Below are 57433 nucleotides of genomic sequence, written 5' to 3'. Positions count from 1 at the left end.
GTGCCCGCAGTGGTCATGGTCCCGATCGGCTTCGTCTCGGACCACATGGAGGTCCTCTACGACCTCGACACCGAAGCCACCGCCAAGGCCGCCGAGCTCGGACTGCCGGTGCGCAGGTCCGCCACCGTGGGGGCCGATCCGCGGTTCGCCGCGGCGGTGCGTGAGCTGGTCCTGGAGCGGGCGGCGACCGAGCGGGGGGTGACGGTCGACCGCTGTGCGCTGGGGGCACTGGGACCCGGCCACGACCTCTGCCCGGTCGGCTGCTGCCCGGCCCGCGCACCACGGCCCGCGGCAGCGGGCGCCGACAGCCCGTACGCGTGAAGGAGATCCCTGTGACCGGCACATCGACGTCCGAACTGCTGACCCTCGCACTGGAGGCCGCCCGCCGGGCCGGCGAACTGCTGCGCGACGGCAGGCCGGACGACCTGGGCGTCGCGGCGACCAAGTCGAGCCCGATCGACGTCGTCACGGAGATGGACATCGCCGCCGAGAAGCTGATCACCGGCTTTCTGTCCGAACACCGCCCCGACGACGGCTTCCTCGGTGAGGAAGGCGCGTCCGCGCCGGGCACCAGCGGAGTGCGGTGGGTCATCGACCCGCTCGACGGCACCGTGAACTACCTCTACGGCCTGCCCACCTGGGCCGTGTCCATCGCCGCGGAACAGGACGGCGAGACTCTCGTCGGAGTCGTGGAGGCCCCGATGCGGCGCGAGACCTTCCGGGCCGTCCGCGGCGGCGGGGCGTACCTCAACGACCGGCCCGTACGGTGCCGCCCCGCGCCCCCGCTGGACCAGGCGCTGGTCTCCACCGGCTTCAACTACGTCGCCACCGTACGGACCCACCAGGCGGATGTCGCCCAACGGCTCATCCCGCAGCTGCGGGACATCCGGCGCAGCGGCTCGGCGGCCATCGACCTGAGCGATGTGGCGGCCGGCCGCCTGGACGGCTACTACGAGCGCGGCCTCAGCGAGTGGGACCTCGCGGCGGGCGACCTGATCGCCCGGGAGGCGGGGGCCCTGACGGGTGGCCGCCCGGGCGAGCGCCCGTCGGGTGACCTCACTGTCGCGGCCACGCCGGGTGTCTTCGAACCCCTGCAGGCTCTCCTGGAGGACCTGGGGGCGTGGCACGACTGAGCTCGACGCCTGTTGTCGTTGCCTGGGCGGGCACGGAAAAGGGGGCCCTGTCCGGGCCCCCTTCTCCGCCTGAGAACTACGCGGCGCGTACCTCGACGCCGTGCTCGGCAGCCAGACGGTGGAGGTCGTCCAGCTCCGCCTGCTCGACATCCGCGAGGAAGTCGTCTCCCGTTTGGCGAGCCAGCGTGAGGTCGGTTTCGGCGGCCTTGATGCGCTGCAGCAGTCCTGCGGTGAAAGCGTCCATGGTGCGCCCCCTCGGCGTAGGTCGTTGGCACGGGGGTGTGCCTGGGGTTCCCCTGCCGCACGCAGGGGTGTGGGGTGATCAACCCTGGAACAGGCCGTGGTGCGCCGCATGCAGGGCGTGATCGCGGGTGTGCAGTCGTCTTCCCCAAGGCTCCCTTGTGAGAAACCTCAACTGGCCCGGGAATCGGTTCTATTCCCCGTCACCGGTCGGGTGCGCGGTCGGCCGCGACCCGCCTTACCTCCGGTTTACGCGCGTAAAGGGCAGGATGGATGCGCACAGCCAGTGCTCAGAGGTGTCCTGTCACGGTGACGGGCTTCGAGGAAGGAAACAGCGACGTGCGCGTACTCGTCGTCGAGGACGAGCAGCTGCTCGCCGATGCGGTGGCCACCGGACTGCGCCGGGAGGCCATGGCGGTCGACGTCGTGTACGACGGCGCCGCGGCCCTTGAGCGCATCGGGGTCAACGACTACGACGTGGTGGTGCTCGACCGCGACCTCCCGCTGGTCCACGGCGACGACGTGTGCCGCAAGATCGTCGAGCTGGGTATGGCCACCCGCGTGCTGATGCTGACCGCGGCCGGCGACGTCAGCGACCGGGTCGAGGGCCTCGAGCTGGGCGCCGACGACTATCTGCCGAAGCCGTTCGCGTTCACCGAGCTCACCGCCCGGATCCGCGCCCTGGGCCGGCGCACGACCGTGCCCCTGCCGCCGGTCCTGGAGCGTGCCGGGATCAAGCTGGACCCCAACCGCCGCGAGGTGTTCCGGGACGGCAAGGAGATCCAGCTCGCCCCGAAGGAGTTCGCCGTGCTGGAGGTACTGATGCGCAGCGAGGGCGCGGTCGTCTCGGCCGAGCAGCTGCTGGAGAAGGCCTGGGACGAGAACACCGACCCGTTCACCAATGTCGTGCGCGTGACCGTGATGACCCTGCGGCGCAAGCTCGGCGAGCCGGCCGTGATCGTCACCGTGCCCGGCTCCGGCTACCGGATCTGACCCCGGTGGCCGCTGCGCCGGCGCCGCCCTCGGCGCCTCCGAAACCGACCTGGGATCCCAGGGGCCCGGTACGCCCGTTGCTGCGTCCGACCATCCGGATACGGCTCACGCTGCTGTACGGCGGGATGTTCATGATCGCCGGCATCCTGCTGCTGTCGATCATCTATCTGCTCACCGCCCAGGCACTGAACGTCAGCGTCGCCGATCTGCCCTTCGAGATCGTGAAGGGTGAGGTGCTGCCCACGACCGAGTGGTGCCGGCTGCCCCGGTCCGTCACCGGCGACCAGTTCAACCAGGCCGTCTCCGCCTGCCTCCAGCGCCAGCGCGATCTGGCCCTGGACGACCTGCTGCGCCGCTCCCTGTTCGCGCTGCTCGGCCTGAGCATCATCGCCTTCGCCTTCGGCTACGCGATGGCCGGCCGGGTCCTGTCGCCGCTGGGCCGGATCACCCGCACCGCCCGCAAGGTGGCCGGCTCCGACCTCTCGCGCCGGATCGAGCTGGACGGCCCCGACGACGAGCTCAAGGAGCTCGCCGACACCTTCGACGAGATGCTGGACCGTCTGGAGCGGGCGTTCTCCGCGCAGCAGCGGTTCGTCGCGAACGCCTCGCACGAGCTGCGTACGCCCCTTGCGATCAACCGCACGCTGCTGGAGGTCCATCTCTCCGACCCCGGGGCGCCGGCCGAGCTGCAGCAGCTCGGCAAGACGCTGCTGGCCACCAACGAGCGCAGCGAGCAGCTCGTCGAGGGCCTGCTGCTGCTGGCACGCAGCGACAACCAGATCGTCGAGCGCAAACCGGTGGATCTGGCGGAAGTCGCCTCGCGTGCCCTCGATCAGGTACGGTCCGAGGCCGACGCCAAGGGCTTGGAAATCGTCGGCGAGTGCAAGCCCGCCGTCGTACAGGGCAATGGCGTCCTGCTGGAGCGGATCGCGCTGAACCTCGTCCAGAACGCCGTGCGCTACAACGTCCCGGAGGACGGATGGGTGCAGGTGTCCACGGAGGTGCAGCAGGGACAGGCGGTCCTCGAGGTCTCGAACACAGGACCAGTGGTTCCTGCTTACGAGATCGACAACCTCTTCGAGCCGTTCAGAAGGCTGCGGCAGGAGCGTACGGGCAGCGACAAGGGCGTGGGACTGGGTCTGTCGATCGCCCGCTCCGTGGCGCGGGCCCATGGAGGCCGTATCATCGCGGAGCCTCGCGACGGCGGCGGCCTCGTGATGCGTGTCACCCTCCCGGTCTGAGAGAGTGAACGACGTTCGCTTTACGCGGAATTTTCGGGACTTGTGCCCGACGGGTCCGTGTGCGATCGATCACAGAAGCGAATTTCAGGCCATCTACTCTCCGTGATCAAGGCACCGACCGGAACGCCGGGAAAAGTCCGGGTTTCCAAGGGTCGAGATCACGGGAAGTACACGGGGTGGCGCCCGTGAACTGCACGATCGGGACCGTGTACGGTCCCCATCGCCGTCCAACCAGATCACTCTTGAGGGGTCCGGTTGGGTGTCGATTGAGTAACAGACCTTGATGTGAGGCAAAATCTCCGCCTCGGGTCGGGCACAAGTCCGGCCTCTCACGCGTTACGTGCGCTGGAGACACCGCAACCACCCAGAGGGGGAGAGCGACATGGCAACGGACTACGACACCCCACGCAAGACCGATGACGACGTCGATTCGGACAGCCTGGAAGAACTGAAGGCCCGGCGGAACGACAAGTCCACCTCGACCGTCGATGTCGACGAGTTCGAGGCCGCCGAAGGCATGGAACTGCCGGGCGCCGACCTCTCCAACGAGGAGCTGGCGGTCCGGGTCCTGCCGAAGCAGGCCGACGAGTTCACCTGCATGAGCTGCTTCCTCGTGCACCACCGCAGCCAGCTGGCGCGCGAGAAGAACGGCCAGCCGATCTGCCGCGACTGCGACTGAGAGCTGGTCGCCCCGTGGCAGGCGAGACACCGTCCAGGAAGCGGCGTTTTCGGCGTCACAAGCCGTCGCAGGCCAACCAGAGCGGCACAGGCCCGGCACCGGACGGCACGCCGTCCGCCGAGCACTCGGCCGCCCTGACGCCTCACGACGGCACGGGGGAGACGGAGCGAGGTCGGCCGGCCTCGCTCGAAGCAGCGGGCCAGGCAGGGCCCCCGACCAGGGCCTCACGCCTGGCCGCAGTCACGAAGGGCGTCCGCAAGGGCGGCGGGAGCGCCCTGGCAGGTCTCGCCAGGACCGGTCAGGGAGCCAGGTCACGGCTGGCGAGGACCGGCGTGAGCGCACAGAGCGCCATCGCCTTCCTCGCGGACCGTCTGATCGAGAACGCACCGCGTATCCCGGTGCGTGACCTGGCGACACTGCGTCGCCAGTTCCCGGGCCTGGGCCCCGAGCAGCTTGCCGACAAGCTGGTCGCGGGCGCGGCCCTGGCCACCTCCACCGTCGGTGCCGGGATCGGCGCCGCGGCGATGCTGCCCGTGCCCCCGGCGATGCTGGCGGAGCTCACCACGGAGGTCGTCGGCGTCGGGGTGATCGAGCTGAAGCTCATCGCCGAACTTCACGAGGTCTACGGAGTGCGCCCGCCCGGCTCGCTCGTCGACCGCAGCACCGCCTACCTCTCCTCCTGGTCGCAGGAGCGCGGGATCGAGGTCGCCAAACCGGCGACGGTCAACGCCGCGATGGGCGGGCAGCTCAGGCGCCAGCTGCGGCAACAGGTCACGAAACGCATGGTCCGCAACATGCCGAACCTGATCCCGTTCATGGTCGGCGCGACCGTAGGCGCCATGATGAACCGCCGTGACACCCGAAAACTCGCGGAACGGATCCGCAAGGACCTGCGCGCGCGGCAGGTTCCCTGGGAGGCGCTGCCCACGCTCCCGCCGCTGGAGCAGCCCAAGGAGCCGCTCCGGACGCGCGGTCTTCCCCCGGCGCCCGGCCACGACTGACGTCTCAGGCGGTGCGCACGTCCTCCAGCGCTGCCGCCAGCGCCTTCGGGTCCCGGGTCGACAGGTACACGTACGGCGTGGGGTCCGCCGGGTCGGTGACCTCGATCCGCAGCGCCGTCGGAATGTAACTGCGCAGCAGCATGAACGCGCGCGGATCGGCCTTGTACGAACGCCAGGCCCGCGCCTCCTGCGCGTCCAGCACCTGTGCGTCGCCGAGCGCCGACACCGGGATCCGGGCCTCGCCGGCGACCAGGGAGCCGGACACCACCCGGATACGCGCCGATCCGTAGGAGCTGACCAGCGCCCCCGCCAGCGCGCTCGCGGCGATCAGACCGCCCAGGCTCGCCAGGGTCCCCAGCGGCAGCAGCACCAGAGCGCCCGAAACGCCCACCAGAGCGGTGATGGCCCACCACGAGCGGGGCGCTGTCAGACGTTCTGCGTACTGCGGGGCGGAAGGCTGCATGAAGCCAAGCTTGGCACGGGGCGACCCGCAGGTGGCGCCGCGGGTAAGGTCTGCGCATGTGAGTATTTCGAACTCCCGGGGGGCGGCCCCCGGAACCCCCGCCGGCGCGGCCGCGCTGACGCCGCCGGCCGATGCCACGGCCCCCGTACGGCATCCCGACGCCCCTGCTCCCGGTGAGCTCCTCGGCGCGCACTACGAGCACTGCTTCGGCTGCGGCGGGGCCCAGCCCCACGGCCTGCACCTGGCGGCCCGGGCCGAGGAGGGCGTACGCGTCACCGCCGAGTTCACCGTCAGGCCCGCCCACCAGGGCGCGCCCGGCCTGGCGCACGGCGGTGTGCTCGCCACCGCCATGGACGAGACGCTCGGCTCGCTGAACTGGCTGCTGCGGGTGATCGCGGTGACCGGCAAGCTCGAGACCGACTTCGTACGGCCCGTGCCGGTGGACACCGTGCTGCACCTCGATGCCGAGGTCGTCGCGGTGGCCGGCCGCAAGATCTACTGCACCGCCGTCGGCCGGATCGGCAGCCCCGACGGCCCCGTCGCCGTCCGCGCGAACGCGCTGTTCATCGAGGTCAAGGTCGATCACTTCATCGACAACGGCCGCCCCGAGGAGATCCAGGCGGCCATGGCCGACCCGGACCAGGTCCGGCGCGCCCGCGCCTTCGAGGTGAACCCCTGATGCGCGAGCCCGTCGACGTACTGATCCGCCGCGTGCACCCGGAGGTGCCGCTGCCTGCGTACGGGCACCCCGGAGATGCCGGTGCCGACCTGGTGACCTGCGAGGCCGCCGAGCTGGCCCCGGGGGAGCGGGCCGTACTGCCCACCGGAGTGTCCATCGCGCTCCCGGACGGGTACGCCGCCTTCGTGCACCCGCGCTCCGGTCTGGCAGCGCGCTGCGGAGTGGCGCTGGTGAATGCCCCGGGGACGGTGGATGCCGGGTACCGTGGGGAGATCAAGGTGATCGTGGTCAATCTCGACCCGCGTGAGAGCGTGCGGTTCGAACGGTTCGACCGGATTGCCCAACTGGTTGTCCAGCAGGTCGAGAAGGTGCGCTTCCACGAGGTGGCGGAGCTTCCCGGCTCGGCGCGGGCCGAGGGGGGCTTCGGGTCCACCGGCGGTCATGCTGCCGTGGACGGCTCTTCGGGTGGGAATCGATACGCTTCGGTCGTATCCGACCGGGAAGGACAGTGACGTGTTCGGACGTCGCAAGAAGAGTGGTTCCGCCAGCGACATGGCGGACGCAGCGGGCGAGGCCGAGCAGGTCGTCGACGAGCTCGACACGGACGCTGAGGAGGGTGAGCCCCGCCGGGTGAACCTCCCGCCGGCGCCGCGGCCCGACGGCCCGTGGGACGTCTCCGAGGTTTCCAGGCCCGGTGACGGCCGGGTCGATCTCGGCGGTCTGTTCGTGCCCGGAATCGAGGGCATGGAACTGCGCGTCGAGGTCGCGGGCGACGCGATCGTCGCGGCAACCGTGGTGCTGCGCGACAGCGCCATCCAGCTGCAGGCCTTCGCAGCGCCCAAGAAGGAAGGCATCTGGGGCGAGGTCCGCGAGGAGATCGCCTCCGGCATCACCCAGCAGGGCGGCATCATCGACGAGGTCGAGGGCCCGCTCGGCTGGGAGCTGCGGGCCCAGGTACCGGTACAGCTGCCCGACGGCACCGGCGGTGTGCAGCTGGTGCGCTTCGTCGGCGTCGACGGGCCGCGCTGGTTCCTGCGCGGAGTGATCTCCGGGCAGGGCGCGGTGCAGCCGCAGGCCGCCGGGCTGCTCGAGCAGATCTTCCAGGACACCGTCGTCGTGCGCGGCGAAGGACCGATGGCGCCGCGCGACCCGATCGTCCTCAAGCTGCCGGACGACGCGCAGATGGTGCCCGAGGGCGTCCAGCAGGAGGAGCAGGAAGGGTCCCGCTTCTCCGGAGGCATGGGCCAGCTCCAGCGCGGACCGGAGATCACCGAGGTGCGCTGACCGTTCCTCAAGGCATGTGGGCCGTACTCCTCGCCAGGGGTACGGCCCACCCGTCTTTGTACGCACGGCCGTTGCCCGGTCGCGTGGCCTCTGCACATACTGTGCCGGACCGATCACCTGGGTACGGGGGACCTGCTGATGACCGAGGGAAACACGCACACCGGGGGCAGCACACACACCGGCACCGCCGTCGCCGACGACCCGGCCGGTGCGCCGATGGTCCGGGTCGAGAACGTGCACCGTTCGTACGGCACCGGGGCAGCGGCCGTGCACGCCCTGCGCGGGGTCTCGTTCGACATCCCGCGCGGTGAGCTGGTCGCCCTCAAGGGCCGGTCGGGCTCCGGCAAGACCACGCTGCTCAATCTGGTCGGCGGGCTGGACTCCCCGGACCGGGGCCGCATCACCATCGACGGCACCGAGCTGTCCGGCCTCGGCGAGAACGGACTCCTGGAGCTGCGCCGGGACCGGATCGGCTTCATCTTCCAGTCCTTCGGGCTGATCCCGATCCTCACGGCAGCCGAGAACGTGGGCGTGCCGATGCGGCTGCGCAAGACCGACCCCCGCGAGCGTGAGGAGCGTGTCGAGCTGCTGCTCGCCCTGGTCGGCCTCGCCGACCACGCGGCACAGCGCCCGGGCGAGCTCTCCGGCGGCCAGCAGCAGCGCGTCGCGATCGCGCGGGCGCTCGCCAACCGGCCGGCCCTGCTGATCGCGGACGAGCCGACCGGCCAGCTGGACGCCGAGACAGGCCTTGCGGTGATGGAACTGCTGCGCGCGGTGGTCCGCAGCGAGGGCGTCACCGCCCTGGTCGCCACCCACGACGCCCAGCTCCTGGACCTGGCGGACCGGGTGCTCGAGGTGAACGACGGTGAGATCACCGAGCTCTGACGGGTCCCCCGGGCGGACCGGGTCCCTGCGCGTCGGCGCCCGGCGGCCACTGCTCACGCTTCTCGGGCCGCGGACGGGCGGGCCGCGCGGATCGAGCTCGTGCAGGGCACGGGCCGGCCGGACCGCCTCCCTCGAGAGCTCGGACCGCTGCAGACCAGGCCCCACGCTGCTTGCGTACCCCTCGTTGAGAATCACGTACAGCGCATGCAGGACCGCGGCGAGCCGGGCGCGCCTGTGCCTCCTCGCGCCGCCGCGATGCCATCAGAATCGCGTCAATACGCACCCTGGAGGGCCGCACCATCCGATTTGCCCCGTCGCTCGGACGTATGGTCGACGCTGCGCGGAGCGGACGCGCACAGCAGGCGCACGGCAGGCGCGGCGCAGCGGCCGAAAGACAATGAGGACATGGGACGCGGCAAGCTTCGGATCTACCTCGGTGCAGCCCCGGGCGTCGGCAAGACGTACGCCATGCTCTCCGAGGCGCACCGGCGCGTGGAGCGCGGCACGGACTGCGTCGTGGCCTTCGTGGAGCATCACGGCAGGTCCCGCACCGAGGTGCTGCTGCACGGCCTGGAGCATGTCCCGAGGCGGGAGCTCAGCTACCGGGGCGGCACCTTCACCGAGATGGACGTGGACGCCGTCCTCGAACGGGCGCCCGCCGTCGCCCTGGTCGACGAACTCGCCCACACGAATGTCCCCGGATCCCGCAACGCCAAGCGGTGGCAGGACGTCGAGGAGCTGCTCGCGGCCGGTATCGACGTCGTGTCCACCGTCAACATCCAGCATCTGGAGTCACTCGGCGACGTCGTCGAGTCGATCACCGGTGTACGGCAGCGGGAGACGGTCCGCGACGAGGTGGTCCGCCGGGCCGACCAGCTGGAACTCGTCGACATGTCGCCTCAGGCGCTGCGCCGGCGTATGGCCCACGGCAACATCTACACGGCCGAGAAGGTCGACGCGGCCCTGTCGAACTACTTCCGGCCGGGGAACCTCACCGCGCTCCGGGAGCTGGCCCTGCTCTGGCTTGCCGACCGGGTCGACGAGTACCTCCAGCAGTACCGAGGCGAGCACAACATCGACTCCACCTGGCAGGCCCGCGAACGCATAGTCGTCGGCCTCACCGGTGGCCCCGAGGGCCGCACGCTCATCCGACGCGCAGCCCGCGTCGCCGCCAAGGGCTCCGGCAGCGAGATCCTCGCCGTCTACATCGCCCGCAGCGACGGACTGACCTCGGCGTCGCCCAAGGAACTCGCGGTCCAGCGCACCCTCGTCGAGGACCTCGGCGGCACCTTCCACCACGTCATAGGCGACGACGTGCCCTCCGCGCTGATGGAGTTCGCGCGCGGTGTCAACGCGACCCAGATCCTCCTCGGCGCCAGCCGCCGCAAGACGTGGCAGTACATCCTCGGCCCCGGCGTCAGCGCCACGGTCGCCGCCCGGTCCGGCCCGGATCTCGACGTCCACATCGTCACCCACGCCCACGCGGGCAAGGGGCGCGGACTGCCCGTCGCCCGCGGCGCCCGCCTCGGGCGCTCCCGCATCATCGCCGGCTGGCTCGTCGCCGTCGGCGGCCCTGTACTGCTGACCCTGCTGCTCGCTGGCATGGAGAACAGCCCCGGGCTCGCCAACGACGTCCTGCTCTTCCTCTTCCTCACGGTGGTCTCCGCCCTGATCGGCGGACTGCTGCCCGCCCTCGCCTCCGCCGCCGCAGGCTCGCTGCTGCTGAACTACTACTTCACGCCGCCCGTCCACACCCTGGACGTCGCCGAGCCACGGAACCTCGTGGCCATCGTGATCTTCTTCGCGGTGGCGGTCGCCGTGGCCTCCGTCGTGGACCTGGCGGCGCGCCGGACCCATCAGGCGGCCCGGCTGCGTGCCGAGTCGGAGATCCTTTCCTTCCTCGCCGGCAGCGTGCTGCGCGGGGAGACGGCACTCGACGCGCTGCTGGAACGGGTCCGCGAGACCTTCGCGATGGAGTCCGTGGCGCTGCTCGAGCGCACCAGCGAGGTCGAACCGTGGACACGCACCGCGAGCGTCGGTCCCGCCCCGGCGCTGCGGCCCGACGACGCGGATGTGGACATGCCGGTCGGCGACCGGATGGCGCTGGCCCTGTCCGGCCGCGTCCTGCCCGCCGAGGACCGCCGGGTGCTGGCCGCCTTCGCCGCCCAGGCCGCCGTCGTACTGGACCGGCAGCGGCTGGTCGATGAGGCGGAGCGGGCCCGGCGGCTCGCCGAGGGCAACCGCATACGTACCGCCCTGCTGGCCGCGGTCAGCCACGATCTGCGCACCCCGCTCGCCGCGATCAAGGCCGCCGTCACCTCCCTGCGCTCCGGAGACATCGAATGGTCCGACGAGGACCAGGCCGAGCTCCTCGAAGGGATCGAGGAGGGCGCCGACCGGCTCGACCATCTGGTCGGCAACCTCCTCGACATGTCCCGGCTGCAGACCGGCACCGTCACCCCGCTGATCCGCGAGACCGACGTCGACGAGGTGGTGCCCATGGCCCTCGTCTCCGTCCCGCCCGACAGCGTCGAACTGGACATCCCCGAAACGTTGCCCATGGTGGCGGTCGACCGCGGACTGCTCGAACGCGCCGTCGCGAACATCGTGGAGAACGCCGTCAAGTACAGCCCCGACGGCACCCCCGTCACCGTTGCCGCCAGCGCGCTCGGTGAGCGCGTCGAACTGCGCGTCGCCGACCGGGGCACCGGTGTGCCGGACGACGCCAAGGAACGGATCTTCGAGCCCTTCCAGCGCTACGGTGATGCCCCGCGCGGAGCCGGGGTCGGCCTCGGCCTCGCGGTCGCGCGTGGCTTCGTGGAAGCCATGGGCGGCACGCTCACCGCCGAGGACACCCCCGGCGGTGGGATGACCATGGTTCTTACTCTCAGAGCGGCACAGGGCCACATGGCCCCCGGTGCCGGCCTTCCCACCCAGGTCACCTCATGACCACAGCGACAGAAGAGCCCACAGGGCAGAAAGGCAGGCCGGTCATGACCCGGGTGCTCGTGGTCGACGACGAGCCGCAGATCGTACGCGCCCTCGTGATCAATCTGAAGGCGCGCAAGTACGAGGTGGATGCGGCATCCGACGGTGCCGGCGCGCTGGAGCTCGCCGCGGCCCGTCACCCCGACGTCGTCGTCCTCGACCTCGGCCTCCCGGACATGGACGGCATCGAGGTGATCAAGGGGCTGCGCGGCTGGACCCGGGTGCCGATCCTGGTGCTCTCCGCACGCCACTCCTCCGACGAGAAGGTCGAGGCGCTGGACGCCGGAGCCGACGACTACGTCACCAAGCCCTTCGGGATGGACGAGCTGCTTGCGCGGCTGCGGGCCGCCGTACGCAGGGCGGAGCCGGGCGGCAGCGAGGAGGATGTCGTCATGGTCGAGACGGACGACTTCACCGTCGACCTCGCAGCGAAGAAGGTGCAACGGGACGGGCGGGATGTCCGCCTCACCCCGACGGAGTGGCATCTGCTCGAGGTCCTGGTGCGCAACACCGGGCGGCTGGTCAGCCAGAAGCAGCTGCTCCAGGAGGTGTGGGGTCCCTCGTACGGCACCGAGACCAACTATCTGAGGGTCTACATGGCCCAGCTGCGCCGCAAGCTCGAGGCCGACCCGTCGCACCCGCGGCACTTCGTCACCGAGCCCGGCATGGGATACCGCTTCGAACGTTGATACGGCCCTGGTGGAGGCCGGTACGCTTTCTGTATGAGCGCTGTACCCCCTTCCGAGAAGGCGTCGAAGGAAACCAAGGCGGCGAAGCCGGCCGGCCGTTTCCGCCGCATGCTCGACCGGCTCTCCAGCTCCCAGCAGGACCTCGAGTCCGAGGAGCTGCAGGAGGACGCCCAGGCATCGGGGTGCACCCGCATCTCCGAATGCGGTGACCGCCAGATCGTCAGGGTCACTGGTACCTTGCGCACGGTCACCCTGCGTCCGCGGGCCGGCGTGCCCGCACTGGAGGCGGAGCTCTTCGACGGCTCGGCCCCGCTGGATGTCGTCTGGCTGGGCCGCCGCTCCATCGTGGGCATCGAGCCGGGCCGCAGAATGATCGCTTCCGGCCGGATATCCATGAGCCACGGTCGCCGGGTGCTGTTCAATCCCAAATACGAACTCCGACCACTCGGACAGGAGTAGCCGGTGACGTCAGTCGACAAGCCGACCCCCACGACGACCGACCAGCAGCACGACGCCGACGCCAAAGCCGTCACGGAGGCCGCGCTGTTCGAGGCGTTCGGCGGCGTGCGCGGCATGGTGGAGACGGTCCTGCCGGGACTGCTCTTCGTCACGATCTTCACGATCAACAAGGACCTGCACCTCTCGGCGATCTCCGCCCTGGTCCTGGCCCTGTTGCTCGTCGCCGTCCGGCTGATCCGCAAGGACACCGTCAAGCACGCCTTCAGCGGCGTCTTCGGAGTGGCCTTCGGTGTCGTGTTCGCGATGATGACCGGCAACGCCAAGGACTTCTATCTGCCGGGCATGCTGTACACGCTCGGCCTGGCGCTGGCGTACATCATCACGACGCTCGCGGGCGTACCGCTGATCGGCCTGATGCTCGGCCCGGTCTTCAAGGAGAACCTCTCCTGGCGGACCCGCAACCCCGGCCGCAAGAAGGCGTACGCCAAGGCGAGCTGGGCCTGGGGCCTGATCCTGCTGGCCAAGTGCGCGATCCTCTTCCCGCTCTACTGGTGGGCCGACACGGCCCAGCTGGGCTGGGTGCTGGTGACGCTGAAGATCCCGCCGTTCCTGCTCGCGGTGTATCTGACGTGGGTGTTCCTCGCGAAGGCCCCGCCGCCGATCGACGTCTTCGCCGAGATGGAGGCGAAGGAACGCGCGGAAGAGGCGGCCCGCAACGAGGCCGCGGCGCAGCGGCACGAAGCGTAGTTCGCAGACCGCACACGGAAGGGCCCGGAACCGGTACGGTTCCGGGCCCTTCCGTGTCCCACCTCCCGCTGCTGCGCAGCGCGCGCGGGCGTCAGCTCGTCGCCGAGTCCTCGCGGCGGACCGAGAGCAGATCCTCCAGCTGCTCCTCGCGCGCCTGCGCGGCCACGAACAGCAGCTCGTCACCCGCCTCCAGCGACTCCTCGGGGCCCGGTGTCAGGACCCGCGAGCCACGGATGATCGTCACCAGCGAGGTGTCCTCGGGCCAGGCCACATCGCCCACGCGCGTCCCCGCCAGCGCCGACTCCGGCGGCAGCGTCAGCTCGACGAGGTTCGCGTCGCCGTGGCTGAAGCGCAGCAGCCGGACCAGGTCGCCGACGCTCACCGCCTCCTCGACCAGGGCCGACATCAGGCGTGGCGTGGACACCGCCACGTCGACGCCCCACGACTCGTTGAACAGCCACTCGTTCTTCGGGTTGTTGACGCGCGCGACCACCCGCGGCACCCCGTACTCGGTCTTCGCGAGCAGCGAGACGACCAGGTTGACCTTGTCGTCGCCGGTTGCCGCGATCACCACGTTGCAGCGCTGCAGCGCCGCCTCGTCCAGCGACGTGATCTCGCAGGCGTCGGCCAGCAGCCACTCGGCCTGCGGCACCCGCTCCACCGAGATGGCGGTCGGAGCCTTGTCGATCAGGAGCACCTCGTGCCCGTTCTCCAGCAGCTCACCCGCGATGGAACGGCCCACCGCGCCGGCGCCCGCAATAGCGACCCGCATCAGTGACCGCCCTCCTCAGGACCCTCGGCGAAGGCCTCCTCGACCTTCGCGATCTCGTCGGTGCGCATCATCACGTGGACGAGATCGCCCTCCTGAAGCACGGTCTGCGACGACGGCAGTACGGCTTCGCCCAGCCGGGTGAGAAACGCGACGCGCACACCCGTCTCGTCCTGCAGCCTGCTCACCTTGTGACCGATCCAGGCCGTGGAGGTGTGCACCTCGGCCAGCTGCACCGCGCCGCTCGGATCGCGCCACAGCGGCTCCGCGCCGGAGGGCAGCAGCCGGCGCAGCATCTGGTCGGCGGTCCAGCGGACCGTGGCGACCGTCGGGATCCCCAGGCGCTGGTAGACCTCGGCGCGCCGGGGGTCGTAGATACGGGCCGCGACGTTCTCGATGCCGAACATCTCGCGCGCCACCCGGGCGGCGATGATGTTCGAGTTGTCGCCGCTGCTGACCGCGGCGAACGCGCCTGCGTCCTCGATCCCCGCCTCACGCAGGGTGTCCTGGTCGAAGCCGACTCCGGTGACCCGGCGGCCGCCGAATCCGGACCCCAAGCGACGGAAGGCCGTGGGGTCCTGGTCGACGACGGCGACCGTGTGCCCCTGCTGCTCCAGGGTCTGCGCGAGAGCGGATCCCACTCGCCCGCATCCCATGATGACGATGTGCACGACCGTCCTTCCGGCTGTCGGTGTTCACAGTGCTCTGTGGCTCGGTGTCAAGGCTCTACAGGGTCTCAGACCACGGCTGAGGCTACACACGCGCGGTCACCTCATGGACCTCCTGCCGGGCGGGCCTGGTTCCATGAAAGGGGCGATTCACCAGTGGCCGGGACCGGACGTCGCCGGAGATTTGGTGCAGGAGCGGGTGGTGGATGGGCGCCGCTCATATCGAACGCTTACGATCCTCTCCGTGTCCAAACTGACCGACCTGCCCAAACGGATCCTGATCGGCCGGGCCCTGCGGAGCGACAAGCTGGGGGAAACACTCCTCCCGAAGCGCATCGCACTCCCCGTCTTCGCCTCCGACCCGCTCTCCTCAGTGGCCTACGCGCCGGGCGAAGTGCTCCTGGTCCTGTCCATCGCGGGCGTGTCGGCCTACCACTTCAGCCCCTGGATCGCCGTCGCGGTCGTGGTCCTGATGTTCACCGTGGTCGCCTCCTACCGGCAGAACGTGCATGCCTACCCGAGCGGCGGCGGCGACTACGAGGTCGCGAACACCAACCTCGGGCCGAGGGCGGGCCTCACCGTCGCCAGCGCACTCCTCGTCGACTACGTCCTCACCGTCGCCGTGTCGATCTCCTCCGGCGTGGAGAACCTGGGCTCGGCCGTCCCCTTCGTCGTCGAGCACAAGGTGCTCAGCGCCATCGTCATCATCGTGCTGCTCACGCTGATGAACCTGCGCGGCGTGAAGGAGTCGGGCAAGCTCTTCGCCATCCCGACCTATGTCTTCGTCGTCGGCGTCTTCACGATGATCGCGTGGGGCGCGTTCAAGGGACTCGTCCTCGACGACACCATGCAGGCCCCGACCGCCGACTTCGAGATCAAGCCCGAGCAACAGGGCCTCGCCGGTTTCGCGCTGGTCTTCCTGCTGCTGCGCGCCTTCTCCTCCGGCTGTGCGGCGCTGACCGGAGTCGAGGCCATCAGCAACGGCGTCCCCGCCTTCCGCAAGCCCAAGAGCAAGAACGCGGCGACGACGCTGCTGCTCATGGGCGCGCTGGCGGTCACCATGTTCTGCGGCATCATCGGCCTGGCCATGGCCACCGACGTGAAGATGGCCGAGAACCCCGCGCACGATCTGCTGAGCAACGGCGAACCGGTCGGCTCGGGCTATGTCCAGGACCCGGTGATCTCCCAGGTCGCGGCCGCGGTCTTCGGTGACGGCACCTTCTTCTTCGTCGTGCTCGCCGCGGCCACCGCGCTCGTTCTGTTCCTCGCCGCCAACACCGCGTACAACGGATTCCCGCTGCTCGGTTCGATCCTTGCCCAGGACCGCTACCTGCCGCGCCAGCTGCACACCCGCGGTGACCGGCTCGCGTTCTCCAACGGCATCGTGCTGCTGGCCGGAGCGGCCATCCTGCTGGTCTGGATCTACGGCGCCGACTCGACCAAGCTGATCCAGCTCTACATCGTCGGCGTCTTCGTCTCCTTCACGCTCAGCCAGACCGGCATGGTCCGGCACTGGAACCGCCATCTGCGGTCCGAGCGCGACCCGGCCAAGCGGCGTCACATGATCCGCTCCCGCGCGATCAACACCTTCGGCGCCTTCTTCACCGGACTGGTGCTGGTGGTCGTCCTGGTCACCAAGTTCACGCACGGCGCCTGGGTCGCCCTGCTCGGCATGGTGATCTTCTACGGGACGATGTCCGCCATCCGCAGGCACTACGACCGCGTCGCGGAGGAGATCGCCGCCCCCGATCAGCCGACCGACGACACGGTGCGCCCCTCCCGGGTCCACTCCATCGTCCTGGTCTCCAAGGTCCACCGGCCGACCCTGCGCGCCCTCGCCTACGCGCAGCTGATGCGCTCCGACAAGCTCGAGGCCCTCAGCATCAACGTCGACCCGGCCGACACCAAGGCACTCAAGGCGGAGTGGGAACGACGCGGCATCAATGTGCCGCTCAAGATCCTCGACTCGCCCTACCGCGAGATCACCCGGCCGATCATCGAGTACGTGAAGGGGCTGCGGCGCGAGAGCCCGCGGGACGCGGTCAGCGTGATCATCCCCGAGTACGTGGTCGGCCACTGGTGGGAGCATGTGCTGCACAACCAGAGCGCCCTTCGCCTCAAGGGCCGTCTGCTGTTCACCCCGGGCATCATGGTGACCTCGGTGCCGTACCAGCTGGAGTCCTCCGAGGTCGCGAAGAAGCGGGCGAGGAAGCGCCAGGACTGGAACGCACCGGGCTCGGTGCGGCGCGGTCCCGTCGACCGGCGGGCCAAGGAGCCCAGCAACAAGAGCTGAGCCACGCGCATGGCGAACGGCCGGAGAACAGCCACGTAGACTGGTGGGCTGGCCCTCCGGCCGTTTCCGCGTTCGTCCCCCTTGACCCTCTGGAGTCACCCCGCCATGCAGAACGCCCCCGAGTCCTCGCTGGTCGGGCAGGAATACGAGGTCGAAATCGGCCCCGTCGCGCACGGCGGCCACTGCATCGCCCGCACCGACGAGGGCCAGGTGCTGTTCGTACGGCACACGCTGCCCGGCGAGAAGGTCGTCGCCCGCATCACCGAGGGCGAACAGGACTCGCGCTTCCTGCGTGCCGACGCCGTGCGGATCATCGAGGCGTCGAAGGACCGGGTCGAGGCGCCCTGCCCGTACTCCGGCCCCGGCAAGTGCGGCGGCTGCGACTGGCAGCACGCGAAGCCCGGAGCGCAGCGGCGGTTCAAGGGCGAGGTGATCGCCGAGCAGCTCCAGCGGCTCGCGGGGCTGACCCCCGAGGAGGCCGGCTGGGACGGCACCGTCATGCCCGCCCCCGGTGACAAGCTCCCGCCGGGCGAGGTGCCCGCGTGGCGTACCCGGGTCCAGTACGCGGTCGACGCGGAGGGCCGTATCGGTCTGCGCAAGCACCGCTCGCACGACGTGCAGCCGATCGACCACTGCATGATCGCCGCACCGGGCGTCACGGAGCTGGGCATCGAGAAGCAGGACTGGCCGCAGATGGAGACGGTCGAGGCCATCGCCGCGATCGGTTCCAGCGACCGCCAGGTCGTTCTCACCCCCCGGCCCGGCGGCCGGCTGCCCCTGGTCGAGCTGGACCGGCCCGTCTCGGTCCTGCGGGTCGAGGAGCGCGACGGTTCGGTGCACCGCGTGCACGGCCGCGCCTTCGTCCGCGAGCGCGCCGACGACCGCACCTACCGAGTGGGCATGGGCGGCTTCTGGCAGGTGCACCCGCAGGCCGCGGACGTCCTGGTCACCGCCGTGATGCAGGGTCTGCTGCCGCGCAAGGGCGACATGGCGCTCGATCTGTACTGCGGCGTCGGCCTCTTCGCCGGCGCGATCGCGGACCGGGTCGGTGAGCAGGGCGCGGTGCTCGGCATCGAGTCCGGCAAGCGGTCGGTCGAGGACGCGCGCCACAACCTCCAGCACTTCGAGCGCGTCCGCATCGAGCAGGGCAAGGTGGAACAGGTCCTGCCCCGGACGGGGATCAACGAGGTCGACCTGATCGTCCTCGACCCGCCGCGCGCGGGCGCGGGCAAGCAGACGGTCAAGCAGCTCGCGGCCCTGGGCGCGCGCCGTATCGCGTACGTGGCCTGCGACCCGGCGGCGCTCGCCCGGGACCTGGCGTACTTCCGCGAGGGCGGCTACAAGCCGCGCACGCTGCGGGCGTTCGACCTGTTCCCGATGACGCATCATGTGGAGTGCGTGGCGATTCTGGAGCCTGCGGCGAAGGGGCTCTGACCTGCGGGTTCTTGTAGATGACGTCCGGTTCGGCTGCCGCGGGACAGCAGTGTGAAGGGGCGGATTTTTGCATGGGACGCTGCGGCTGCGACTGGCCAAACTCACCAGACACGACCTCGACCACGTCACCGCGCTGATCAAGACCCGCCTCAAACGGATGCAGAATCCGCACGACCTTTTTGGCGGCCTCGTCGCCAAGACCGGTCTCGCCCCGAAGCCTCCGCAACCCCAGCCGCTGAAGATCTCCAGAGGCCAAGCAGGGGACGCACAAGAGTCGGCTCCGAATGATCGTTCGCAGCTATGATCTTTCCGGGGCTTGGTCAGTCGTTGTCCGGAGCACCGCCCTCTTCGAGGAGACGAGCAGCGAGGTCGTCGGCCCATTCCACAGCCCATGCGCGGAGAGCGGTGATCGTGGCGTCATCGAGGTCATAGGCAGCGAAGGCTTCGTCGTCGGTCCACTCGGCGCCTGTGAGGTTCGCCTGTAGATCCTCGCGCTCGAAGCGGCCTCGCGCGTGACGGCGGCCGAACTCTTCGAGCTCGGCATTTGTCCATCGCCGGGAGGCTGCGAACACGTCGATCAGGTCGCGGGGCGCTCCGCGGTCGGCGAGGGCGCGGACCTTGGTCCCGATCACGTCCTCCTCCGCGAGGACGGGCCCGTACGGGCTTTGGGTGACTGGCCGCCAGAAGATTTCCTTGAGGATGTCGACTTCGCATTCCTCCCCGGTGGCCGGGTCGGACACGGTGAAGCGGGCGGACAGCGGGGCGGTCTCCAGCGCGTGCACCTTCCAACCGCGGGCTTCCAGGCCGGCGCGGAGCGTGGCGGCGATGTCGGCCATGGGGGCCGGGTTCTCGGTGGCGACGTCGAGGTCCTGGCTGGGGCGGTTCACGAGGCGGTGGGCCCGCACGGCGTATCCACCGGTGAGAACCAGTGGATACGGGGAACCTAGCGCGATCACATCCGCCAGGAGCCGCGTGTGCAGCTCCGGCACGTCCGTCACGCGGCTGTCCGGGTGCGGGAGGCGAGCTGGGGGAAGGCGTCTTCCCATACGGCGCGCACGGTGCGACCGACGAGGGTGCGCAGCACAGGCCACAGCTGGAGGAGCAGGTCCCGGTTGAGGTACTGGGGCAGGTCATCACGCAGGCCCTCGTGCAGGACGGTGCGGTACAGGCCCATGCGCTGGCGAGGCTTGGTCAGGTCGTACGACGTCATCCCCGACCAGGCCATGTGCAGCGGCAGCTCCACGATCCCCTGGGCCGGGCCGGACAACTCATCCAGCGACTCCGGCAGACGACGCCGGAACTTCTCCCGGTAGAGCGCGAGGTCCTCGGCGTCTGCGCTCCGGAGACCCCTCGGCGCGGGTGCGGGGTGCTGTGAGTTGGAGGGCATGAGTCCATTATGGCGGCCGGAGGAGTGGCGCGGGTCATGATGAGCGAGCCGGTGTCTGACGTGAGAGAGGCGGAGCCTGCTGGGGAGCTGCCTGTAGCAGCTCGGTCTGCCCGAGTGGGCAGGACGGGCAATCGGTCGTGACGCTCGTTTGACGCTCTGGGCGTCCGCACGCCTCGCGATGAGTCGAGAAGGCGGCTCTGACCTGGTCTTTTCCCTCACTCGCTCAGGCCGACACCTTTCCGATGACCTCACATGTCGAATGTGTGGCCATTCTTGAACCTGCCGCAAAGGGCATCTGACCTGAGATTTTCAGATTCTCCACGCCCTGCCCGACCTGCTTCCGGGTCAACGTCACGTGGAGTGCGTCGGCATCGTCGCTCTGACGCCTGACGTCGCGAACCGTGGTTGCGGGTCGGCTCCGTCGCGTAGCGATTCCGGCCGTACTACTCCAGCGTGCCGCTGAAGAGGACCGCCGAGTTGCAGCGGTCGGGGGCCGGGCCGGAGGGCGGGCGGCCCACTGTGCGGCAGGTGAGGGTCACCGTGATCTTCTGCTTCGGGCCCGCCAGGATCGCCGATGCCCAGTGGAAGTCCTGCTCACGGAAGTTCTCCAGCGCGGGGGCGAGGAGGGTCTTGTCGCCCACCGACAGCGTGATGGTGCCCGTGTCGCCCTGAGGGTTCTCCAGGACCAGATCCGTCAGGCGCAGCACTTTGCCGTCCGGGACCGTGTACGTCGCCGAGCCTGTGTCGCGGGCTGCGGCTGAGGGAGTCAGGCGGTACGAGAACAGGGCGGCCTGCGGGAGCGGGGCCGGGCCTGTGCCCGGAGTCGCCGAGGCCGACGGGGACGGCGCCGCGCTGCCGCCCGGGCCCGGCTTGCCTCCGCCTGCACCCGCCGACGCGGCCTCCTTGGCCTCGTCCGCCGCCTCCTTCGCCTCGGCCGCCTTGGACTCCGCCGCTTCGACCGGGGCCTTCACCGCCTCCTTGGCGGCGCTGCGGACGACCGGCCGCAGCAACCCGAACCACAGACCCGCCAGCACGCCGAGGAGCACCAGCAGCGCGATCAGCAGCTTCAGCAGGCCCGCCGAGACGATCGGACGCTGCAGCAGACTGCCGTCCAGCGGCTCCGGGGCCACCTCCGGCGCCCCCTCCGGGCCGGGGGACGGGGCCGCGATCACCTGGAAGACGTGTGGCACGGGCACCCCGCGCCACACCCACCTCTTCGGCTTGACGGACAGCTTCACGAATGCCGCCCGACCCGGCTCCACCACTGTGGGCCCGGAAAGCAGCCCGAACCTCAGCAGATCACCTTGATCCGTGCCCGAAAGGGCAACGGACAGGGGATAGTTGCCACGGTTGTCCAATGCCACCTGGAATCGGGCACCGGTGCGGCCCTGGCCCAGCCGCGGGGTCAGTTCCGCAGTGAAGTCGGCGTACGGCCGGATGTGCAGGACGCCCTCGGGCACCGTGGCGTACTGCGGTTGTTCCTGTGGCAGCACCCTTACGCCATAGGTGAGTTCACCCGGCGGGACAGCGGTGTCCCGGGGCGGTCGGACCACCAGCTCCACCTGCCCGCCCGTGCCGGGGTTCAGGGACAGCGTCGCAGGTTCGACCACACTCCAGCCGGCAGCCGGACCCAGGACCTCGAAACTGTAGGCCTCGACGACGTTTCCGCCGTTGCGGATTTCGAGCGGGATCCGGGCTTCCTCGCCGGGCAGCACCGAGGCGGGGGAGGCATCCAGAAGAGCGGAAGTGGTCATGAGGGGACGGTAGGGACCCGGGCCGGAGGGCTCCGCTCCCCTACGGACACACCCGGGGGCACGTTGCGTTGCCCGTTGAGCCGGCGTGGAGCGGCTGCTGATTGCCCGGGTGTTCACTGGACGACCGGTGAGGAAGTGCCTGGTACGACAGGCGCCGCTCTCGCATGGCGTGGGGGCGGACGCGCCGAACAGGGGGATGCCGAACATGCGATACCAAGGAGAGAGCGGCGCGGAGCGTATCCGGGTGCTACTGATGGCCCAGGACCCGATTTCGCGCGCCGGGCTGGCGGGGCAGTTGAGGAACTGTCCCCAACTCGAGTTGCTGGGTGAGGAGGAGTACGACGGGCCGGCCGTGGCCGTGGTGTCCGTGGACCGGATCGGGGAAACGGAGATGCAGACGTTGCGCCGTTTCCAGCGAGGCGATGGATGCGGCACCGTGCTCGTGGCCACCGAGATCGACGACGCAGGGCTGGTTGCCGCCGCCGAATGCGGAGTGCTGGGTGTCGTCCGGCGCGCCGAGGCGTCCATGGACCGGTTGGTACAGGTCATCACGGCCGCGGCGAGCGGCGAGGGCAGCGTGCCTGCGGACCTGCTGGGACGCCTGCTGGACCAGGTGGGGCGGCTGCAGCGGCAGGTGCTGGATCCGCGCGGCCTCGCGTTCACCGGGCTGGCACCTCGGGAGGTCGACGTGCTGCGGCTGATCGCGGAGGGCAGCGACACCGCGGAGATCGCGCGGACACTCGCCTTCTCGGAGCGTACGGTCAAGAACATCCTCCATGACGTGACGACGCGGCTGCAGCTGCGCAACCGTTCGCACGCCGTGGCGTACGCGATGCGGCAGGGCTTCATCTGATCCGGCCCTGACGGGCCCGCACGAAGGTGAGCCCGGGCCCGCCGGGGGCCGGGCCGGGCGCCGGCGGGCCCGGGGCCACCGCGGCGAGGCGCGAGGCGGGCAGCCTCCGCCGGACAGTGAGCCCCGGTGCTCCTCGCCGACGGGGTCCGGTGGTCCGTGCGTGGTGAGCCCGGCAGAGCCTCGGAACGGGATCCGGTGCGCAGCCCCCGCCGCAGTTGCCGCGAGCCGCCGGACACCGGCTCGTTCGCGCGCTGAGCCCGGACGCGCTGCCTCTTAGGGCAGTCGGGTCTACCCCGACCGGTGCCCCTTCCCGGGCTGCCTGCGGGGTGCGCTTCGGGACAGGGTTGTTCTGAGGAGGGCTGTCAGGATGCTGTCGGCACCGTCCCGGGGGTGCGCCCGGGAGGCGCGGGGGAAACGTCCGGCGGATACGCGTGCTTGAAGGTGTCTTCCGCTCCGTTCGGGGGCGGCGTGGGCCAGGGCCTGTCTTCCGGATCAGGCCGGATCAGCGACCGACGACAACGCGGCAGATGCGCGTGCCAGGGCACGCGAGCCCGGCAAGAACCGGAAGGCGGGCCCTGGGTCTGCTGCTCGCCATGGTGCTCGTGAGTGCGACACCTGCCGTGGGCCCCGCGGTCACGGCTGCCGAACGCCTGCCTGCGCGGGCCGTCGACGAACTCCCGCCCGACCCGGGCCGGATCGCGTACGTCGGAGACGGCCCCCATCACAGCGTGGCCACGATCGGCCCGCGCGGCGCCCTGACGTCACTGCTGCCGCCCGGCACGGCGGGCAACGACTGCCAGGCATCGGCACGCGGCGACGACATGGTCTGGGTCAGCGACCGCAGCGGCACCGGGGAGGGGTTGTTCCGGCGCACCGGCGACGGGCCGGTGACCCCGGTCGTGCAACTGGACGGCGGGCGGCTGGCCGATCCCGTGCTGTCCCCGGACCTGCGTTGGATCGCCTTCGTGTCGTGGGAGAACGACGACGGCGAGGGCAGCCGCACGTCGGCCGACCGCTGCGACGACTCCCGCGGCCGGTTCGGCGGTGCGCAGCCCTCCGTGTGGGTCGTCCGTACGGACGGCACGGGACTGCGCGAGGCCGTCAGGAACGCGGACTGGGCCGACTGGTCCCCGGACGGCACCGAGTTCGTCTTCACGCGGGAGGAGCGGGCCTACCGTACGACCGTGGCCGCGGGCGGCGCGGAGGTCCCGGTCTCGTACGGGCAGACTCCCGCGGCCAAGCCGGTCTGGGAGCCCGCGGTCGCGGGCGGCAGGGACCGGATCGCGTACATCACCCGCACCGGCCAGGGTCAGCAGGCGCTCGCCACGGTCCCCGCGGCCGGCCGCGGCGGGACACCGGCCGACATCCTGGCCGTCGGGGAGCTCTACCAGTACGCACGCCACGGCGCCGCGTGGAACCCCGACGGCACGCAGCTGGTGTTCCTGTCCGGTGAGCCGTACCTCGTCGACGCCAGGGCAGAGGCCTGCGGCACCTGCCGGGGCACACCGCTGTTCGACCCCGACGACGTGGTGCTGTACGAGACCGAGAACGTCGGCTGGCACACCCCGGCCGGGGGCGAGCCCGTGGTCATGGTGTCCGGGAAGGACCCCGAGGACTTCAACATCGAGAGCCAACGGGCCGCCGTGCCACTGGACCGGCTCGAACTGCGGGCCGCACAGGGCGAGGAGAGCGCCCTGTCCGACCCCGCGTACGCGCCGGACGGGCGCAGGATGGCCTTCGTACGGACCAGCGGGCGGCCGGAGGCACCGGTCACCGAGCGGATCCTGGTCGGGGACGAGCTCGGGCTGGCCCGGGCGGTGCCGCTCCGGTACGAAGGGATGGGCGAGGGGGAACACCAGTCGCGGCCGGCCTGGTCCCCGGACGGCACCAAGCTGGCCTTCGCCCGGTCGGCGCCTCCCGATCCGGACGTCCCGGATCCTGCCGCGGAGATCGTGGTCGTGGACGTCTCCGGGGGACCCCAGGACGCACGGCTTCTCCACGTGGTGCCGGAGCGGACGAGGCCCGGCTATGTGTGCTACTCGGACGACCGTGACCCGACCTGGTCACCGGACGGCGGCAAGCTCGCCTTCTCGCGGTGGAGTTACTGCCGGCCGAGGATCGACGCGGTTCCGGGGGAACCGCTGAAGGGGCCGGCCCCGGATGGTGCCAGGATTGCCATCGACGACGACAGCGGCGGCGGTACGTCGGACGGCGGCGCTGTTGACGACGGCCCGTCTCCGGACGACGGCGCCGGCACCTCCGACGGTCGGGTCCGGCTCCAGGTCGACACCCGCGACCGCCACATCTGGACCGCGGAGGCAAAGCCTGGCGGCGGCGTGCAGTTCGACGTGTCGGCCGCGCAGTGCGGCAGCCCCGACTGCCGTGTGGTCGACGTACGCCCCGCCTACCGGCCCGGCACCGGCAGCATCGCCTTCGTCCGCCAGACCAGCGTGCCCAGCGAGCCAACCCTGCGTGCCGCACCCGTCTCGGGCTACGAAGGGCCGCGGATGGTGCTGGAGGTGGGCGACGACGGCACCCGCTGCCGGGCGCTCGTGCCCTTCGGCGACGCATGCCCGCTCGCCGTGCCCGCGCCCGACGGCGACGGGCCTGGCTACGACATGCCGGACAACCCCGCCTGGTCGCCCGACGGCCACCGGCTGGCCGTCGATGTGGTGGTGTCCGGCTGGGACTCGGTGACCGACCGCCGGATCCGCGTGGTCGACCCGGCCAACGGCCGGGGAGATACCCTGCCCGGCAAGCTCTACAACGGGCAGCAGCAGCCCACCTGGAAGCCGAGCTCCGACCTGCGGGTCCACCTCACCACGAACGACTCGCCGCTGATGCTGGACGACACCGGCACGGTCGTCCTCGTCGTGGAGAACCACGGCGTCGCCGACTCGCCCCGGACCAGGGTCCGCGTCAAGGTCCCGACCGGACTGGACTTCGTCGCGCCGTCCGGCCCCGAGGGGGCTTGCGCGGCCGATCCGGCCGACGCCCGGCAACTGGTGTGCGACGCCGACGTGCTGAAGTCCGGTACCAAAGTGCGGATCGAGCTGCGTGTGAAGGGCGTGGCGCCGGGTGCACAGACGATCGCGGCGACCGCGGAAGGCGGGCTGACCGACCATCAGCCGCAGGACAACACCGACGAGCTGGTGGTCCAGGTCGTGGTCCCGGACCTCGGGGTCACCGCCACGGCCACTCCGCCGGTCATCAAGATCCGCGAGCGGTCGACCGTCGAGTTCACGGTCCGCAACACCGGCACCGCGACCGCCGTGAACGCCCGGCTCACGCTGACCGTTCCGCCCGGCCTCACGCTCGTGTCCGGCACGGAATGCCCGGCCACGGGCTGCGACCTGGGCAGTATCGCTCCCGGGGCGGAGAAGAAGGTCACCCTCGTCTACACGGCCGGGAACGCCTTCTCCGGGACGATCGAGGGCAGGGCGACCGCGACCACGCGGGACATCAACCCCGACAACGACCGCGCGTCGGTCGACCTGACCGTCGTCGACCCCCGGATGCCCGACCCGGCGGTCACCGTGACCGCGACGCCCTCCCGGATACTGACCGGTGACCGCGCGACCGTCGTCTACACCGTACGGAACCTCGGCGACGCCCCCGCGAAGTCGGTGCTGCTGACGCCCGTACTGCCGAGCGGACTGACCGTCGTCACCGCCACACCCGCCTGCCCCGCCACCGGCTGCGCCCTCGGGGACCTGGCGCCAGGAGCCACGGTGACCGTGACCCGGGTGGTGACCGCGAGCAACGCCCTGCGTGGGTCCGTCGCCGGCACAATCACCACTCCCGGCCCCGACACCGACCCGGGGAACAACTCCGCCTCGGCGCCGCTGACCGTGGACGAGCGGCCGACGCCCCCTCGGCGCTCCGCGGATCCGTCCGTGTCGGTGACCGCCGGGCCGCGCACGGCGTACTCGGGCGGCCGGATCACCGCCGAGGTGACCGTCCGCAACGGCGGTCCGGTCACCGCGACCGGGCTGACACTGAAGGTCGTCGTCCCGCCCGGGCTCCGGGTCGTGTCGGTGTCCCGGCCGCCGTGCCTGACCGTGGACGGCTGCGGGCTCGGGAGTCTGGCGCCCGCTGCCGCCACCACCGTACGACTGCAGCTGGCGGCGGGCCGGGCGCTGACCGGGACGATCACGGCGACGGTCACGACAACGGGCTCGGACAGCAATCCCGCCAACAACACGGCGAGCGCGCCGCTGACCGTGCGCCGGCCCGTGCTGCAGCTCAATCCCGAGCTGGGACCGCCCGGTGCGGTCACCCAGGCCGGCGGCAGTTCCTTCCCGCCCGGGGCCACGGTCCGACTGCGCTGGAGCGAGGGCGTGACGCCGGCGTCCGCGCCGGTGGTGGTCCGGGCGGACGGGACCTTCTCGGCCCCGGTGCTCGTCCTCGTACAGGACGCGCTGGGGCCGCGGGACCTGCGGGCGACGCACGATGCAGTGCCCGCGCCGCTGTTCCGCGAAGTGAAGGCCGAGTACCTGGTGGTGCCTGGAGTGCTGCAGCCGTCCGACTTCCAGTGGCGCAGGTGACCGGACATGATCCATGAAGTGGACGAGGCACTGCGGGACCTGGTGCGGGGCGAGGCGTTGGGGGAGGGCGCGGACGTCGAGGTCGTCTTCGACGCGCCGACCAGGGAGTGGGCGGCCCGGCGCAACACCCCCACCGTGAACCTGTACCTGTACGACATCCGCGAGGACCTGCGGCGACGCTCTCGCGGACGGCAGAACATCTACGACGAGCAGGGCCGGGTCACGGCCCGGACCCTGCCGCCGCGCTACTTCAAACTCTCGTACCTGATCAGCGCGTGGACGCAGCGGCCGGAGGACGAACACCGGCTGCTGTCCTCCCTGTTGGCGTGCTTTCTGCGGCACGACGCACTGCCGGGCGGACGGCTCGGGCCCGAGCTGACGGCGACGGGGCTGCCGGTGCCGGTGTCGATCGCGCTGCCACCGCCGGAGGACCGGGCCTTCGCAGACGTGTGGTCGGCGCTGGGAGGGGAGCTGAAGCCTTCACTCGACGTGGTGGTGAGCGCGCCGGTCACCACGGCACCGGTCTACCCGGCGGGGCCACCGGTGGAGGAGGGACTGGCGGTCGACCTGTCGGACGTCCATGCGCCGACCACGCCCCCGGCGTCCGTGCCGGTCCCGGCGCCGCGTGGCCCGCGACGCACGCGCCGCCCGGGCGACCGGACGGGAGCCTGATGGAACATCTGCTGGGACGGCTCGGGATCGTCGAGGCGCGCGTACGCCGGGCCGTGCAGGCACGAAGAGCCGTGGACCCGGAGGCGGACGACCCCTTCCGGGGCCTGTACCTGTCGGAGGACGCGGTCCTTCGGATCCTGGACGAACCGGCGGCCGTGCCATGGCCGGACGACCCGGTGGACGTGCCCGACCGGGAGGCCCCGGAGCGGGCTGCCGAGTCCTCCAGGCTGTCCACGCTCCAACGGAACTTCGGCCTGACGCCGCTGGACGTGGAGCTGCTGCTGATCGCGCTGGCACCGGACCTCGACCGCCGGTTCGAGCAGTTGTACGGCTACCTCAACGACGACGTGACGCGCCGGCGCCCGACGATCGGGCTGGCCCTGGGCCTGTGCGGGGTGGCCGCGGTCTCGGCCGGGGCGCGGGCCCGGCTGGCGGCCGACGGGCCGCTGGTGGAGGGCGGCCTGCTGCTCGTGGAAGAGCCGGAACGCCCCTTCCTGGGAAGGTTGTTGCGGGTCCCGGACCGGGTCACCAGCCACCTGCTGGGTGATGACGCCATGGACCCGGCACTGGTGGACGTGATGCGCCCGGCGCGGGCCGAGGCCCTGCCCGAGGGGGTCCTGGGCGATCTGCCGGGGCGGCTCGCCGGGGCCGTACGGGACGGGATCTCCCCGGTGTATCTACGGGAGGCTGCGGGCGGCACCGCGCAGGAGCTGGCCGTCGACGCCTTGGCCGGGGCGGGGCGCACGGCGTTCGTCCTCGACCTGGCGAGGCTGGCCCGGCAGACCGGCCCCGAGGCGCTGGTCAGGGCGGCCGGCCGGGAGGCCGTGCTGGCAGGGGCGGGCCTGATCGCGGCCCCGGTGGAGGCGTTGACGGAGCGGCTGGAGCTGCTGCGGGCCCTGGCCGGGCTGCCCGTACCGGTGATGCTGGCCGGTCAGGCGGGCTGGGACCCGCAGTGGGCGGACCGTACGCCCCTGCTGGTGGAGATCGAACGGCTGGGTGCCGCGGCGCGGACGGCACTGTGGCGGAAGGTGCTGGGGGAGGGGAGTGCGGGGGACGCCGTGGCGGCCTTCGTCCTCACCCCCGAGCAGATGCGGCGCGCGGCGTCGACGGCACGACAGCAGGCGGTCCTGGCGGGAGGCCCGGCGGGCGAGGCGGAACTGCTCCACGGGGCACGGGCGGAGAACACCTCCGGCCTGGAGCGGCTGGCCCGCCGGATCCAGCCGGCGGTGGGCTGGGACGACCTCGTACTCCCGCCGGGCGTACTGCGTCAGCTGCGGGAGCTGGCGGCGCGGGCCAGGCACCGTGACCGGGTGCTGGGGGACTGGGCGATGCGGCCGGGCGGCGGGCGCGGGCGCGGGGTGATGGCGCTCTTCGCCGGGGACTCGGGCACCGGCAAGACGATGTCGGCGGAGGTCATCGCCGGGGCGCTGGGACTGGACCTGTACACGGTCGATCTGGCGACGGTCGTGGACAAGTACGTGGGGGAGACGGAGAAGAACCTGGAACGGATCTTCACGGAGGCGGCCGGCGTCAACGGGGTGCTCCTCTTCGACGAGGCGGACGCGGTCTTCGGCAAGCGCTCGGAGGTGAAGGACGCGCACGACCGCTACGCCAATGTGGAGAGCGCGTATCTGCTGCAGCGGATGGAGACCTTCGACGGGCTGGCGGTGCTGGCGACGAACCTGCGGGCGAACCTGGACGAGGCGTTCACGCGCCGCCTGGACCTGGTGGTGGACTTCCCGCTGCCGGTCGCGGAGCAGCGAGAGGCGCTGTGGGACCGCTGCCTGGGCAGGGCGCTCCCGCGAGCGGACGACATCGACCTGGTCTTCTGCGGGAGGGCGTTCGAGCTGGCGGGTGGCGACATCCGCTCGGCGGCGGTCACGGCGGCCTACCTGGCGGCGGAGGCTGAGCGTCCGGTCTCGATGGCGGATCTGGTGGCAGCGGTGGCGAGGGAGTACCGGAAGCTGGGCCGGCTGTGCCTGGAGAGCGAGTTCGGGCCGTATGTGGGCCTCGTGCGGTAGCCGTCGACCGGTGTCGCCTGCCCGAAGGGGCAGTTGGCCCTGCCCCCACGGGACACCGGAGGTCTCTACCCGAGCGGCGCCGCACGGCGGATGGTGGCAGGTGAGCAAGGCGAGCCGAGCCCTCACAGCGGCACCCGGGTCAGGGGGAGAGATGCAGGGACACGAACACGGCCACGAGCACGACGCGGAGTGCGTGGCCGGTCCGCGGCCCAAGGCCGAGCAGGAGAACGCGGGCGCCCCCGATGCCCTGCTGCTCAAGGCGGCGGCCGGCGGGCGGGCCGATGTGCTCGGCCCCGGCGGGATGCTGCGGCTGCAACGGGCCCTCGGCAACAGCGGTGTCGGGGCGGCGGTGCAGCGCTCTTCCGTCCACGACGTCGTGAACTCCGGGGGCGGCCGGCCGCTCGATGCCGAGGTCCGCGCCGACATGGAGGCCCGGCTCGGGCACGACTTCGGCGACGTACGGGTTCACACGGACTCCGCCGCGCATGAATCGGCGAAATCGGTCAACGCCCATGCGTACACGGCGGGTTCGCACGTCGTCTTTCAGCGGGACGCGTACGATCCCGGCTCCCACCAGGGCCGTACGACTCTGGCGCACGAGCTGACGCATGTCGTGCAGCAGCGGTCGGGCCCGGTGGACGGCACGGAGACCGCCGGGGGTATCAAGGTCAGCGATCCGTCCGACCGGTTCGAGCGCGAGGCCGTGGCCAATGCCGAACGGGTGATGGCCGCCCCGGCTCCCGTGGCCCCCGCCGCCCCTGTGCAGCGGGAAGCCGAAGAGGGCCAGGAGGCTGCCGTCCAGGGCATGTTCGTGCAGCGCGCGGCGGCCGAGGAGGCCGAAGAGGACGAGGCCCCGGCGGAGTAGGGGTGAAGGCCACAGCGGACCGGGCCGCCGGGGACGAGCCCGCACGGGAGACCAAGGCGCCGCTGCGCCGGGCTCCGGACGGCGGGCCGGGCGCGGCCACCCGGCCCCGGGCACTGGACCCACGAGCGGTGCAGCGGCTGCAGGCCCGTGCCGGGAACGCCGCAGTGGCCCGACTCGTGGCGAAGCCGCAGCCGGCACCCGTACAGCGGCTGGACTCCGGCTCCGCGCTGCCCGTGGCACCCACCGGCCTGACACCGGAGACGGACCCGCGCTTCCAGAAGGTCGCCGGGGGCATCCGGGCCAAGAAGAACGCCCTGGCGGCCCATCCGAGTACGTCGTCCCAGGTGAAGGCCGCCCAGGACGCGGCGAAGCCGCCCGGCGACGACAAGGAGGCGCAGGCCAAGGCCGCGCAGGCCGGCGAAATGGGCGCGGCGAAGCCGGGAACCTTCGACAAGGAGGCCTTCGTCGCGGCCGTGTCCGCCGCGATCGCGGCAAAGGCGCCCAAGTCCCTGGACGAGGCCGACAAGTTCACCCAGTCGGGCAAGACGGACGAGATCAAGTCCCAGGTCTCCGGCCAGGTGAAGGCGGGCAAGGAGGGCTCGGCCAAGGACATCACCGAGAAGACGGCCAAGGCCCCCGACGAGTCGAAGGCCGTCGAGAAGCCCGTCACCCCCCTGTCGGGACAACCCGCACCGCCCACGCTCGCGCCCCCGGACCCCAAGGCGGCCGCGGTGGCGAAGGCCCCGCCCGAGCAGACCGACCTGAGTACGGGGCCCAAGGAGACCGACGCCATGATGGCGGAGGCCAAGGTCACCCCGGAGCAACTGGCGCACTCCAACGAGCCGCAGTTCAAGGAGGCGCTGGACGCGAAGAAGGCGACCGACGCGCACGCGGCGACGGCACCCGACCAGTTCCGGGCGGCGGAGGCGGTGCGGGTGGCAGCCGAGCAAGGCGGCGCGGCCGCCGTAGGCCCGGCCGGCATCCAGGCGATGAGGGTGGCGAAAGCGGGCGCCGCACAGCAGGTCGCGGCGGGCCAGGGCGCCGCGCAGTCCAAGGAGGAGCAGGAGCGGGCGCGCGTCGCGGCGGAGATCAAGGGGGTCTTCGACACGACGAAGAAGGAGGTCGAAGGCATCCTCGGCGCCCTTGACACCGAGGTCGAGACGGCGTTCGACAACGGTCAGAAGGCGGCGAAGGCGGCCTTCGACGCCGACCACCAGACCAAGATGAAGGCCTGGAAGGACGAGCGCTACTCCGGCATCACGGGCGCGGCCCGCTGGCTCGCCGACGCGGTGCTGGACCCGCCGCCGCGCGCCAACCAGATCTTCGCCGAGGCGCGACTGGTCTACGAGCGCGAGATGCGGGCGGTCATCTCGAACATCGCGGACCTGATCGGCAAGCGCCTGGCCGACGCGTCCAACGCGATCGCGCGCGGCAAGCAGAACATCGCCGCCAAGGTCGCCGAACAGCCCAAGAATCTGCGGCAGTTCGCGCAGCAGGCGGCGAACGACATCGGCGGGGAGTTCGAGCAGCTCGAGTCGTCGGTCTCGGAGAAGTCCCAGAGCCTGGTACAGGACCTGGCGGACAAGTACGTCGCTGCGCGGGGCGAACTCGACGAGGAGATCAAGAAGCTCCAGGAGGAGAACAAGGGCCTGCTGAGCAGGGCGAAGGCCGCGATCGTGGAGACCGCCGCGACCGTCCTGAAGCTCAAGGACATGCTCCTCGGCGTCCTGGCCCGGGCCGCCGGCGCCATCGACAAGATCATCACCAATCCGATCGGTTTCCTCGGCAGTCTCGTCAACGCGGTCAAGGCAGGGGTGACGGGCTTCGCCGCGCGGATCGGTGAACACCTCAAGAACGGCCTCAAGCAGTGGCTGTTCGGCCAGCTCTCGGCGGGCGGCATCGAGATCCCGGAAACCTTCGACGCCAAGGGCATCCTCAAGCTGATCCTCTCCATCCTGGGCCTGACCTGGGCCAACATCCGCGCCCGCATCGTGGCCCGGATCGGCGAACGTGCGATGGGGGCGCTGGAGACCGGCTTCGAGATGGTCAAGGTCCTGGTGACGGAGGGCGTCGGCGGGCTCTGGAAGTGGATCGTCGAGAAGCTGTCCGACCTCAAGGACACGGTCATCGGCGCGATCAAGGACTTCGTGACCGAGAAGATCGTCACGGCGGGCATCACCTGGATCGTCTCCATGCTGAACCCGGCGTCGGCGTTCGTGCGCGCCTGCAAGGCGATCTACGACCTGGTGATGTTCTTCGTGAACCGCGCGGCGCAGATCAAGAGCTTCGTCGACTCCGTCCTCGACTCCATCGAAGGCATCGCACGGGGCGGTGGCGGAGGCGTCCCGGCCCTGATCGAGCAGAGCCTGGCGAAGGCGGTCCCGGTGGTCCTGGACCTCCTGGCCAGCTTGTTGGGGCTGGGCGGTATCTCGGCGAAGATCAAGGAGATCCTGCAGAAGGTCCAGGCGCCGGTGATGAAGGCGGTGGACTGGGTCATCGGCAAGATCGTCAGCGCGGGCAAGAAGGTCCTGAGCAAGCTCAAGTCGAAGGTCCAGGGCGGCGACGACAGTCCCGAGGGCAAACAGGCCCGGCTGGACAAGGGCGTCGCCGCGGCGGTCGCGGCTGCCAATCGGTTTGCGGGGCGACCGGTCACCAAGGCGATGCTCACACCTGTCCTGGCCGCCATCAGGACCAGGTACGGCTTGGCCCGGCTTGACTTGGTGGAGGCGGGCCCCAAGTGGGCGGTCGAGGGCGAGATCAACCCGAGGAAGCAAGCCGACACCGAGGCTGACCGGATTGCGGCTGCGAAGGACAAGGCGCTGGCGGACGAGGTGGCGCGGCTCAAGGCGGAGGTCGAGGCCGCCGTGGCGGAGAAGAACGCCGCCATGCCGCAGATCCAATCGATCAACCAGCGACTGCAGGAGCTCGGTCCGCGCATGCGGAGCCTGCCGGACGGACCCGAGCGGGCTGAGCTCAAGCGGCAGTATGACGTGCTGGTGGCCGAGCGGGCCGAGGTCATCGACGAGCTCGCCGGCCATGTTCGCAATGTCGAGGCGAAGAGCACGCGCTACGGAAACGCCGTCGAGCGGCAGGAGAAGGAGCGGATCGAGACCCTCGGCAAGCTGGTGAAGAAGTTGCGCAGCGACAAGACGTTCAAGGCGGCGAATACGGCGGCTGCCAAGAGCGGGCCCAGGGGGCAGGACGTGCTGGGCGTGATCGAACCAAGCCCGAGCTCCGGCAAATCCGAGGGTGTCACCGCCGACCATGTGTTTCCCATGAGCAAAATCGCCCGCCTGCCCGGGTTCCTGTCACTGGACCACCACGGCAAGGTCGCGGTGTCGTCGTGGGCGGAGAATCTCAAGCCGCTGCGACGCAGCGTCAACAGCCAGCGCCAGGACCGCCCATGGAGCTCGATGGGTTCGGTGCTCCAAAACCACCCCCAAGTGAAGTCCCTCCCCGGCCTGAGCGGCAAGATCAACGAACTGTCGGCCCTGGAGGAGCGCATGGAGAAGACGCTGGCGGAGGAGATCGCCGACCGCCTGCGTTCCCCTCGGACCCCTGCCCGTTGACCGTCCAGCAGGGCCGCATGGGTCTGCTGCGCGCCCGGTACGGACGTTCGACCTCGATGGGCGCAGCACCAGGCGATGCCCGAAGGGGCACCCCTCGGTTCCCTCAGGGCCGTACGACAGGTCATGACCTTGAAAGGCCACGCGGCGCACGCTTGGGACGACCGTTACGTTCCAGGGGAGGGCCAGGATGCCGTCGTACCTGTCACCAGGCGTCTACGTCGAAGAGGTCGAGGCCGGCTCGCGCCCGATCGAAGGCGTCGGGACCGCCGTGGCCGCCTTCGTCGGGCTGGCTGCCGAGGGGCCGTACAACAGGCCGACCCTGGTGACGAACTGGAGCCAGTTCGCCTCCACCTTCGGGGACTTCATGGAGGGGTCGTACCTGGCCCATGCCGTCTACGCCTATTTCCTCAACGGGGGCGGGACCTGCTACGTCGTACGGATCGGCGGTGACGGCGAGTCTGCCGCCCAGGAGCCGCGGCCCACGGCCGCCGCCGGGAAGCGGGGGAAGGCAGGGTCGCTGCCCGCGGGGCCGCGCAGTGGGCTCGGCGGGTTTCAGGTCGCCGCCCTGGAAGGTACGGGCGAGGGGATCGCTGTCGAGGTGGCGGACGCCAAGGGCGAGTCGCCGGGCGAGGACGCCTTCACGCTGAACGTGAAGCGTGGGGACCGGGTCGAGGAGACCTGGGAGGTCTCCGCCAAGCGGAGCCAGCGCAACTACGTGGTGACGGTGGTACGGGACAAGTCGCGGCTGATCACCGTGGAGGACGCCGGTCCCGCGCAGGCGCTGGGCCGGCCCGAGAACCAGACGGTGGGTCTCGCCCCGGCACCCGCGCCCGCCGTTCCGGCCGCCGTTCCGGCGGTCCTCAGCCCGTCCGACTATGTCGGCAGCGCCGACGAACGCACCGGGTTCGGCGGCCTGGAGACCATCGACGAGATCACGATGCTGGCCGTGCCGGACCTGATGAGCGCCTACCAGCAGGGCGCGCTGGACGCCGAGGGCGTCAAGGCCGTCCAGCTGGCGATGATCGCCCACTGTGAGCTGATGGGGAACCGCGTCGCGATCGTCGACCCACTGCCCGACCTCTCGCCGCAGCGGGTCAAGGACTGGCGGATGACGGGCGCCGGATACGACTCCAAGTACGCGGCCCTGTACTACCCCTGGGTGAAGGTGGCCGACCCCACGGCCCCGAAGCAGACGAAGTTCGTCCCGCCGAGCGGGGCCATGGCGGGCGTATGGGCCAGGAACGACGAGAGCCGCGGCGTGCACAAGGCCCCCGCCAACGAGGTCGTGCGGGGAGCCGTGGACCTGGCGGTCCATCTGACCAAGGCCGAACAGGATCTGCTCAATCCGATCGGTGTGAACTGCATCCGCAGCTTCCCGGGACGCGGGGTCCGGGTGTGGGGCGCGCGGACCCTGTCGTCCGACCCGGCCTGGCGCTACCTCAACGTCCGGCGGCTGTTCAACTACATCGAGGAGTCGATCCTCATCGGCACCCAGTGGGTGGTCTTCGAACCGAACGACGACGCCCTGTGGGCCCGGATCCGGCGGACCATCTCGGCCTTCCTGGTCAACGAGTGGCGCAGGGGCGCCCTGTTCGGGCTGACGCCCGACGAGGCCTTCTACGTGAAGTGCGACCGCGAGACGAACCCGGCCGAGGGGATCGACGCCGGTCAGGTGGTCTGCGAGATCGGGATCGCGCCCGTGAAGCCGGCCGAGTTCGTGATCTTCCGGCTGGCCCAGTTCTCGGGCGGCACCAGCCTCGTCAACGAGTAGAGCAGCCAAGCGGAGCATGAGCAGGTAAGGGGCGGATGGTATGGCACTGCCGGACATGGACACCTCGGTCGGTCACTCCTTCGGGCTGGAGATCGACGGGGTCGTCATCAAGCAGATCAACGAGGTGACGGGCCTGAAGATGGAGCAGGACGTCATCGAGCTGAAGCAGAACACGGCTGACGGCAAATACGTCATCAAGAAGCTGCCGGGCCGGCCGAAGGCGGGCGAGGTCACGCTGACGCGCGGTCTGACCGCGGACAACAACTTCGAGAAATGGATCAAGGACGCCCGGTTCGGGAAGATGGGCACGGCCCGCAAGGGCGGCGCGATCATCGTCTTCGACTACGAAGGCCAGGCGATCAAGCGCTACACCTTGGTGAACGCCTGGCCCAAGAGTCTGGAGATCAGCTCGCTGAAGGCGGGCGACACCAGTGTCCTGACCGAGAAGCTCGTCATCACGTACGAGCAGATGGACGTGGCGTGATCGCCTGATGCGACGGAAGATTGCGCCGACGGCGGCCGCCGGGGAGAAGGCCGAGGCGGGTGCCGAAACGGTCGAGGCGGTCGATGCGGTCCAGGCCCCGGCCGGGGGCGGAGCCGACTCGATGCGGACCGAGTTCAGCTTCGAACTGCCCCGCGGATATGTCGACGAGGCAGGGCGGCTGCACCGTAGCGGGGTGATGCGGCTCGCCACCGCGCGCGACGAACTCGTACCTCTTCGGGACGACAGGGTGCGCGAGAACCCTGCGTATCTGTCGGTGGTGCTGCTGGGGCGGGTGGTGGAGCGGATCGGCTCGGTGACGAATATCCACGCGGGTGTCATCGAAGACCTGTTCGCCTCGGACCTGGCGTTCCTGCAGGACTTCTATCGGCGGATCAACGCCGAGGGGCACACCCGGGCGCAGGTGACCTGCCCGTCGTGTGACACGGCCTTCGCGGTCGACCTCGCGGGTGGTGGGCGCCTGGGGGAATCGTGATGTACGCGACGGAGCAGCTGTACGACGAAGTCGCGTACATCGCCTACCACTTCCACTGGCCGATGGATGTGATCCTCGACCTGGAACACCTTGAGCGGCGCCGGTACGTCGAGCAGATCGCCCGCCTGAACCGGCTGGCCGGGGGGCGGTGAGCGGTGGTGTTCGACGCGCTGCGGAGCTGGTTCCGGGGAAGCGCCCCCGCGCCTTCGGCCGGCCCGGAGCCGGCCATGGCGCCGGCCGCCGTACCGCATCCTGAGGCCGATGGCGGCTGGCGTGAACTACCGGTGCAGCGGCTGACGTTCGCGGTACCAGAGCTGGTGAGCGATCCCAAGGGATTCGGCGACTCGCTGGCATCCTGGCGCAATCCGTCGCTGCAGCGCCGACTGGGGCATGCGGTGAGCGCGGATGCACCGGCGGGGGTCGTCGGTGGAGTGCTGGAGCCGCGTCCACGGCCTGTGTCCGTGCAGAGGTGGGAGCCGTCGGGGGCGGGAGAGATACCGCCGCACGGCCGGCCGGCAGGGCAGACGGCCGGCGACGAGGCGGTTGCGGCCACCCGGCAGGTCGAGTCGGACCGGCCGGTTCCGTCGGTCGACGAGGCCCATCCTGGGACCGTCACGGAGGCGGTCGCCCCCGTAACACCGGTGGCTCCTGCGGTGGTTCCTCTCGCGCCGCAGCAGTCGTTGACTGTCGCCCGGGAGGTGGAGCCGGTGCTGCGGATGCTTCCGGTCAGGCCGTTGCCGGCGGTTCCCACCCTGACGGCGTCGCGCGAGGCGGTGCCGGTACAGCGCTTGGGAGGGGAACCGCAGCCCGACCCGGGACCCGAGGCGGTGGCGGCTTCCGCGGACCCGGAGCAACCCCTGGTGGGGGAACGGCCCGTGTTCCAGGCCGGGCCCGCAGACGCCCTTGCTCCGGTCGCGCCCGTTGCGGTGCAGCGGGCGCAGGACGTGGTTCCTCCCGAGGGAGAGGAGCGGTCGTCGACGGCGGAGCATCCCGTCCTGCCGGTCATCGCCCCGGCTCCCCCGGGCGCTCCGGGGAACGGGCAGCACCGGGACGTCTCGCGTGTCCCGGAGCGGCCTTCGGTGGAGCCGGAACGGGCTCCGGCTCCTGTGCAGCATGTGCAGCGGGTGGCTGACGACCCCCTGGGTCACTCCCGGCGCGAGGAGCGGCCGAGCATGCCCTCGCCTCCCATGGATCCGCTGGATCCGCCGGATGCGAGGCCTGATCCTCAGCCGGAGCTCCAGACGGTCGAGGAGGCCGCTGCCGACCCGGTGGCGGAGACGGAGACGGTGGCGGAGACGGAGGAGCGTCCCCTGATCGGGGAGCAGCCGATGACCTCCGTGGGCGCACGGCCCCCGGCGGCCCCCGAAGCCCCGGAGCCTTCGGTACCTCCGGCGCTCGCGCCGCTGTCCCCGCACCTGCCGATGGAGCGGCACGTCCGCCACGAGGGGCCCGCGGTACAGCGCTTGAGCGAGGAGATCCAGGCCGCGGTTGCCGAACCGCCGGCTGAGCGCCCGCTGGTGGGGGAGCAGCCGCTCAGCCCTGCGGGCGCTCCGTCACCGGGGATGCCGGAGCACGCTCCGGCCCCGCGGGTCGGACTGGGGGGCCCGCTGCCGTCCGTGCCGGGAACCGCGCCCGTACAGCGACAGGAGCTGCAGCCTCCTGTCCCACCGGGCGCCGCCCCCGCGCCCCGGCGGCTGGGCCTCGGGGCTCCGCTGCCCGCCGTACCCGTACCCGTACCCGAGTCCGTACCCGTACCCGTACCCGTACCCGTACCCGTACCCGAGTCCGTACCCGTACCCGAGTCCGTATCCGCACACGCATCAGCTCTGCCTCCGGCTCTCGAGTCGGCGGTGCCCGTGTCTGCCCCGCCGGAGGCCCTGCCCTCGGCCGCGCAGGAACCGACCGCGGTACCCGTTCCCGTTCAGCGTCAAGAGGAGCCGCTGACCGTCGTACGGGCCACCCCGCTTCAGCGGGCCGCGATGCCCCTGGTCCCGGAGCCGAGGCAGGAGAGCGTGGCCGGGCTCGTGGGGGAGCGTGGACTTGAGCTGAAGTCCGCACCCGTACCCGCCCGTGTGCCCGCGCCTGACACCGAGGCCCCGAGCCCGGAACCACCGCCCGTGCCGCCGGCGGCCGTGCCGGTGACCTGGGTACCCTCGACCGCCTCTCCCGCGTCCGTGCAGCGATCCGTCCGCGGGGAGCCGACGGTTCCGAGGCACGACGAGGCGGTGGCCGCACCGCCTGTGGCCCTACCGTCCGCGGCCGTACCGTCCTGGGCACCACCGCCCTTGGCCGCACCTCCCATTCAGCGATCCGCGGCGCCCGGTTCGCCCGCGTCCGTGCCCTGGGAGCCCGTACCTGTACCCGCGTCCGCGCAGCGCGTCCCGGTGCCCGAGCCGCCACCCGAGCCGGCCGTGCCGGTGTCATGGGCGCCCGCGCCCGCTCCCGTACAGCGAGCACCCGAGCCGGCACCGCCGCCGGAACCGGCGTCGGGGTCTGAGCCGCCCCCACCGCCACAGCAACTCCCTGCCCAGGCAGGGCAACCGGCCGCCGCCCCGGCCGCCTCCGCCGCTCCCGGCGGCGGTGAGTCCACCGACGAGCTCGTCCGGCGGCTCGTCGGGCCCCTGAGCCGACTGCTCCGCGCCGAACTGCGGCTCGACCGGGAGCGAGCCGGTGTACGACTCGACCCCCGCCACTGAACGTCACCGAAAGTCCTGAAGGGAAGACATGGCTCAGAACCAGCAGCCGGACCCGGCCGTGAGCGTGTGCTTCACGGTCGAGATCGACAACATCAACCTAGGGGCGTTCAACAGCTGTGAGGGCCTCGGCTGCGAAGTGGTCATGGAGCAACGCGAGGAAGGCGGCAACAACGGATACGTCTGGCAGCTGCCGTCCCGGATCAAGTACTCCAACATCAAGCTGAGCCGGCCCGTCACCAAGGACACCGAAAAGGTCACCGCCTGGCTGTCCGGCATGATCAACGGCGCTGCCCGGAAGACCGCGCACATCAGCGCGATGACCGTCGAGGGCACGGTCGTGGCGCGCTGGAGCCTGATGGACGTGGTCCCGGTGCGCTGGACCGGGCCGTCCCTCAGCCCGGAGAACGTCAAGGTGGCCACCGAGACCCTGGAGATCGCCCACCACGGCTTTCTCCACGGGGGGAGTTGAGGCACATGGCCGGCCAACCTGTCGCGTTCATCGCCTCCGCGGCTCCGCCCGGCCCCGCCGATCCGAAGGGGAGCAGCGGCTCTCGTCCCAAGCTCGAACGGGCCTACCTGGAGTTGCGTCAGCCCCCGGCCGACGGCGGGACGACGACCCCCGGCCCGCGCATGGGTCAGATCGACTTCCAGTTCAACCCGAAGGAACTCACCCTCGCCAAGACCGCCAAGTGGGAGCGGAAGACCGCCAAGGGCGCCAAGAAGGCCGGGCCCGCGGAGTTCAAGGGCGCCGGGCCGTCCAAGCTCACCCTGGAGATGTTCTTCGACGCCACCGGCAAGCAGGACGACAGCGTGGTGTCGGCCGTCGAGTCGCTGCTGTCCTGCTGTGTGCCCACCGACCAGACCCACCAGAAGCAGCAGGGCGTGCCGCCGTGGGTGATCTTCCACTGGGGCGGGCTCACCGGTTTCGTCGGGTACGTCAGCCAAGTGCAGGCCAAGTACACCCTGTTCACACCCGGCGGCCTGCCCATCCGGGCCACCTGTCAGGTGACCCTGGAGGAGATCAGCGGGCCCGTGCCTGGCCAGAACCCCACCTCGGGTGCGCTCGCCGCCCGCCGGGTGCACCGGGTGGTCTCCGGGGACACGCTCGCGCTGCTCGCCTGGCGGGAGTACGGGGATCCGGCCGCCTGGCGCGACATCGCCGAGGCCAACGGCATCGACGACCCGATGCGCCTGGTGCCCGGGACGGAGCTGCTGCTGCCCGCCGCCGAGGAGATCGGGGCCCCGCATGGCCGGTGAGAGCTTCGCCAACACCCTCGCCGTCGAGGTGAACGGACAGCCGCTGCCCCCGCCCGTCGCCGAACTGATCGTCTCCGCCTACGTCGACGACTCCACCCAGCTGCCCGATCTGTTCGTCGTGCGTTTCCGCGACCCCCACCACCTGGTGCTGCCCAAGACGGGCATCACCATCGGCACGCCGATGAAGCTGTACGCGCGCGCCGGGGACGATCCGCAGCGCCGGCTCCTGGTGTCCGGCGAGGTCACGGCCGTCGAGATCGACCTCGACGCCACCGGCACCTTCACCGTGGTCCGCGGGCTCGACCACGCGCACCGGTTCTTCCGGGGCCGCCGCGTCGCCGGGTATCGGCAGATGACCGCCTCCGACATCGCCGTGCAGGTGGCCAAGCGGGCCGGGCTGCCCGTCGGCAAGGTCGACTCCACGACCACGGTGTACGAGCACCTGGCCCAGCCGGGCATCACCGACTGGGAGTTCCTGCACCGGCTGGCGGATCTCGCGGGTGCCGAAGTCGCCGTCGTCGACGGGAAGTTCACCTTCCGGGATCCGGCGAGGGCCGAGACGGCGCCCGCCACCTCCACCCGGCCGCAGGCCAGCCCCTACGTGCTCGAGTTCGGGCGGAACCTGCTGCGCTGCCATGCCGCGGTCACCGCCAGCGACCAGGTCCAGCAGGTCGAGGTGCGCGGCTGGGACGTGCAGGCCAAGGCCGCCGTCGTCGGCCGGGCTCCCGCCGACCGCAGCGAACGGCTCCAACTCGGGCTCGCCCCGGGCCAGGCCGCCGGTCCGTTCGGCCAGGCCGTCTTTCTGGCCACGGACACCCCGTACGGCACGCAGGCCGAGGCCGACCAGGCCGCGAAGGCGCTCGCCGCCGACCTCGCCGCCTCGTTCGCGGAGCTCGACGCGGTCGCCATGGGCATTCCGCAGTTGCGCGCCGGGACGGCGGTCACCCTCGCCAACGTCGGGGTCCCCTTCGAAGGGAAGTACACGATCTCCGGCAGTCGGCACGTCTTCGATCCGGACACCGGCTACCAGACATGGATCACGGTGGGCGGCCGCTCCAACCGCTCGCTGTACGGGCTCGCCTCGGGCGGGGGCGGCGGACTCCCCCAGGACCGCATCGGCGGGCTCGTCAACGCGACGGTGACCGACACCCGGGACCCCGAGGGCCGGGGCCGGGTGAAGCTGGCCTTCCCCTGGCTGGACGGGGAGTACGTCAGCGACTGGGCCAGGACCGCGGACCTCGGCGGCAAGGGAGGCGGAGGCATCTTCGGTCCGGAGGTCGGCGACGAAGTGCTGGTCGGCTTCGAACAGGGCCGGGTGGACCGTCCCTATGTCCTCGGCGGGCTCTACAACGGCCAGGACAAGCCGTCCGAGCACGACTGCGCGCTCGTCGACTCCACGAGCGGGGCCACCAACCGCCGTTCCCTGGTGACCCGTTCCGGCAACCGGCTGGAGCTGCTGGACGCCGCGAACGGGCCCAAGGGCGTACGCCTGGCAACCGGCGACGGCAAACTCACCCTGCACCTCGATCAGAAGACCACCTCCGTCACCGTGCACAGCGACGGCAAGGTCGAGATCACCGCCAAGGAGAAGGTCACCGTCAAGGCCGAGCAGGGCATCAGCATGGACGCCGGCACCGGAAAGCTCGAACTGTCCGGTCAATCCGTCCAGGTCAAGGCCCAGACCGGGGTCGACGTCGACGGCGGTGCGGGCGCGGTGAAGCTGCAGACCAACGGCCAGGTCGAGGTCAAGGGCACCACCGTCGGGGTCGACGGGAAGGCGAGCACCGAGATCAAGGGCGGTGCCAGCTGCTCCATCAGCGCCACCCTCGTCCGCATCAACTAGCCATGTCGACCAGCCGTGACAACCGACCGCAGCAGCCAACCGCATCAACCCAGCGCATCAACCCAGCGGATCAACCAGCCTGAGGAGTCGTACGAGATGCCGCCTGCCGCACGTGTCGGTGACCCCACCGGGCACCCGGGGGTGATCGGGCCGCCCGGGGTGCCCACCGTGCTCATCGCGGGGATGCCCGCGGCCGTCGTCTCGACCCCCCACATCTGCTCGTTCCCGCCCCCGGCCGTGCACCCGCCGTCCGTGATCGCCCCGCCCGGCTGCCCCACCGTTCTCATCGGCGGCATGCCGGCCGCGCGCGTGGGCGACCTGGCCGCGTGCGGGGCGCCGATCGTCATGGGCGCGGTCACCGTGCTGATCGGGGGCTGAGGGCGGTGGGAGAGCAGTTCATCGGTTCCGGCTGGGCCTTTCCGGTACGGACCGACGCGACCGGGGCCGTGGCCCTGGTCGGCGGGGACCGGGAGATCGAGGAGAGCATGCGGCTGATCCTCGGCACCGCACCCGGCGAGCGGCCCATGCGCCCGGAGTTCGGGTGCGCGATCCACGACCACGTCTTCGCGCCCGCCGACGCGGCCACCGCCGCCCACCTCGCGTACGAGGTGCGGCTGTCGCTGGAGCGCTGGGAGCCACGGATCGATCTGGTCGACGTCAACGTCACCTTCGACGCGCAGGACGAGGGCACCCTCTACATCGACATCCGGTACGCGCCCCGGGGCACGAACGACCCCCGGAACCTGGTGTTTCCGTTCTATGTGATCCCCGCACACGAGAACGGCTCCGCGGAGGCAGGTGACCGGTGAACCTGCCCGAACCCAATCTCGACGACCGGCGCTTCCAGGACCTCGTCGACGAGGCCAAGCGGATGGTGCAGCAGCGCTGCCCCGAGTGGAGCGACCACAACGTCTCCGACCCGGGCGTCACGTTGATCGAGGCATTCGCGCACATGACCGATCAGCTGATCTACCGGCTGAACCGGGTCCCGGACAAGAACCACCTGGCGTTCCTCGACCTGATCGGGCTCACCCTGCACCCGCCCACGGCCGCCCGCACCGACGTCACCTTCTGGCTCTCGGCGCCGCAGGACCAGACCGTGCAGGTGCGGGAGGGGACCGAAGTCGCCACGCACCGCACCGAGACCGAGGAGGCGGTGGTCTTCTCGACCGTCCGGGAACTGGTCGTCGTCCCCGTGGAGTTGACCGCCCTCGCCGTCGTCACCGGAGAACCGGACTCCGTGGCCGCCGACCAGGGGTCCGAGCTGGCCGGAGGCCACGGGGTGCCCTGTTTCTCCGCCGTGCCGCGCCCCGGCGACGCCGTGCTCTTCGGCCTCTCTCGGGCCGCGCCGTCCTGCGTGGTGGCGCTGCGGCTCGACTTCCCGGTGGCCGGCCACGGCATCGACCCCGAACACCCGCCGCTGGCCTGGGAGGCATGGACGGCCGAGGGCTGGACCCCCTGCGAGGTCGACCGCGACGGCACGGGCGGCTTCAACCGGCCGGGCGATGTACTGGTCCAGCTGCCCGCCGGGCACCTGGCCTCCGTGGAGGCCAGGCAGCGGGCAGGCTGGCTGCGGTGCGTGGTGCAGGCCCCCGTCGAGGGGCAGCGTACGTACTCGGCGACCCCGGAGCTGCTGTCCGCCGAGGCGTTCACCATCGGCGGGACAGCCCCGGCCGTGCACGCCGAACGGGCGGGCGAGGAACTCCTCGGGGTTTCCGAAAGCGTGCCCGCCCAGTCGTTCACGCTGGACCGGGCACCCGTGGTGGCGGGCGGTCCGCCGTTCGTCGTGGAGACCGCGGCCCCCGGAGGCGATTGGACGGAGTGGACCGAGGTCGAGCACTTCGGCGAATCCGGCCCCCGGGACCGGCACATTCGACTGGACCGAAGCACCGGTGAGGTGAGTTTCGGCCCGGCGGTACGGCAGGCCGACGGCACCCTCCGCCAGTACGGGGCCGTTCCCGCCAAGGGCGTCCCGGTGCGGGTCCGTTCGTATCTCGCGGGCGGCGGACGGCGCGGCAATGTGGCGCGCCGCGCGCTCGCCGTGCTGCGCAGCTCGATCCCGTACATCGCACGGGTGGAGAACCGGAGGGCGGCGAGCGGCGGGGTCGACGGCGAGGAAGTGGCGAACGCCCGGTTGCGCGGTGCATCGGCGCTGCGCACCCGGGAGCGGGCCGTGACGGCCGACGACTACGAGTACCTGACCAGGCAGATGGCCCCCGAGATTGCCCGGGTACGGTGCGTGGACGCGGGTGCGGGCGGGGTACGGGTGCTGCTGGTCCCGGCCGCCGAGGACGACGGCGAAGGACGCCTGGAGTTCGGGCAGATGGCCTGCCAGGACCAGCTCCTGGCCCGGGTCGCGGCGTATCTGGACGCGCGGCGCATGCTGGGCGCACGGCTGGTCGTCGAGCCGCCGTACTACCAGGGCGTGACGGTGGTCGCGGTGCTCCAGGCGGCGGCCGGCGTCCCGGCGGCCAGGGTGCAGCGGGCCGCGCTCGCCGCCCTGTACCGCCGTCTGAACCCGCTCACCGGCGGGCCGGACGGGGGCGGCTGGCCGTTCGGGCGGGCCGTGCACAGCGGCGAGGTCTTCGCGGTGCTCCAACAGGTCGCCGGGGTGGAGGCGGTGGAGAGCGTACGGCTGTTCCCTGCGGACCTTCAGACCCGCCGGCGCGGCGAACCGGCGGAGCGGATCACGCTGGACGCGGGCTCGCTGGTCTTCAGCTACGACCACCAGGTGCGGGTGGTGTGACACGAGTGGAGGTGACCGGTGATGACTGAGCGCCGGATCGTGCCGGGGCTGCGGACCAGCCATCCGCTGGGAGCCCGGTTGCCGGGCGTGTACGCGGACGACGACCTCGTCCACCGGCTCACGGATGCCCTCGACGAGGTCCTGGCGCCCGTGCTGGGTGTGCTCGACAGCCTTCCCGCGTACTTCGACCCGCGCCTGGCCCCCGACGACTTCCTGGCGCTGCTCGCGGCCTGGGTGGGCGCGGAGGGCGAGGTACGCGGAGCGGTTCCCGCGCACGCCACCCGGGGCACCGCGAAGGGACTCGCGGAGCAGATCTGCCAGGTGTTCGGGGTCACCCCGGAGATCGAGGAAAGCGGCGGCACGGTGTGGTCGGCCACCGCGCTGACCCCGCTCCCGGGTGCGCCGCAGCCGCACCTGACCGTGCGGCTGCGGGTCCCCGGCACGGAGTCGGTGGACGAGGCGGCCGTGTCGGCACTCGTGGCCCGCAACCGGCCGGTGCATCTGCCGTTCACCGTCCAGGTGGTCGCGGAGCCGTAGCGGGGCGTACGCCCTGCGCGCCGTCGCCCGGCCCGCGGCCGCGAATGACCACGGGCGCACGGAACACCCAGGGAGCACGCATGTTGCACGCCCAAGCCCCTATGGGGTAATCAGTTACTCCGCCGGTGCGGAGAGTGAGCACCATCCTTGACCTCCTGTCGGGGGAGGAGGCCCTTATGCACGAAACCGTGTGCGAGCGTCTGGTGCCGGGGCTCGCTCGGGGGACGGCACCGCTGACGCTGCTCGTCGCTCCAGCCGGGTACGGCAAGACCACCCTGCTCACGCGGACTGCGGAGGCCTTCCCCGGGAAGGTGCTGCACTGGCGGCCGTGCCGTGACACTCTCGGGGTGCCTTCGCTGCTCGCCAGTCTGGGAAAGCAGTTGGAGCTTCCCGACCCGGTGTCCGTGGAGATCGTCCTGCTGGCGGTCGAGCACCGCGCGGATCCGGTCCTGCTGCTCGTCGACGGGGTCCACCACGTGCACGGCAGCCCTGCCGAGGCATTACTGGAGGAACTGGCCGTGCTGGCGCCGCGGAACCTGCGGCTGATCCTGGCCGGCCGTCGGATGCCCGCGCTGAACCTCACCCGGCTGGAACTGGCCGACACCGCCGTGCTGCGCGCCCGTGAACTGCGGCTGGGCGAAAGCGAGATCGCCTCCGTCTTCCCGGACGCCCCGGAGGTCACGCGGGAGCTCGCCGAACTCACCCAGGGCTGGCCCGGTGTCCTCAGCCTCAGCAGGCAGGCGGTGCTCGCGGGCCGCGATCCGCTGGAGTCCGCCGCCCTGCGCACCTATCTGGACCGGGAAGTGCTGGAGGCGTTACCGCCCCGGCTGGTGCGTGCGATGGAACGGGGACCCGATGACCCCGGCGGCCACGACGGGGCCGACGCGCCGGAACTCGCCGAGGAGTACGGCCTGGAGACCGAAGTGCCGCTGCTGCGGGCGCATCTGGCCCGGCGCTGCGCACGGCCGGACCGGCACGCGGGCACCCTGCACCGCACCGACGGGGCTCCGTCCGCGTCGCTGTCTCTGCGCTGCTTCCAACGGTACGAGGCCACACTGGCGGGGCGCCCGCTGGACTGGAGCCGCACCCGGCCGCGAGTACGGGCGCTGGCCCGGCTGCTGTCCGTCCACGCGGGGCGGCCCGTCCACCGGGAGGAGCTGATGGCCGCCTTATGGCCGGAGAGCCCGGCACATACGGCCGGACGCGGACTGCAGGTCGCGGTCTCGGCCCTGCGGACCGTCCTGGAACCGGGCACCGGACGAGGGAGGGCCCAGGTGCTGGTGCGGTCGGGAGAGGCGTACATGCTGGTGCTGGCCCCCGGGGCCAGCTGCGACGTGCAGGCCTTCGAGGCCGCGGCCGGGGAGGGCCTGCGGGCGGCAGCGCGCGGGGATGCGGATCGGGCGGCCGGGGCGCTGGGGCGGGCCCTGCGGCTCTACACCGGGGAGTTACTGCCGGAGGACGGCCCGGCGGAGTGGGTGGTGCCGATCCGTGAGCAGTATCGCAACCAGGCGGTGCGGGCGGCCCACGCGCTGGCCGAAGTGGAACTCGGCCGGAACCGCGCGGCGGCTGCGGTGGCGGCCGCCGCGCACGCGCTGTCCCTGGACCCGTTCCAGGACGCGGTGTGGCGGTTGCTGATCGCGGCCCACCGGCAAGCCGGTGACCCGGTGGCGGCCCGGCACGCGGAGCGCCGGCACGCGCAGATGCTGCATACCCTGGGTGTCGTTTGAGACACCCGGCTCAGCGCCGTCTGAAGAATTCGACCTCGGCGAAGGCGAGATACCGGTCGGCCCGGCCCCCGTACACACCCTGGACCGTGAGCCGGACCCGGACGGCATCGCTGACGGCGAGGTGGAAGCGCTGCCCTCCCGGCACGTCGGCCAGTCGGACGGTCTTGACGGTCGTCCGGCCGTCCTTCGAGGTGACGGTTATCAGCAGACTGCTGGGCCGCGCCTGGGTGAGGAACTTCTCGGCAGTAGGCGAGCTGCCGGGATGGACGACGAGATCGAGCAGCCGGACGGGTTCGGCGAACGCGGCCTCCAGATACTCACCTTCGGCGGCTCCGGGCAGCGCGGGTGTCCAGTACTTGTCCGTGGTCCCGTCCACGGCAAGGGTGGCCGGGTGCTGCTTCCCTGCACTCGATGCCGTCACCTTCACCGCATGCATCTGCTCCGTCTTCGACGTCCGGTCCCTCACGGCCTCCAGCGCGCGGCCGGCCTCGCCGCGGAAGACGTACCCGACCGCCACGAGGACGCAAAGCACCAGCAGAGGCAGGACGAACCGCGGCCGCCGCCACTGCCGGCGCGGTGGCCGCTCCCCGGCGACGGGCTTCGGCCTGGAACGGCGTGTGAACAGCCGCCGCCACCAGGGCGGCCGGGGTACGACAGGGGCGTCCGCAAGGGAGGCACCGCAGCGTCGGCAGTAACGCCTCGTCGGCACGTTTCCGCTGCCGCACTGGCCGCAGATGAGGTCCCCGGCCTGGGGCGGCGGTTCGGCGGCATCTCCGTGCCGCGACGGCGGCGGCACCGGACGCCCGGGCTCCTCGACATGAGGCTGAACGGCGCGCAGGGGCGGGGCGGTGGGCTTCGGCGGGACGGTCGGCCCGCTCGCCTGGGCTGCGGGTTCCTCCCGAGGCACGGCGACGTCCGGCCCTGTCGGGGTCGGGACTGCGGCATCCGGCTGAGCCGCGGCTGCCGGGGTGTTCGGCCGCGACCACTCGAGGAAGGCCCCGCAGGCGCCGCAGAACTGCTCCCCGGGATCACACCGATTCCCGCACACTGCGCAGTTGACCACGGACCCCTCACCCCTTCCGCAACCCATGCTGCGCCAGGCGGTGCCTCCCGCACACGCCTGCAAGGGCAACCACCCAAGCGCCCGCCGCTGCCCTTTCGGGCGCCGTACTGCGACCTGGGCCGGGGCGAGGAGGCGGCGGGGCTACGACTCCAACCTCAACCGGGAAGAGCTGCGTAAACGACGGATCCTGCCCGTCATCTCCCGCAAGGGTGCCCCTAAGTGGGCGTTAAGTCCGATCTTCGTCAGTTGGTGATCGCTCGATCGTGGTATTTGGTCGCCATGCGGGCCATCCTTTGGGCATGTCCATGTTGAGATGCGGGGCATGGAGAGGGAGCCGTACCTCAGCGACTCATCGGATGCCCAGTGGGCGTTGATCGAGCCGATGATCACTGCCTGGAAGCAGGACCGGGTGGCGCGGTCAGCGACGGCGCGACACCCTCGGACTGGCCGCATGAACGTCAACGAACTCCTGGCAGATCTCCAGGCCCAGCACGACGAGACCACCGCCCGGGCCGGTGAACTACACGACCAGATAGAGCACTTGACCTCCGCCCTGGCCAAGACCGAAGGACGGCTTGCCGATCTGGCCACTGCCCGAAAGGTCATCGCAGAAGTCGCACTGGCAGGAACCGAATCCGAATCGCCTGAGTTGAGCACCGCCTACCAGGTCATCGTGAACGCCTTCAACACCCACCCCGACCAGGCGTTCCGGGTCCGTGAGCTGCACGAACTCCTCGGCATGCCCACCGACGACCCGGCCATGAACGTCACCCGCAGCCGCCTTGGACGCCTCACCCGTCAAGGCTTCCTCACTCAACCCGGACGCGATCTCCACCAGAAACGGGCTTAGCGCCGCTTTGCGTGGGCTGGAATCGGCACGGCCGACGGCCGCCACTCTCGCCTGATCAATCCGAACACCCACGAGTCGGACACTTCGCCGTTCACGACGCAGTCTTCCCGCAACGTCCCTTCACGCATGAATCCGATCTTCTCCAGGACCCGGGCAGATGCCACGTTGCGCGTGTCGGTCTCGGCCTGGATTCGATTCAGGTCCAGTGTGTCGAATGCCCACTGCAGCAGGGCGTGTGCCGCCTCCGTCGCGTAGCCGTGGCCCCACATCGCCTCGGCGAGGCAGTAGCCCAACGACGCGCTGCGGTAGTCCGGGTTCCATTCGGCCAGAACGCACCAGCCGACGAAGGCCCCATCAGAGGCACGGTCGATGGCCACCCGCGCCCCGGTGCCTTCGTCCGCCATCGTCCGGCACATCGCGATGAAACGCTCGGCGCGGGCCCGGTCGGTCCACGGCGGGGAGTCCCAGTAGCGCATCACGTAGGTGCTGCTGTGCAGCGCGAACAGGGGGTCCGCGTCGGCGTCGGTGAAGGGTCGCAGTCGCAGGCGAGCGGTGTGCAGTATGGGGGTGGCCAAAGTCATGCGCACCATCTTGTGTCCTCATGGGGCGGGCAGAACACCTAATATCCGATCACGGTCCGGCCCTCACGACCAAGGCACCGCCTACCAGCAGATCGTGCATGCCTTCAACCAGCATCCCCGACCAGACATTCAGGGTCTGCGAACGGCACCACTACTCGTCCTGCCCACCGACGGCCCAGACATGAACGTCACCCGCAGCCGCCTCGGACGCCAAGGGCTTCTCACCCAACCGCGCAAGGCCACTACTAGAAGCGGACTTAACGACCTCTACATCGAGGGCATGGGCAAGCTCCGCTACGTCGTCGAGCAGACCTTCGCCCTGCTCCACCACTTCAAAAGACTCGCCATCCGATGGGAACGCCGCACCGAACTCCACGACGCATTCATATCCCTGGCCTGCAGCCTCATCTGCTGGCGACGCCTCAACAAGCCTGAATCCTGAGGGTTCAGAAGGGCAGCGGTTCGGCGTCGAGTGACTCGGTGTATCCCAGGGCCCACTGCCCGGGGACGGTCGCACAGATCGCCTCCAGGTCAGCCCGGGTCCGGCCCCGGACGTGCAGCCAGCTGTGGACGCCCAAGCCGTCTTGGCGCAGCAGCTGCCCCGGGGCGGAGAACCAACGCACTGGAAAGTCCTCCGGACCCGTCCACATCGGGTAGTCGGGCAGTGCGACCCGCTGGAAGCGTTCGGGCACCGCACCAAGCAGGTCCGCCGACAGCTCGCACGCGTTGTACAGCCGACCTCCACCGCCGAACAGCGCCTCGCTCAGTACGAGCTCGACGCAGGCCAGGGACACCCGGTCCAAGAACTGCACCCAGCCGTGCCGCGCCTGGACGAACACCGGCGGATCGTCCTGATCAAGGTCGCGCAGGCGCACGCCCCAGAAGGCGCAGCCCTGATTCTCGCTGCGGAAAACGAGGACACCGCCGCACTCGTCATGCACGAACATCTCGGCGGGCGGCAGCAAGGGATCCTGGTTGCCGATCAGGTCGAACCGCGCGCCCAGGAGCGTGTAGACCTCACGCAGCGCGGCCGGCAGGGAGCAGCGGAGCGTCGCCTCGGCCCGCGCCAATTCCGCTGCTGGCGTGCCGTCGCCCTCGGTCAGCGGCTCGCCCCAAGCAGCGGCGAAGCCGCTGATGAACGCCCACGCCCGCTCCCGGTCGGAGATTCCGCCGTCCAGAGCCTCGGCCACGTCGAACGCGCCAGTCATGCTGCGGACCGTACCGGAAGCACCCGCCGCATCACCGAGAGACGACCAGGCAGCCGAGAGCAGCCAGACCGGGCCGGTCCGAAGCTCTGGTGGATCCCCCGAGGCACGCATGAATCCGACGCACGCCATGACCCGACCACACTCGCCAAGATCGTGTTACGAGCTCTCAATGCCGAGTCGGCGCGGGCGGAATCCTTCGGCGCCCGCGCCCTGACCGAATTCAAGGATCGTCCGCTCTACACAGTCCCCGGTGACGACGAAAGCAATCACAAGTATCCGATCGATCTTGCGAACCAGGAGGGCATGGTCGGATCCCATGTGGTGGACAAGCACATCGGGAAAACGGATGAACAACTGGAGCAGAGGCTGAGGGATCAGCAATTGGTCAGACCCAACGGCATCCGCCCCGAGGCTGTGTCGTCGTTCGAAACTCTTGCTGACGCACGGCGCTATACTCAAGCCGCTCTCGATGAACCATCGAATCAAAGAAAGATCGACAACTGGGTTGCGGGTAATCCGGGCCCGAACTCGTCGCGCGCACTCCTCCTGCCGACGAACGACGTCGTCGGTAGATCGTGGAACCGTGGTGACCCGGCTGCTCGCGACGTCACCAACGTCTGGGTTGTCCTCAAGCCCCACCCTGGGGGACATCCGCCTTTCGTCGTTCTCACCTCCATGCCCACTGGCAAGACCCAGCACCCGTAGTGCGGTCACTCTCGAAGAACGGGGAAGCCTGTGACTCAGGTGGACAGGGCATCTTGGAGCCGCTCCTTGCATGCCCTTTTCGGGGAAGGCATGTTCGCGGCTGTCGGTGCACGACGGCATGCGGACTGGCGGCTGGACGCGCTCGATGTCATGCAGTTGAAGGCGGAGGAGCCGCGTGGCTGGTTGAAACTGGTTATGGCGCCTGAAGGGCGCAATTACGGCACTGGTCTGGACAATCCTTTCATTGCAGTCACGCCGGCAGATTTCGGTTTCGCCTTCCCTGTGTCCAGGAAGGGGGCTGAACAGATCATGGTCACCCTCCTGGGGGAATGGTTCCAAGTGGAAGACATTCCTGATTTTGCCGTGCGGGAGGAAGAGCTGACGTCTCACGCGAGTGTCGTGCCGGATAGGTTCGGGGGGATGCTCAGTACTTCACCAATGCGGCAACAGCGCGGGAGAATCCCCATGCCGATGTGTTCGCTCGCGAAGGTGTCTACGAGGGCTTCACCGAGCACACGGCTGACTGTGGCGTAATCGCCCTCTCCGCCACAGAGGTCGGCATCTTCTGGAGCTTCACCATTGATTGAGGTCTTGCCGTGCGTACACGTTCCGCCACCTACCCTGACCGCGCGACCGCGCAGTGGTGCACTCAACAGGTCATCACCCGTAACGAGCAGGCCGTACACCGCTGGCTGGCCCAGGGCACGCGGCAGCGGCTCACCATCGAGGCTGCCTGGCCCTCGCGTGATGAACCGGTCGGGCGCGTGCTGCTGCAAGCCATGATGCTCGCAGGGCGCGAGCCCGTCGATGTCCGAGCTGACGGCGACCGTCGTGGCGGGCATGGCAGTGGGCGTGCCCGATGAACAGGACGACAGTGACGAGGGTCTGCGCACTGGAGAGCGGTGCTCGCCCACGGTGACGTGGTGCCCGGTCGCAGCCGAACCCCACGCCTCGGGTGTGTGACGCCGCTCAGCCCGAGCCCGGCGGCGGCACCTCACGGTGGGCCGTGACGTTCATTCGGCGCCCGTTCTGACGGGGCAGGTTCAGCGAGCCCTCTGCAGGCACCTGAATTTCGGTCGCTGGTGCAGGACCTCATCGAGGCGCGCATGGAGATGATGCCGGGAGGTGTGGTCCTGACGAGCAAGTACCGCACCGGCCCCGGCCACGGTGGGCGGGACGCGTCGTACACCCTGAGCACCGACGCGGACAGGACGCGGCCGTCAGGTGTATCCACGGTGCCTCCGGGCGGATCAGAGAGGGGGGAGAGCGGCTGTCACCGCGGCCGGATCCCCGCCGACCGAGAGGAAGAGTGCTGTGGAGATCAAGGAAGGAATCCCCGTGGCGAAGCTGGCAGACCTGCCGGAAGGGGAGCTGCTGAGCGTGGAATTCGACGGGGTGCAGGTCCTCCTCGCCAACTCCGGCGGCACGGTGTACGCGGTGCGCGACAAGTGCACACACGAGGAAATTCCGCTCTCGGAAGGCGAGTTGGAGGACGACGGCAGCGTCAGCTGTCCCTGGCACTTCAGCCGCTTCTGTCTGCGCACCGGTGCGGCGCTCGAATCCCCGGCGTCCGAGCCGGTCGAGACCTTCGCTGTACAGGTCGACGACGGGATAGTCCTGCTCTCCAGGAACGGTGGTACGGACCGGTGAGCGAGCTGCCGAAGGGGACCGTGCGGCGGTCCCTGAAGATGGCGTCGCTGCCGCTCGGTTTCGCGGGGCGCACCGCTTTCGGCCTGGCCCGGCGGCTCGCGGGCGGTGCCGAGGACCTGATCAGGACCGAGATCGAGGAGCGCACCGCCAAGCAGCTCTTCGCCGTCATCGGTGAACTCAAGGGTGGCGCACAGAAGTTCGCCCAGGTGCTCAGCGTGATGGAGAGCGCCCTGCCGGAGAATCTCGTACGGCCCTACCGGGCGGCGCTGACCAGCCTGCAGGAGAGCGGGCCCGCCCTGCCGGCCCGTGCGGTCCACACCGTGCTGCGCGAGCAGCTGGGGGACGACTGGCGTGAGCTGCTGCCCGAGTTCACGGACCGACCGGTGGCCACCGCCTCCATCGGCCAGGTGCACCGGGGGCGTTGGCACGACGGCAGGGATGTAGCGGTCAAGGTCCAGCACCCCGGTGCCGCCGAGGCACTCACCTCGGACTTCGGTCATCTGACCCGGATGGGCTGGATCATCGACCGGGTGACCGGCGGCGAGCTCGACGTCAAGGAGGTGGTGGCGGAGCTGCGCGAGCAGATGACCGAGGAGCTGGACTACCTCCTGGAGGCTGAGTCCCAGGCGGCGTTCGCCGAGGCGTTCGCCGACGACCCGGACTTCGTGGTGCCCCGGGTGGTCGAGGCCACCGACCGGGTCCTGGTGGCCGAGTGGCTGGACGGCACACCGGCGTCCGTGGTCATGGCCGACGGCGAGCAGGAGGACCGGGACCGGCTGGGGCTGCTGCTCGCACGGTTCCACCACGCGGGACCGAACCGCTGCGGCCTGATGCACGCCGACCCGCATCCGGGGAACTTCCGGCTCACCGACGACGGCAGGCTCGGGGTGCTCGACTTCGGCGCCGTGGCCCGGCTCCCCGACGGGCTGGTGCCATGGATGGGCCCGGTGATGCGGGCCTGCGCCGACGGCGACCCGGAGCAGATGGCGGAGGTGATGCGGGAGGCGGGACTGCTCAAGGAACGTAAGGACGAAGGGGACGAGAAGCCCGAGGACTTGGGCTGGCTGAGCAGGTCGATGGAGATGCTGGTGCAGCCGCTGAACGAAGAGGTCTTCGCCTTCGACCGCGAGTGGATGCGCGAGGCCGTGCGCAGAGCCACGCTCACCAAGGATGCGGAGATCCTCAGGAGCCGGATGGTGATGCACCCGGAGCACGCGATCGTACAGCGGGTGTGGATGGGGGAACTGGCCATGCTCAGCCAGCTGGGCGCCCGGATTCCGTACCGTGCCGAGGCGGTCGCGGGAATGCCGGGCTTCGAGCCCGATCCCCCCGCACCCGAGTCGCCCGCCCCCGACTCCTGACAGCTGTTTTCGGGGACCCCGGGGCGATCTGAAGGGGTGGATGATCTGAAGTCCTCGTGGAGGCAATGCCCCGATGAGCACAGGAGAGTGGGACGCCGTGGTCATCGGGAAGACGACGCAGGGCCTGCCCGACCGGCTAGGCCCTGTCCGGGCGATCTTGTCGGGCCTGCGACGCTCCCCCAGAGCTTCTCCCCCAGGACTCCGTCCGGGGGGACCCCCAGGAGGTACCCCCAGCTACGGCACCTCGCTGTGTTGTCGGAGTCGCCCAAGTACGTCCAGTACGAGGGCGATCCTCCGCCTTGCGATGCACCGCATCTGACGCCGCAGGCTGATCCTCGAAGATCGCCCGGACAGGGCCTAGGTGGCCAGGACCGGTGCGCGCTGACGGTCATCGGCCGGCCACAACCGGGCCGGCTTCCCCGATCCGCTGCCTCGCTGATGAAGCACCGCACGTGGACGCCGGCCAACGTCATGAGGTGTATCCGGGCGAACCCGCCCGGGCTGTGGCTCCGCGACCGGAGCGGCAGCGGCCGCCGTGCGGCGCGCGTCCCGGCATCAACCAGGTCATCCTCGAAGTGATCACCGCGGAGTCCGGCGGCGAGAGGAACATCAAGTCCGACCCGGCAACCCCTGTCTCAAGGGAGCACTCGGCCTCGTGGCAGTCGGCGCGGTGAGAGCCCAAGGACACCTACCCGCAGGCCTGCTACGCGCGGCCCACCGCCGCCGCGGTCCCCTCGGGGACCTGGTCGCCGTCGAGTACTCGATCAGCACCGCGATCTGGCACATGGTCACCGACAGCCGACCGTGCCGCGACCTCAGCCGGCACCTGCTCCACCCCGATGCATCCCCGAACGCGTCAGGGAGATGCCGAGTTTCTGTCAACTCCGGGTTGACACTTCGGAAGTGTTGGTGAAGGTCAGGTGAAGCATCCTCAAAGTGCTAAACGGAGGCTAAGTTCCGCCTCTTGACAAGGTCCGTTTACTCCTTCTCGCCAGCCCTGTCCAGGTTTTGGATTCGCAAAGGCAGCGTTGACATCACACCCCGGGGGCGCCGTATAGTTAACGGCTGTAGCGCCAGGGACGGTAGTTATCGAGACGCTATGTATTCTCATCGTGAGTGATCGGCTGTGCAGCAGCGTAAGAGCCGCCGACCGGACGAGCGCATGAGGGTGAACGGGGGAGATGTGAAGGCTCATGCTTTGCATAGGCTTGTAGATGAATGCTTAGCCGGAAACCAGGACAGCTGGAACAAGATTGTCGACAATTACACGCCGCTGATTTGGGCCATAGTCCGCGGATACCGGCTCGCCACGGCTGACTGTGAAGACGTCATCCAGACGACCTGGATGCGGGTGATCCAGCATCTGGGGCAGCTCAGGGAGCCGGAGAAGCTGGCGCACTGGCTCTCCGTGTCGGCGCGTCGTGAGAGCCTCAAGCACATTCGGAAGTCGGGGCGGAGCGTGCCCGCGGAGGAGCCCGAGGTGTTCGACCGCCCCGAGCTGTCGGCGAACCAGCCGGAGGAGGCGGCACTCAAGCAGGAGACGCGCGACGAGGTCCTCCTCGCCTACTGCTCGCTCTCGCCCAAGTGTCAGGCTCTCCTTGGCCTGTTGGTGGCCGATCCGCCCATGTCGTACGACGAGGTCAGTGCGACGCTCGGGCTGGCGCGCGGATCCATCGGCCCCCTCAGGGGCCGGTGCCTGAAGCATCTGGAGCGTGCCATGGCGGTCGAGGCGGACCGCTCCGAGCGGGCCAGGGAACTGTTCGACACCATCAAGGGAATGGGTCTGCGGGCCTTCGCTCTGGAGAGTGGTGCCGGGCTAGGGCCGGGGGCCGGGGGCGGCAGGGTGTCGGCCGGCTGATTCGGGCAGCCTGCTCTCCGGGGTGACGGGTGAATCGCCGTTCATTACGGATTCGTGCGCGATGAACGGGAAGAGGGCCTTGGCGCTCTCAAGTGCCCTGGGGGACGGCTGTCCGACCGCGTCCGCAAGCTTTTTCAGCGTCTCGCCGACAGTATCTTCCACTCTGCTCACCTCCATCATTTAGTTCGCCTCTAAACTACACGTAGGGTAGGGCAAAGTTCAGCGAATGACAATGCGGTCAGTGTGTTGCCCGTTGGGCTTTCGCATTTCGGTCTCCATCGAGTCCGAAT

52 protein-coding genes and 4 pseudogenes (1 of these 56 cut by a window edge) are annotated in these 57433 nt (G+C 70.4%); 45 read left to right on the top strand and 11 right to left on the bottom strand.

Annotation, left to right across the window (positions count from 1 at the left end; genetic code table 11):
- Together OHS70_RS09160 and OHS70_RS09155 are read left to right on the top strand one after the other, a co-directional pair.
- Window positions 1-321 carry the final stretch of a ferrochelatase gene (locus OHS70_RS09160; protein ID WP_328395551.1) on the top strand. The gene continues 807 nt to the left of window position 1, outside the view, so the window shows 321 of its 1128 coding nt (coding positions 808-1128); its start codon lies off the left edge, out of view; its stop codon occupies window positions 319-321.
- A gap of 11 nt (window positions 322-332) precedes the next feature.
- Window positions 333-1133: an inositol monophosphatase family protein gene (locus OHS70_RS09155; protein ID WP_328395549.1), complete on the top strand. Its 801-nt coding sequence runs from the start codon at window positions 333-335 to the stop codon at window positions 1131-1133.
- A gap of 76 nt (window positions 1134-1209) precedes the next feature.
- On the opposite strand, the gene OHS70_RS09150 is transcribed toward OHS70_RS09155, so the two are convergent.
- Window positions 1210-1377, bottom strand: a complete 168-nt coding sequence (locus tag OHS70_RS09150; RefSeq protein ID WP_328395547.1) for a hypothetical protein — start codon at window positions 1375-1377, stop codon at window positions 1210-1212.
- A gap of 335 nt (window positions 1378-1712) precedes the next feature.
- Here OHS70_RS09150 and OHS70_RS09145 point away from each other — a divergent pair, with 335 nt between their 5' ends.
- The 4 genes from OHS70_RS09145 (at window position 1713) to OHS70_RS09130 (ending at window position 5287) form a co-directional block, all read left to right on the top strand.
- Window positions 1713-2366: a response regulator transcription factor gene (locus OHS70_RS09145; RefSeq protein ID WP_328405505.1), complete on the top strand. Its 654-nt coding sequence runs from the start codon at window positions 1713-1715 to the stop codon at window positions 2364-2366.
- Between the two features lie 5 nt (window positions 2367-2371).
- The gene (locus OHS70_RS09140; RefSeq protein ID WP_328395545.1) at window positions 2372-3607 is read left to right on the top strand and encodes a sensor histidine kinase; all 1236 of its coding nucleotides are present in this window, start codon (window positions 2372-2374) and stop codon (window positions 3605-3607) included.
- Window positions 3608-3989: 382 nt separating this feature from the next.
- Complete coding sequence (locus tag OHS70_RS09135) at window positions 3990-4286, top strand: DUF4193 domain-containing protein (RefSeq protein ID WP_005310959.1); 297 nt, start codon at window positions 3990-3992, stop codon at window positions 4284-4286.
- Between the two features lie 14 nt (window positions 4287-4300).
- The gene (locus OHS70_RS09130) at window positions 4301-5287 is read left to right on the top strand and encodes a hypothetical protein (RefSeq protein WP_328395543.1); all 987 of its coding nucleotides are present in this window, start codon (window positions 4301-4303) and stop codon (window positions 5285-5287) included.
- A gap of 4 nt (window positions 5288-5291) precedes the next feature.
- On the opposite strand, the gene OHS70_RS09125 is transcribed toward OHS70_RS09130, so the two are convergent.
- Window positions 5292-5750, bottom strand: a complete 459-nt coding sequence (locus OHS70_RS09125) for a DUF3093 domain-containing protein (protein ID WP_328395541.1) — start codon at window positions 5748-5750, stop codon at window positions 5292-5294.
- 58 nt (window positions 5751-5808) lie between these two features.
- Here OHS70_RS09125 and OHS70_RS09120 point away from each other — a divergent pair, with 58 nt between their 5' ends.
- From OHS70_RS09120 to OHS70_RS09105, 4 genes are all read left to right on the top strand, one after another.
- Window positions 5809-6429: a PaaI family thioesterase gene (locus tag OHS70_RS09120; RefSeq protein WP_328395539.1), complete on the top strand. Its 621-nt coding sequence runs from the start codon at window positions 5809-5811 to the stop codon at window positions 6427-6429.
- Window positions 6429-6941: a dUTP diphosphatase gene (gene dut / locus OHS70_RS09115; RefSeq protein ID WP_328395537.1), complete on the top strand. Its 513-nt coding sequence runs from the start codon at window positions 6429-6431 to the stop codon at window positions 6939-6941. Before OHS70_RS09120 ends, dut begins: the two co-directional genes overlap by 1 nt.
- A 1-nt stretch (window position 6942) precedes the next feature.
- On the top strand, window positions 6943-7713 hold the full coding sequence (locus tag OHS70_RS09110; RefSeq protein WP_328395535.1) for a DUF3710 domain-containing protein: 771 nt from the start codon (window positions 6943-6945) through the stop codon (window positions 7711-7713).
- 138 nt (window positions 7714-7851) lie between these two features.
- Window positions 7852-8598 carry an ABC transporter ATP-binding protein gene (locus tag OHS70_RS09105; protein ID WP_328395533.1) on the top strand — a complete coding sequence of 249 codons (747 nt, stop codon included), beginning with the start codon at window positions 7852-7854 and terminating at the stop codon, window positions 8596-8598.
- Between the two features lie 78 nt (window positions 8599-8676).
- On the opposite strand, the pseudogene OHS70_RS09100 reads toward OHS70_RS09105, so the two are convergent.
- A pseudogene (locus tag OHS70_RS09100) lies at window positions 8677-8811 on the bottom strand (DUF6596 domain-containing protein); the annotation flags it as partial.
- A 192-nt stretch (window positions 8812-9003) separates the two neighbouring features.
- Between OHS70_RS09100 and OHS70_RS09095 the strand changes: the two are divergent.
- The 4 genes from OHS70_RS09095 to OHS70_RS09080 are packed head-to-tail and all read left to right on the top strand — an operon-like array spanning window position 9004 to window position 13481.
- Window positions 9004-11547 (top strand): ATP-binding protein, encoded by a 2544-nt coding sequence (locus tag OHS70_RS09095; protein WP_328395531.1) that lies wholly within the window; start codon window positions 9004-9006, stop codon window positions 11545-11547.
- Window positions 11548-11591: 44 nt separating this feature from the next.
- Window positions 11592-12275 (top strand): response regulator, encoded by a 684-nt coding sequence (locus tag OHS70_RS09090; protein ID WP_328405503.1) that lies wholly within the window; start codon window positions 11592-11594, stop codon window positions 12273-12275.
- A 33-nt stretch (window positions 12276-12308) separates the two neighbouring features.
- On the top strand, window positions 12309-12734 hold the full coding sequence (locus OHS70_RS09085; protein WP_328395529.1) for an OB-fold nucleic acid binding domain-containing protein: 426 nt from the start codon (window positions 12309-12311) through the stop codon (window positions 12732-12734).
- A gap of 3 nt (window positions 12735-12737) precedes the next feature.
- Window positions 12738-13481 (top strand): DUF3159 domain-containing protein, encoded by a 744-nt coding sequence (locus tag OHS70_RS09080; RefSeq protein ID WP_328395527.1) that lies wholly within the window; start codon window positions 12738-12740, stop codon window positions 13479-13481.
- Between the two features lie 91 nt (window positions 13482-13572).
- On the opposite strand, the gene OHS70_RS09075 is transcribed toward OHS70_RS09080, so the two are convergent.
- Window positions 13573-14253 (bottom strand): potassium channel family protein, encoded by a 681-nt coding sequence (locus tag OHS70_RS09075; protein ID WP_328395525.1) that lies wholly within the window; start codon window positions 14251-14253, stop codon window positions 13573-13575.
- Window positions 14253-14921 carry a potassium channel family protein gene (locus tag OHS70_RS09070; RefSeq protein WP_328395523.1) on the bottom strand — a complete coding sequence of 223 codons (669 nt, stop codon included), beginning with the start codon at window positions 14919-14921 and terminating at the stop codon, window positions 14253-14255. The genes OHS70_RS09075 and OHS70_RS09070 overlap by 1 nt, the downstream gene beginning before the upstream one ends.
- Window positions 14922-15162: 241 nt before the next feature.
- On the opposite strand from OHS70_RS09070, the gene OHS70_RS09065 reads away from it, so the two are divergent.
- From OHS70_RS09065 to OHS70_RS39030, 3 genes and pseudogenes are all read left to right on the top strand, one after another.
- Window positions 15163-17211, top strand: a complete 2049-nt coding sequence (locus tag OHS70_RS09065; protein WP_328395521.1) for an APC family permease — start codon at window positions 15163-15165, stop codon at window positions 17209-17211.
- A 105-nt stretch (window positions 17212-17316) separates the two neighbouring features.
- Entirely contained in the window at window positions 17317-18645 is a 1329-nt protein-coding gene (locus OHS70_RS09060; RefSeq protein WP_328395519.1) for a class I SAM-dependent RNA methyltransferase, read from the top strand.
- Between the two features lie 79 nt (window positions 18646-18724).
- Window positions 18725-18868: pseudogene (locus tag OHS70_RS39030) on the top strand (IS630 family transposase); the annotation flags it as partial.
- Between the two features lie 97 nt (window positions 18869-18965).
- Here the strand turns inward: OHS70_RS39030 and OHS70_RS09055 are convergent.
- From OHS70_RS09055 to OHS70_RS09045, 3 genes are all read right to left on the bottom strand, one after another.
- Window positions 18966-19643: a nucleotidyl transferase AbiEii/AbiGii toxin family protein gene (locus OHS70_RS09055; protein WP_328395517.1), complete on the bottom strand. Its 678-nt coding sequence runs from the start codon at window positions 19641-19643 to the stop codon at window positions 18966-18968.
- Window positions 19640-20032, bottom strand: a complete 393-nt coding sequence (locus tag OHS70_RS09050) for a hypothetical protein (protein WP_328395515.1) — start codon at window positions 20030-20032, stop codon at window positions 19640-19642. The genes OHS70_RS09055 and OHS70_RS09050 overlap by 4 nt, the downstream gene beginning before the upstream one ends.
- A 443-nt stretch (window positions 20033-20475) precedes the next feature.
- Window positions 20476-21786, bottom strand: a complete 1311-nt coding sequence (locus OHS70_RS09045; RefSeq protein ID WP_328395513.1) for a COG1470 family protein — start codon at window positions 21784-21786, stop codon at window positions 20476-20478.
- 205 nt (window positions 21787-21991) lie between these two features.
- Between OHS70_RS09045 and OHS70_RS09040 the strand changes: the two genes are divergently transcribed.
- The 19 genes from OHS70_RS09040 to OHS70_RS08950 all read left to right on the top strand — a co-directional run bounded on the left by OHS70_RS09040 (window position 21992) and on the right by OHS70_RS08950 (window position 47867).
- Window positions 21992-22639 (top strand): response regulator transcription factor, encoded by a 648-nt coding sequence (locus OHS70_RS09040; protein ID WP_328395511.1) that lies wholly within the window; start codon window positions 21992-21994, stop codon window positions 22637-22639.
- A 602-nt stretch (window positions 22640-23241) separates the two neighbouring features.
- Window positions 23242-27186, top strand: a complete 3945-nt coding sequence (locus OHS70_RS09035; protein WP_328395509.1) for a CARDB domain-containing protein — start codon at window positions 23242-23244, stop codon at window positions 27184-27186.
- 6 nt (window positions 27187-27192) lie between these two features.
- On the top strand, window positions 27193-27858 hold the full coding sequence (locus tag OHS70_RS09030; RefSeq protein ID WP_328395507.1) for a DUF4255 domain-containing protein: 666 nt from the start codon (window positions 27193-27195) through the stop codon (window positions 27856-27858).
- Window positions 27858-29879, top strand: coding sequence for an ATP-binding protein (locus tag OHS70_RS09025; protein WP_328395505.1), 2022 nt, complete (start codon window positions 27858-27860; stop codon window positions 29877-29879). The genes OHS70_RS09030 and OHS70_RS09025 overlap by 1 nt, the downstream gene beginning before the upstream one ends.
- 151 nt (window positions 29880-30030) lie before the next feature.
- Complete coding sequence (locus tag OHS70_RS09020; RefSeq protein WP_328395503.1) at window positions 30031-30744, top strand: eCIS core domain-containing protein; 714 nt, start codon at window positions 30031-30033, stop codon at window positions 30742-30744.
- A 2-nt stretch (window positions 30745-30746) separates the two neighbouring features.
- Complete coding sequence (locus OHS70_RS09015; protein ID WP_328395501.1) at window positions 30747-34313, top strand: hypothetical protein; 3567 nt, start codon at window positions 30747-30749, stop codon at window positions 34311-34313.
- 187 nt (window positions 34314-34500) lie between these two features.
- Complete coding sequence (locus OHS70_RS09010; protein ID WP_328395499.1) at window positions 34501-36084, top strand: phage tail sheath family protein; 1584 nt, start codon at window positions 34501-34503, stop codon at window positions 36082-36084.
- Between the two features lie 40 nt (window positions 36085-36124).
- Window positions 36125-36568, top strand: coding sequence for a phage tail protein (locus OHS70_RS09005; RefSeq protein ID WP_100110404.1), 444 nt, complete (start codon window positions 36125-36127; stop codon window positions 36566-36568).
- A 7-nt stretch (window positions 36569-36575) separates the two neighbouring features.
- Window positions 36576-37061: a hypothetical protein gene (locus OHS70_RS09000; RefSeq protein WP_328395493.1), complete on the top strand. Its 486-nt coding sequence runs from the start codon at window positions 36576-36578 to the stop codon at window positions 37059-37061.
- Window positions 37061-37213, top strand: coding sequence for a DUF6760 family protein (locus tag OHS70_RS08995; RefSeq protein ID WP_384038645.1), 153 nt, complete (start codon window positions 37061-37063; stop codon window positions 37211-37213). The genes OHS70_RS09000 and OHS70_RS08995 overlap by 1 nt, the downstream gene beginning before the upstream one ends.
- Before the next feature lie 75 nt (window positions 37214-37288).
- The gene (locus OHS70_RS08990) at window positions 37289-39757 is read left to right on the top strand and encodes a hypothetical protein (RefSeq protein WP_328395489.1); all 2469 of its coding nucleotides are present in this window, start codon (window positions 37289-37291) and stop codon (window positions 39755-39757) included.
- A gap of 28 nt (window positions 39758-39785) precedes the next feature.
- Window positions 39786-40226, top strand: a complete 441-nt coding sequence (locus OHS70_RS08985; protein WP_328395487.1) for a phage tail protein — start codon at window positions 39786-39788, stop codon at window positions 40224-40226.
- A gap of 5 nt (window positions 40227-40231) precedes the next feature.
- Complete coding sequence (locus tag OHS70_RS08980; protein ID WP_328395485.1) at window positions 40232-41014, top strand: CIS tube protein; 783 nt, start codon at window positions 40232-40234, stop codon at window positions 41012-41014.
- A complete protein-coding gene (locus OHS70_RS08975) occupies window positions 41004-42857 on the top strand; it encodes a VgrG-related protein (protein ID WP_328395482.1) in 1854 nt (617 codons plus the stop codon). Before OHS70_RS08980 ends, OHS70_RS08975 begins: the two co-directional genes overlap by 11 nt.
- 96 nt (window positions 42858-42953) lie before the next feature.
- Complete coding sequence (locus OHS70_RS08970; RefSeq protein ID WP_328395480.1) at window positions 42954-43235, top strand: PAAR domain-containing protein; 282 nt, start codon at window positions 42954-42956, stop codon at window positions 43233-43235.
- A 5-nt stretch (window positions 43236-43240) separates the two neighbouring features.
- Window positions 43241-43666, top strand: coding sequence for a GPW/gp25 family protein (locus tag OHS70_RS08965; protein WP_328395478.1), 426 nt, complete (start codon window positions 43241-43243; stop codon window positions 43664-43666).
- Window positions 43663-45603, top strand: a complete 1941-nt coding sequence (locus OHS70_RS08960) for a putative baseplate assembly protein (protein ID WP_328395476.1) — start codon at window positions 43663-43665, stop codon at window positions 45601-45603. The genes OHS70_RS08965 and OHS70_RS08960 overlap by 4 nt, the downstream gene beginning before the upstream one ends.
- A gap of 21 nt (window positions 45604-45624) precedes the next feature.
- Window positions 45625-46140 (top strand): phage tail protein, encoded by a 516-nt coding sequence (locus OHS70_RS08955; protein ID WP_328395474.1) that lies wholly within the window; start codon window positions 45625-45627, stop codon window positions 46138-46140.
- A 176-nt stretch (window positions 46141-46316) separates the two neighbouring features.
- A complete protein-coding gene (locus tag OHS70_RS08950) occupies window positions 46317-47867 on the top strand; it encodes an AfsR/SARP family transcriptional regulator (protein WP_328395472.1) in 1551 nt (516 codons plus the stop codon).
- 10 nt (window positions 47868-47877) lie between these two features.
- Here OHS70_RS08950 and OHS70_RS08945 read toward each other — a convergent pair whose 3' ends face one another.
- Window positions 47878-48384 (bottom strand): discoidin domain-containing protein, encoded by a 507-nt coding sequence (locus tag OHS70_RS08945; RefSeq protein ID WP_328395470.1) that lies wholly within the window; start codon window positions 48382-48384, stop codon window positions 47878-47880.
- Window positions 48385-49252: 868 nt separating this feature from the next.
- On the opposite strand from OHS70_RS08945, the pseudogene OHS70_RS08940 reads away from it, so the two are divergent.
- Both OHS70_RS08940 and OHS70_RS08935 read left to right on the top strand, forming a co-directional pair.
- Window positions 49253-49339, top strand: a pseudogene (locus tag OHS70_RS08940) (IS5/IS1182 family transposase); the annotation flags it as partial.
- Window positions 49340-49381: 42 nt separating this feature from the next.
- The gene (locus OHS70_RS08935) at window positions 49382-49780 is read left to right on the top strand and encodes a hypothetical protein (RefSeq protein WP_328405501.1); all 399 of its coding nucleotides are present in this window, start codon (window positions 49382-49384) and stop codon (window positions 49778-49780) included.
- Here OHS70_RS08935 and OHS70_RS08930 read toward each other — a convergent pair.
- On the bottom strand, window positions 49777-50361 hold the full coding sequence (locus OHS70_RS08930; protein WP_328395468.1) for a GNAT family N-acetyltransferase: 585 nt from the start codon (window positions 50359-50361) through the stop codon (window positions 49777-49779). The two genes, OHS70_RS08935 and OHS70_RS08930, sit on opposite strands and share 4 nt — an antisense overlap.
- Window positions 50362-50542: 181 nt before the next feature.
- On the opposite strand from OHS70_RS08930, the gene OHS70_RS39025 reads away from it, so the two are divergent.
- The gene (locus OHS70_RS39025; protein WP_443062583.1) at window positions 50543-50803 is read left to right on the top strand and encodes a hypothetical protein; all 261 of its coding nucleotides are present in this window, start codon (window positions 50543-50545) and stop codon (window positions 50801-50803) included.
- A gap of 4 nt (window positions 50804-50807) precedes the next feature.
- On the opposite strand, the gene OHS70_RS08920 is transcribed toward OHS70_RS39025, so the two are convergent.
- The gene (locus OHS70_RS08920; protein WP_328395465.1) at window positions 50808-51569 is read right to left on the bottom strand and encodes an SMI1/KNR4 family protein; all 762 of its coding nucleotides are present in this window, start codon (window positions 51567-51569) and stop codon (window positions 50808-50810) included.
- 153 nt (window positions 51570-51722) lie between these two features.
- Here OHS70_RS08920 and OHS70_RS08915 point away from each other — a divergent pair, with 153 nt between their 5' ends.
- The 6 genes and pseudogenes from OHS70_RS08915 to OHS70_RS08890 all read left to right on the top strand — a co-directional run bounded on the left by OHS70_RS08915 (window position 51723) and on the right by OHS70_RS08890 (window position 57143).
- A complete protein-coding gene (locus OHS70_RS08915; protein WP_328395463.1) occupies window positions 51723-52274 on the top strand; it encodes an RNase A-like domain-containing protein in 552 nt (183 codons plus the stop codon).
- 90 nt (window positions 52275-52364) lie between these two features.
- Complete coding sequence (locus tag OHS70_RS08910) at window positions 52365-52808, top strand: hypothetical protein (protein WP_328395461.1); 444 nt, start codon at window positions 52365-52367, stop codon at window positions 52806-52808.
- Window positions 52809-52870: 62 nt separating this feature from the next.
- Window positions 52871-53092: pseudogene (locus OHS70_RS08905) on the top strand (RNase A-like domain-containing protein); the annotation flags it as partial.
- Between the two features lie 520 nt (window positions 53093-53612).
- Window positions 53613-53924 carry a Rieske (2Fe-2S) protein gene (locus OHS70_RS08900; RefSeq protein WP_328395459.1) on the top strand — a complete coding sequence of 104 codons (312 nt, stop codon included), beginning with the start codon at window positions 53613-53615 and terminating at the stop codon, window positions 53922-53924.
- Window positions 53921-55285: an ABC1 kinase family protein gene (locus OHS70_RS08895; RefSeq protein WP_328395457.1), complete on the top strand. Its 1365-nt coding sequence runs from the start codon at window positions 53921-53923 to the stop codon at window positions 55283-55285. Before OHS70_RS08900 ends, OHS70_RS08895 begins: the two co-directional genes overlap by 4 nt.
- Before the next feature lie 1162 nt (window positions 55286-56447).
- A complete protein-coding gene (locus tag OHS70_RS08890; protein WP_328405499.1) occupies window positions 56448-57143 on the top strand; it encodes an RNA polymerase sigma factor in 696 nt (231 codons plus the stop codon).
- The last annotated feature ends 290 nt before the right edge of the window (window positions 57144-57433 follow it).

It is taken from the genome of Streptomyces sp. NBC_00390, from assembly GCF_036057275.1.
In the GTDB taxonomy this organism is placed as follows: domain Bacteria; phylum Actinomycetota; class Actinomycetes; order Streptomycetales; family Streptomycetaceae; genus Streptomyces.
Note: the sequence above shows the minus strand (reverse complement) of the source record. Positions and strands in the feature narration are given on the sequence as shown.

Coding starts and splice junctions, on each gene's coding strand:
- OHS70_RS08890 (WP_328405499.1), top strand. CDS start 56,448: ATGAGGGTGAACGGGGGAGATGTGAAGGCTCATGCTTTGCATAGGCTT.
- OHS70_RS08935 (WP_328405501.1), top strand. CDS start 49,382: ATGAACGTCAACGAACTCCTGGCAGATCTCCAGGCCCAGCACGACGAG.
- OHS70_RS09060 (WP_328395519.1), top strand. CDS start 17,317: ATGCAGAACGCCCCCGAGTCCTCGCTGGTCGGGCAGGAATACGAGGTC.
- OHS70_RS09095 (WP_328395531.1), top strand. CDS start 9,004: ATGGGACGCGGCAAGCTTCGGATCTACCTCGGTGCAGCCCCGGGCGTC.
- OHS70_RS09050 (WP_328395515.1), bottom strand. CDS start 20,032: ATGCCCTCCAACTCACAGCACCCCGCACCCGCGCCGAGGGGTCTCCGG.
- OHS70_RS08930 (WP_328395468.1), bottom strand. CDS start 50,361: ATGACTTTGGCCACCCCCATACTGCACACCGCTCGCCTGCGACTGCGA.
- OHS70_RS39025 (WP_443062583.1), top strand. CDS start 50,543: ATGAACGTCACCCGCAGCCGCCTCGGACGCCAAGGGCTTCTCACCCAA.
- OHS70_RS09075 (WP_328395525.1), bottom strand. CDS start 14,253: ATGCGGGTCGCTATTGCGGGCGCCGGCGCGGTGGGCCGTTCCATCGCG.
- OHS70_RS08975 (WP_328395482.1), top strand. CDS start 41,004: ATGGCCGGTGAGAGCTTCGCCAACACCCTCGCCGTCGAGGTGAACGGA.
- OHS70_RS08920 (WP_328395465.1), bottom strand. CDS start 51,569: ATGACTGGCGCGTTCGACGTGGCCGAGGCTCTGGACGGCGGAATCTCC.
- OHS70_RS08970 (WP_328395480.1), top strand. CDS start 42,954: ATGCCGCCTGCCGCACGTGTCGGTGACCCCACCGGGCACCCGGGGGTG.
- dut (WP_328395537.1), top strand. CDS start 6,429: ATGCGCGAGCCCGTCGACGTACTGATCCGCCGCGTGCACCCGGAGGTG.
- OHS70_RS08980 (WP_328395485.1), top strand. CDS start 40,232: ATGGCCGGCCAACCTGTCGCGTTCATCGCCTCCGCGGCTCCGCCCGGC.
- OHS70_RS08985 (WP_328395487.1), top strand. CDS start 39,786: ATGGCTCAGAACCAGCAGCCGGACCCGGCCGTGAGCGTGTGCTTCACG.
- OHS70_RS09025 (WP_328395505.1), top strand. CDS start 27,858: ATGGAACATCTGCTGGGACGGCTCGGGATCGTCGAGGCGCGCGTACGC.
- OHS70_RS08910 (WP_328395461.1), top strand. CDS start 52,365: ATGTTCGCGGCTGTCGGTGCACGACGGCATGCGGACTGGCGGCTGGAC.
- OHS70_RS09150 (WP_328395547.1), bottom strand. CDS start 1,377: ATGGACGCTTTCACCGCAGGACTGCTGCAGCGCATCAAGGCCGCCGAA.
- OHS70_RS09030 (WP_328395507.1), top strand. CDS start 27,193: ATGATCCATGAAGTGGACGAGGCACTGCGGGACCTGGTGCGGGGCGAG.
- OHS70_RS09005 (WP_100110404.1), top strand. CDS start 36,125: ATGGCACTGCCGGACATGGACACCTCGGTCGGTCACTCCTTCGGGCTG.
- OHS70_RS09105 (WP_328395533.1), top strand. CDS start 7,852: ATGACCGAGGGAAACACGCACACCGGGGGCAGCACACACACCGGCACC.
- OHS70_RS09085 (WP_328395529.1), top strand. CDS start 12,309: ATGAGCGCTGTACCCCCTTCCGAGAAGGCGTCGAAGGAAACCAAGGCG.
- OHS70_RS08950 (WP_328395472.1), top strand. CDS start 46,317: ATGCACGAAACCGTGTGCGAGCGTCTGGTGCCGGGGCTCGCTCGGGGG.
- OHS70_RS08990 (WP_328395489.1), top strand. CDS start 37,289: ATGGCGCCGGCCGCCGTACCGCATCCTGAGGCCGATGGCGGCTGGCGT.
- OHS70_RS08955 (WP_328395474.1), top strand. CDS start 45,625: ATGACTGAGCGCCGGATCGTGCCGGGGCTGCGGACCAGCCATCCGCTG.
- OHS70_RS09000 (WP_328395493.1), top strand. CDS start 36,576: ATGCGACGGAAGATTGCGCCGACGGCGGCCGCCGGGGAGAAGGCCGAG.
- OHS70_RS09040 (WP_328395511.1), top strand. CDS start 21,992: ATGCGATACCAAGGAGAGAGCGGCGCGGAGCGTATCCGGGTGCTACTG.
- OHS70_RS09020 (WP_328395503.1), top strand. CDS start 30,031: ATGCAGGGACACGAACACGGCCACGAGCACGACGCGGAGTGCGTGGCC.
- OHS70_RS09135 (WP_005310959.1), top strand. CDS start 3,990: ATGGCAACGGACTACGACACCCCACGCAAGACCGATGACGACGTCGAT.
- OHS70_RS09010 (WP_328395499.1), top strand. CDS start 34,501: ATGCCGTCGTACCTGTCACCAGGCGTCTACGTCGAAGAGGTCGAGGCC.
- OHS70_RS09125 (WP_328395541.1), bottom strand. CDS start 5,750: ATGCAGCCTTCCGCCCCGCAGTACGCAGAACGTCTGACAGCGCCCCGC.
- OHS70_RS08995 (WP_384038645.1), top strand. CDS start 37,061: ATGTACGCGACGGAGCAGCTGTACGACGAAGTCGCGTACATCGCCTAC.
- OHS70_RS09045 (WP_328395513.1), bottom strand. CDS start 21,786: ATGACCACTTCCGCTCTTCTGGATGCCTCCCCCGCCTCGGTGCTGCCC.
- OHS70_RS09090 (WP_328405503.1), top strand. CDS start 11,592: ATGACCCGGGTGCTCGTGGTCGACGACGAGCCGCAGATCGTACGCGCC.